This is a genomic window from Myroides guanonis, assembly GCF_900114085.1.
In the GTDB taxonomy this organism is placed as follows: Bacteria; Bacteroidota; Bacteroidia; order Flavobacteriales; family Flavobacteriaceae; genus Flavobacterium; species Flavobacterium guanonis.
The window spans coordinates 1-57,400 of the sequence record NZ_FORU01000004.1; the positions used below are offsets into that span (position 1 = coordinate 1).

Genomic DNA, 57,400 nt, shown 5'->3' on the forward strand with positions numbered 1-57,400 from the left:
TAAACCCTGATTCTATCGAATCGGGGTTTTTTGTTTTGGTGCAGCGTGTCGCAAGCTCGATGCGCTGCCTTTTTTGAAGTTCTCCTGAAAAGTGAGGTGGGTTAATTATTTTGTAGTCGTCTGTTAATTAGTCTTTTAGCTTTATATTAGTTTTGCTGACTCCATTACTAATTTAGTAGATTAGACTAAAACTAAACGTTCAACTCTGTTTTTTTGCCCTTTGCTTCTTAGCGTATTAGCATATCTCCGAATTAGCGTATTTACGAATCACCAAATTTTCCTTCTTTGCCCTTTGCATCTTAGCCTCTTTGCATATTCCCGAATTACCAGATTTGTTTCCTAATACAAAAGGCTACCTTTTTGAGATAGCCTTTGTATAAAAGAATGAAGAGTATTATATGTTTTGTGACATTTTAGTGTATTCCGCTATTAGATAGCTTAAGTGTTCCCATTTTATAGAATTGTATGGAAATTTTTGTATAAATTCTTGGTTGTCTCCAAAAAGAAACTCGTAATTATCTTTAAATTCTCCTTTTTTAAGCCAGATTACTTCATCTCCCTTTTTTACGTAATATGATTTCGTTACACCTCCTCCGATTGCAGGACCTACTCCAAAGCTTACAGATGATGTTTCTGATGCTGTTGGATCTGCATATACTTCAATTACACTGCTGAAATTTGGATTGATTAACTGCATCAAAAATTGTTGTTCTTCTTTTTTGTTTTTCAATGAAGCACTAACATTTTTTACATAGACTTGATTTGGACTTACAATTTTGCTAAAACTTCGTCTTCCCCAATTCTTTGAGTTTTCAAAGTAACGTGAATTTTTAGTTGCTTTGGCACTGGCTGAAATCGGTAAATACATTTCTTCTATTTCTTCAGCACTATATTCAGCTTTTTTTCCTGAAGAATCTTTTATTTTTATAGATTCAATTTGTCCTTTTCTTCTTTCTATTCCAGAAACGGGACCTTCAATTTCAGTTCCATCTTTAAGAATAAGAGTGGAATTCTTTTTAGAACTAACTCCAACGAACATCTCATCAAATAGTTCGTTATCCATAATTTTTAACTGTTCTTTTGTAAACTTTACTTTTTGCTGTGCTTGTATTGGAGCACTTGTTAATGTTGCAGCTGCTAAAAAGCTAAAAAGTATTAATTTTTTCATAAAATATAAATTTCGTCTAAAATAACAATTATATGTGATTTATTTATTTTTTGTTACAAATATATTCGTATCCATATACGTGGATTATTGTTGATTTAGATTGATGTTTTTTACTTAGTGATATTTTAGAGTCTAGTCTTTTTTCAGGGTATAAAAAAAGAGTAGAATCATTAATGATTCTACTCTTTGATAATAAACTAGTTTCGTTTATAAATATACTAGATAGCTTTTGTTTTTTCTTTCAACCAAGAAGCCTCTTCTGCGCTTAACTTCGCTTCTAAAGAATCATAAACCCATTGGTTATAATTGTTTAACCAATCAATATGTGTTTTTTCTAACAATGATTTTTCAACTAGGTCTGTAGCTATATAACAGATTGTTATTGTTTCAAATTCCATAAAGTCACCAAATTGGTTAGAGCTTAAGTCTTTTGAAACTACTAGATTTTCAATACGAATACCATATTTTCCTTCTCTATATAGTCCTGGTTCTATTGAACTAATCATTCCTGTTTGTAGAGCGATATCTACATTGCTAGGGTTGATGACATGTGGTCCTTCGTGTACGTTTAAGAAAAAACCTACTCCATGTCCTGTTCCATGTCCATAGTTTCTAAGGGTAGCCCAAATAGGTCTACGTGTGATAGCATCGATTTGATATCCTCTAGTTCCTTTAGTATAGATAGCCATAGAACCTTCTATAGTTCCTTTTAATACAATAGTATAGTCTTCTTTTTCTTCTGCTGTAGGGGTTCCTAAAGTAATTACTCGCGTAATATCTGTAGTTCCTGTTTCATATTGACCTCCTGAATCAACTAGTAATAGCCCTTCTGGTTTTAATGTATAATTGCTTTTTTCTTCTGCTTTGTAATGTGGTAAAGCTCCGTGGTCTTTGTAACCAGCAATTGTATCAAAGCTGATGTCTTTAAAACCTGGCTGTTCTGCTCTTAGTCCACGTAAATGGTCTGCTATACTCATCTCTGATAGAGTTCCACTTGCTACATTTTCTTCAACCCATTTGAAAAACTTAGTCATTGCAACACCATCGTTAATCATGGCTTGTCTTTCGTGTTGAAGTTCAACGTCGTTTTTGATAGCTTTTAATAGGGTAGAAGGATTCATTGCTTCTACAATTTCTACTTCGTTTGGTATGCTGTCATAAATAGCAAAACAAGTACGTTTAGGATCGATTAAGATTCTATCTGAAGCTGTTAAGCTTTTTAGTGTTTTTCTTACGTCTGTATAGTCTTGGATTTCTATTCCAAATCCGTTTAGTTCTTCTACAGTTTTTGATTCTAGCTTAGAAGGATCGATAAACAAAACAGTTTTATCTGTTGCTATGTATAAGAAACCTAAGGTTACAGGATTACAAGGTACATCTGTTCCTCGTATGTTTAATACCCATGCTAAGTCATCTAAAGAAGAAATCAAGTGTGCAGTAACTCTTTTCTCCTTTAATTCACTTCGAACAGCATCTAATTTACTTTGTGTAGATTGACCTGTTGTTGAAATAGGTAATGTGTATGCTGTTGTTTTTGGCAATTCAGGTCTTCCTTTCCAAATAGAAGCTAATAAATCCACATGTCCATTAATTGTAAAGTTCAATGGTTCCAATGTGCTTTTAATTGCATGTGCAACTGCTAACGAAGCTAGGTTACCATCAAAAGCTACTGTTGCTCCATTGTTGAATTTTTCTGATATCCAATTAACATATTCCGCTGCGTGTTGTACTTTTAATTTTACCAACTCAAAACCACTACCTTTTAATTGCTCTGGGCCTTGAACGAAATAGCGTGAATCTGTCCATAGTCCTGCAAAATCTAGCGTTATAACTAGAGTACCGGCAGAACCTGTGAATCCAGACGTCCAAGAGATACATTTGTAATGTTCTGGTAGGTATTCACTGATATGTGGATCTGAAGAAGGAATGATATAAGCATCAATACCTTGCTCTTTCATCAAAGCGCGTATTGCAGATAGTTTTTCTATATGTGTCATGGTATTTTATTTAAAACATAAAGGTACAAAATGAGTTTTGTCTATTAAAGGGATTTTTGTTTATTTTAGGAATTGTCCTAATGGATGTTTTATTAGGAAGCTTTAAGAGAGGATGTAATAGAATTCTCCTACATTTGCAGTACATTAAATAGGTATCTTGAAAACGACGATTACATTAATTACGCCTCCTTTTACTCAGCTAAATACACCTTATCCTGCTACGGCTTATTTGAAAGGTTTTTTTAATACGAAACAAATTTCTTGCTTTCAATCTGATTTGGGAATTGAAGTTATATTGGCGCTTTTTTCTAAAAAGGGATTGACTGAACTTTTTGATTATGTTCATGAACATACCGAGGAAGTTTCTGAGAATACGCATCGTATTTTAGCATTAGAGCAGGAATACATTTCAACTGTTGATCAAGTTATCTCTTTTTTACAAGGTAAAAATCCAACTTTAGCCCACGCTATTGTTCAGGAGGGATTTCTTCCTCAGGCTTCTCGATTTGAGCAATTAGAGGAGTTAGACTGGGCTTTTGGTGCTATGGGAATCCAAGATAAAGCGAAGCATTTGGCAACTTTATATTTAGAGGATTTATCTGATTTGATTACCGAAACCGTGGATTCTCATTTTGGTTTTAGCCGTTATGCGGAGCGCTTGGGTAGGTCCGCTCATTCTTTCGATGAGTTGTATTCTTGTCTTCAAGAACCCGTTACTTATGTTGATACAATTACCTTGTCATTGTTAGAGAATATTATAAAAGAATCTAACCCGAAAATCGTTGGGTTTTCTGTTCCTTTTCCTGGTAATCTATATAGTTCTTTTCGTTGTGCGCAATGGATAAAAGCTAATTACCCTGATATTAAAATTTCTATGGGGGGAGGGTTTCCAAATACAGAACTACGTTCTCTTTCTGATGTTAGAGTTTTTGAATTCTTTGACTTTATAACATTGGATGATGGTGAGGCACCTGTAGAGTGTTTGATTAATTACGTAGAAGGAAAATCTGATATTACGCAATTGAAACGCACCTTATTACTTCAAGATGATAAGGTTGTCTATATAAACAATCCTTTAATTCAAGATTATAAGCAAGCTCAGGTTGGTACTCCTGATTATTCTGATTTGAGATTGAAGGATTATATTTCTGTGATTGAAATTGTCAATCCAATGCATCGTATGTGGAGTGATGGAAGATGGAACAAATTGACTATGGCTCATGGTTGCTATTGGGGTAAATGTACTTTCTGCGATATTTCTTTAGATTATATAAAGATTTATGAGCCTGTTGCTGCCAAACAGATTGTCGATAGAATGGAAACATTGGTTGAACAAACTGGAGAAACTGGTTTTCATTTTGTGGATGAAGCTGCTCCACCTGCTTTGATGAGAGAGGTGGCTTTAGAAATTCTTCGAAGGAAACTAACGGTTTCTTGGTGGACTAATATTCGCTTTGAAAAAAGTTTTACAAAGGACTTGTGTCGATTGTTAAAAGCTTCGGGTTGTATTGCTGTTTCAGGGGGATTAGAGGTTGCTTCTGACCGTTTGTTAAAATTGATAGATAAAGGAGTTACGGTGGCTCAAGTGGCTCGTGTAAATAGGAATTTTACGGAGGCGGGGATATTAGTGCATGCTTATTTGATGTATGGTTTTCCTACTCAAACTGCACAGGAAACTATTGACAGTCTAGAAATGGTTAGGCAGTTGTTTGAGTTAGGAGTTATGCAATCTGGGTTTTGGCATCAATTTGCTATGACAGCACATTCTCCTGTTGGTATGAATCCAACTGACTATAATGTTTCGAAATTGAGTGAAGACATTGGATCGTTTGCAAATAATGACATTGCTCACCGTGAGAATTCAGGTGCTATACATGACAAGTTTTCAATGGGATTGCGCAAGTCACTCTTCAATTATATGCATGGCTTATGTTTTGATTGGTCTTTAAATGATTGGTTTGATTTTAAGGTTCCTAAAACCAGCATAGCTCCGGATTATATCTATAGTGTTTTAGAGGAGGATGCTATTCCTAATTATAAACCGAATCAGAAGATTGTTTGGATAGGAAGCTTACCTCACTTAGAGTTTTATACTAAGACCAAGAAAGGACGTAGTTTTGAAAAGGCAATTGCTGTTTTTTATACTAAGAAAGAAACTATTTCAGTAGAATTTGAGCGTATTGAAGGTGAGTGGTTTTCTGTATTTGTCGAAAAACTTGTTCAAGGCAATTTTAAAACATTGACTTATCAAGAAATGAAAAAGGATTTCGAAGATTTTACACAGGAGGATTTTGAGCCTTTTTGGTATTCTAAACCATGTGGTGTTTTGAGAGATATGGCGTTATTGGTATTGTAATTTTTAGTTTTTTGAGGGTTTGTTTTTAGTGTGTAAGAAAGCTATTGTAAAACCTATGATTCCTATAATAAAACACAGATAGGAAAGTGTCAAATCTGATGTTATCCAATTATTTAAGAATGGGGTTATTACAAGTGTAATAATTCCGAAAAGTGCCATTCTCTTCGAGCTAATCTTAGATTTCTCAATGAATGTTTTTTCGTCTGTTACTTTTTTCTTGCTAAGTATTTCTTTATAATACTTGGGTTTATATTGACATAGTATAACAATTACCAAGCTACTGATGATGAAAACGACACTTAGCATATATCCTTGAATGTTCATTGTGCTTTTATTGTAGAGGTTAGAATCTTGGGTGCTGTTAGTTAAGTTATATGTCTAAATTGATTTTGTCTGGATGATATATAAATAGATATAGCGATAAAAGAATCGTCAAAAGGATTAATATATAAGCTATGTAATTGCTTGTACTTGCTTTTTTATCAATATATTTTAAACTACCAAATACAAGAGTTATCAAAATTCCAATCATGGGTATCATGGATAGGCAGAAGGCAACGATAGTTTTATTTTCAAAGTAATAAGCGATAGAGCTGGTGATTAATGTGATTATTGCTGTTATTCTAATTCCTCTATTGATGTATGGAACTAACTTGTTAATGTCATACTTAGCTTGTTCTTCTTTTGATGCGGTGTTATAACCCGATAAGGTATATTTTGCATTGCTTGGAGTAACAATGAAGCTAATTCCAAAGAGTATTAGAAATAGGATTATTATTGATGTCATTTATTGTTCTTTTTCTTTTTCTTTTTTGTTTAATGCTATTTCTGTTGCTACTATTATTAGTAAGGTTCCAACACCGATACCGATACCGTATAGGGTTGAGATAAGTTTAGTATTTATTTCAAATAGGGGAGCGATAATTAAGAGTATCAGTAATATAACTCCTAAAATAAGTATTCTTTTTCCACTGTATATTTGAGCATAATGCCAATTAGATTGGTTTTTCATACTCATATAGGTTCGATATCCTAAAATATGATTGGTGTTGTTTTTACATAATAGTACTACAACACCAATAGCAATAAAAAAGATAGAAATAATCATTTCTTCTGACATTTCTAATTTACTTGATAAAGTTTAGGATTGTTGGAACTAGTTCTGTGTGAATAGGTAATGTCCCATTGTTATAAGATTTCATATTGTCTTCGTCTTTTTCAATATTTTTAAAAACGTGATTCATACCGGCAAGGGTTACAATTGTAGATTGTGGATTTGCTTGATGTAATAATTTTCCTTGTTCTAAATCTACTTGTAAGTCTTTATCTCCTTGAATGATTAGAATTGGTTTATTAAGTTTCTTTATTTCTATCGCAGGGTCAAATTTTATCCATGAAATAAGGTATGGTTGTACACTTGGTCTGAATAGGCTTTGTAGCATTGGGATTACATTGTCTACAGTATTTCCTTTTTTTAATTCGCTTAGAATTTCATCAGATTGTTTTTGTAAAAAAGGCGCGTTTTTAGCAATTTGTTTACTTAGTGTTTTGTCGATAGTTTCTCCAGGTCCTGAAATAGATATGTATTTTGTTACACTAGGGTCATTTGCGGCTAATAGTGCAACTAAGGCACCTTCACTATGTCCGATTAATGTTATTGAGGAGAATCGCTTTTTTAATGTATTGATAATTAGATTTAGGTCATTTACATTGTCTTCAAAAACACCTTCGTTTTCTGGGGCATCTTTCTTTTTGCTTAATGCGACAGCTCTTTTATCATATGTAAAAATGTTTTGTTTGTTTTGTGATAGCCCTTCTGCTAATAATTTATAGGCATTCGTAGTCATAATCGGAAGAGCGTTTCCATTGCGATCTGTGGGACCGGATCCTGCAATAAATATTGATACAGATTTATTTTGTGAGTCTCCAATATACAGGTCGCCTTGAATATCGGAGTCTATGTCAATAATTTCTTTTTTGAAGTTTTGGCTATACCCCAAAACAGTTGAAAGGATTAGAGTAAAAAGATATATAAGTAGTCTCATTGTATTTATTGTTTTAAGGTTGTTATAGAGGTTTGCTAGTATAAAAATACAAGCGCTTTTGAAATAATTTCTGCTAAAATAACAATTGGAATAAGTAATAGACTATGTGATAGTTTTCTAGCATTTGTAGCCGTCTTGAATCCTTTGTATAGCAATATACAAAATAGCACTAATGCCGCAAGAATATAGATGGATTCTAGGATTAGTACAATAAGGTTAATAGCTGGCAAATCGAACATAGCTGTAGGGGTGCTTAAGTTTTCTATTAAGTGTTTTCCTGTTGTTAGACTGATGTCATTAATATTAAATATAGCACCAAAGTAAATAGGGATTCTACATATTAATGCGATGGCTAAAATATCTATCCATCTAGTTTTATGGTTGACAAAATAAGCTAAACCAAATAAACATGCTCCTAAACATAACGTATTAACTATGTTATCAAGTAAAGGTTGATGGATAAGAACATTAGCAGTGTGGTGCATGTCAATTACTCCATCAAAACGAGTGTTGGTGTAATATGCTATGAAGGAAAATATAAGTAAGAATAGAGTTCCTATTGTTAGTAACTGTTTTTCTTGAAGTGTTTCAAACGGTTGTTTTAGTTTCTTTTTCATGAGTTTGGTTTTATAGTTTTTTTGGTTGCTAATTATTCGCTTTGTAGTTTTTTTATGTTTTCTATTATGTCATCGAGTTTGTTTCGAACTGTAGGATAACTGATATTCATTTGCTGTGCCATTTGTTTTAAACTCCCACTATAAAGAAAGAATTGCAAAATGAAATCTTGTTCTTCTTGGGTTAGTTTTAGTAGCATAGGTAATTCAAAAGTACCTGAAACTGCTGTGTTGCAATTTTCACAACTCAGCTTAGTTACTTTTAAATCTGTTTCGCAACTTGGACAATGAATAGGTAGTTTATATTTCATTTTGATAAATAATGTTAATGCTAATTTAAATAAAATTAAATACAAATGCAATTAAGTTTAATTATGTTTTATATGAATTAGTATATTCTTGTCTTATGATATTAAAAAAGGGTTGTACTTACAGTCAAGTACAACCCTTTTTAGATATGGTTAAAATGTATTTAGTATCTCCAACTATTATTTTTATCATTCTCTGGATACAGTTGATCTGGAGTGAATGGAGTGAATAATGGAGTTTTCATTGTAGGGTTTTTTGCACTTTTTATTTCGTATTCCATCAATAATTCATCTGACTCATTAAACAATTGATATTGTGTTTTATTCTTTTTCTTGTTTAGTGTATAATAGGAAGCTTCGTTTGTTTCTTCGGTATTATATAAATAGTTATTGAATTGAATTGCAATAGCGCCCGATTCTAGTATACCGTTGTTAACTTTTGCTTGTCTTTGAAGTTTACCATTTTCATAATAAGAAACAGTACCATGTAAATTAGTATCTTCATACATTTCATAGGAATAAACAAGGGAGCCGTCTGCATCGTCAAAAACTTGAATTGAAGAGGTTTTTGATTTTTCGTTTTCTTTTGTTTTTTTGTATAATAGCACACCTTCAATATTTACATCGGTTACACTCACTAATGTACCTTCTTTATAGGTTTGTGTTAATATTGATGTGTAAAGGTTTGTAATGCGCGTTCCTTCAAAAGGTTCTCCGTTTTGAAATATTAATCTAGATAGTTCATCGCCATTTTCATCAAAGAAAATAGCTTCTCCATGATAGATGTCATTTTCATATGGAATTCTAGAAGTGACTCTTCGTTCTTCGTAGGTCTCTTCAAACACCTTATTTCCCAAATGATATACAGTTCTTCCAGTGATAGTGGTAGGATCGTATTTTGAAAAAGTAATTTCTTCTCCTTCTTTTAAACCGTTTTCATAATTAGTAACAACAATTGAATAATCATCATCTTCGTAGACAGTTCCTTCTATAGGTGCTCCATTTTTGTATTTGACGGTTGAGATTAATTCCCCTTTAGAATAAAACTTACCTTCTTTTAAGAAATCGATTTCAGATTGTAGATATGTTTTAGGTGCTTCTAATGAATTTAAAGAGAAATCTAGATAATCTTGTGTGTATTTCTTTTCGTATAGTTTCGTACCGTTATTGTATTTTACTATGCTTTGCAATATATCATTGTCAAAGAAAGTCAAAAGAGTTCCATCTGTATTCTTATGGTCAAATGCACCAATTAATTTACCATCACTATCGTAGAATTTGGAAAACAGTTGTTCGTAATTTCTATAGGTTTCTTCTTTAGAAATTTCCCCATTGTTATGATAAGTTATCTGTTTGACTAATTCTCCGTTTTCATAGAAAGATTCCGTTTTTAAAACTTTCTTTCCATTAGAAATGGTGTAATTAATACTGTGTTTCAAAAGACCTTTTTCATAGGTCGCTTCATCCGTTATAAGGTCATCTACCATTGTAAATGATTTACCGTTTAATGGACTCCAGTATCCGTCTTCTTTTGTATAAGTAAGTGTACCTAAGACTTTGCCATTTTTATCGTAATAGGTGCTTTTTAAGTCTTTTTTGGTTTCAAAAACTTTTCCGTTTTTGTAAGAAGTGGTTTCTTCTACCAATTCTCCTGCTTTGTATTCTGAGGTTGTATTATATAAAAAAACAGTTCCTTCCCATGGTGTATAGCCATCTTCCGCATATTCTATTTTAGCTTTTAATGAACCATCGGGATTCCAATACTCTATTTTTGAATTAGAAAAACCATCTTCTCTATAGGTTATAGTTTGATTTAGTATTCCATTTTCATCAAAATGTCTTATAAAGACTGCGGTATTGTCTACATAGGTTATAATTTGACTTATGTTATCTTGTTTTCCTTCTTGGTAGTTGAATTCTATATGGGTACCTTCATACGTCGGGCTTTCATACTCATATCCAGCATCATTTCTGAATTCCCCAATAACTTCACCGTTTTTGTTGAAATAGGTATAGTCTTTAAATAATCCGTCTGTTTTTGTTTTTATTTTTTCTTTTCCATCACTGTAGAAAGAGGTTGATTCAATTTCTAAAGAATCTTTATAAACCTGAATAGAAGCTACTGAAAGTGGCTTGTGGCTAAAAGTATATTTTACTCCTTCAATTGGTGCAAATTGGTCATAGGTTAGACTAGCTATTAAATTGCCGTTTGCATCAAATACTTCTTCTAATTGTAAAGCATTGTCTTTGAAGGTTACAACTTGTTGGTATGAGTTGTTTAACTTTGAAAAGAGCGTCGCTTTTAGAAATTGACCATCTTTTGCTTCCAATTTACTATAACAATCATAGTACTCGTTTACAAGAAAACCATCATATAGTGCTCCTTCTCTAAATTCACCCACATATTCTGTTCCATCTAAAAGTTTACTGATTACTTTACCAGTTGGAACTCCATTTTCTGCGTTTAGCAGAATCATTTCTTTTCCTCCTTCTTGATAGTATATTACTTGCCCTTCATACTTAGGACTATTCGGATCGTCTGTTTTCGTGTTTCCTTTAGAGATTAAAACATTCTCTAGACTGTAAGATTCAACTTGGAATTTGTCTTTGGAAATGGGTTTGATGAATCGATATCCAGTAGCGTTTTCTTTTATTGTTTTTTGGTCTAAATAGTCATGCCAAATAGTATCCTTTTGAACTTGTGCATAGCCTAGTGTTCCACTCAATAGTGCAATGGAGAATAGAAAGTTGTTTTTCATGTTGTTAAGTTGGGTTGAAAAAAAAATCTTCAGTATTAAACTGAAGATTTATGTTCTAATCGAATTTATTTTTAAAATAGTATTTATCGTCTAAGTCTTCTAAATCATCATCCCTAAACTTTTGGGGTTTTGGTTTTTTTGATAATACTCTTTTTTTCCAAGATTCAAATTCTTCTGTGGAAAATTTCTCTTTCATAATCTTGGTCACTTCCATTTCTCCTAGACCAAACTCATTTTTAATGGCTTCAAAAGGTTTTTTCTCTTCTTTAGCCATCGCTATTATACGCTCCTTAGTTTCGTAATTTAACTCGGTGTTGTTTCCTTTTTTCATCAGATGAAAAGTTAATCAATTTTTTTAAGTAATTAATGTTATGTCAATATTAGTAAAAATATAGATATTACAAAATAGTTTTGAAAAAAAAATAATGCTAATCAGGAAGGTTGAAGTTTTAAGTGTGTAAGGTGTTGTTTATTAGGTTTTTACTTGTTTTTTTGAACAGTAAAGTACTATTTATTAAGACAATTGCTCCTAGTATTAATATGATTCCTACCCATTGTAGCGCAATTACTTGCTCATTTAGCAATAAATAGGCTACTGAAACTGAAACAGGAAGCTCAATGGAAGCTATTATACTGCCTAGTCCAATTCCTGTATATGGAAATCCCATATTTAATAAGATAGGGGGAATAATGGTTCCAAATAGTGCAAGTATTAGTCCCCACTGGTACATTATACTAAAGTCAAAGTCTCTAATTCCTTTAGTATTATCTGAAAATGATTGAAGGATTTTCATAAAGAATTCGGAGTTGTTTGGTCCCACTTGTGTAACTATTGTAAATGTTCCTACTATGATTGTTGCTCCCACAAGCATGTATAAACTCCTTCTCAACGCTGGTAAATGGGTTGCAACTGAATTTGAAGTAAACATAGTACCCGCAAATGAACAGGATGCTAGAAAACCAAAAATAATTCCCCTTGGGTCTAGTTTGATTTCAGCTCCTATTATATTGGTTGCTAAAACTGTTCCTACGAGTATTAGAATAACAGCTACAATTTTTGAAAGATTGGGGATTTTTCTTGTTGTTATGCTTTCTATTACAACACCTATCCATACGGATTGCATCAGTAAGACTACAGCTATGGAGGCATCTATAAAACTTACTGAGAGATAATAAAGTACAGAGGTGAATCCCATTGATGTGCCGGCAATTATCAGGTTTCTTATATCTCGCTTATTTTCTTTTAAATCTGTTGTTTTCTTCTTTTTAAATAGGTTTAAAAGAGCTATTCCTAATAGTCCTAATATAACTTGCGAGAAAGTTACTTCAGCAGTTGTATATCCTGCTGCGTATGCTAGTTTTACGAAGGAGGCTAACATTCCAAAACTAGATGCTCCGCAAGCTACCAAGAATGTGCCTTTTAATATATCGTTTCCTTTCATGTTTTTCTTCATTTCAATTTAAACAAAGATAATACTATAATCTAGGGGGGTGTTAGTTTGATTATTTGTAAGTGTGTAAATTTGTGAATGCGATAATTAGAGGAATTTATAAATAGGCAAATAAGCTAAGGAGTAAAGAGGGTAAGAAGCTAAGGAGGGGAAGATGGGATAAATATTAAGCGTTAATCGTTGAAGGGCTTTAACACAAAAAAGGCTATCTCAAAGAAATGAGACAGCCTTTATGACTTGTTTTAAATAATTTAATTATTTTAATTGACTAAAGTTTCTTTTCACGAAAGCAGTCAATTCTTCTCCTTTAAGTAGTCCTTGAGCTAATTTAGCTAAGTCCATAGCTTGTTTTATGTTTGATTCTTGAGCTTCTTTATCAGAGTTGTTCAAAATCTTAGATGCTAGTTCATGGTTAGTATTTACTACCAAGTTATACATTTCTGGCATATTGCCCATTCCGAACATTCCACCTCCACCTGAAGCACTCATCTCTTTCATTCTTCTCATGAATTCTGGTTGAGTGATTACGAATGGTTCATCTGTACTATCCATTGCTTCTAATTGAACAGTATACTTACCTTTAGGTACGTTTAATTCAATTATCTCTTGTAGATTTTTTTGTTCATCTTCCGAAAGCTTTGAAATTGTGTTTTCTTCTTTCTTAATCAAATTACTAACGTGATCAGCATCAACACGTGCAAAGCTAATTTTTTCATTATCAGCTTCTAGTTTTTGAATCAAGTGAGATACAATTGGTGAATCTAATAATAGTACTTGATAGCCTTTTTCTTGTGCACTTGCAATATAACTGTGTTGGGTATCTTTATTTGAAGCATATAATATCACTAAGTTACCATCCTTATCGGTTTGGTTCTCTTTTATTGCTTCCTTAAGTTCTTCAAAAGTATAGTATTTACCATCTACAGTTGGATATAATGCAAAAGCACCTGATTTCTCATAAAACTTTGGTTCTGAAAGCATACCGTATTCTAAAACGATTTTAATGTCGTTCCATTTAGATTCAAAGTCAGCTCTGTTTTCATTGAACAAAGATTTCATTTTATCAGCTACTTTACGCGTGATGTAATTAGATATTTTCTTAACGTTTCCATCAGCTTGTAAGTAAGATCTTGATACGTTTAAAGGAATGTCTGGAGAATCAATAACACCTTTTAACATAGTCAAGAATTCTGGTACAATTCCTTCTACATTGTCTGTTACATAAACCTGATTTTGATAAAGCTGAATTTTATCCTTTTGCATTTGCAAGTCCGCACTCAATTTTGGAAAATATAATATCCCAGTTAGGTTGAATGGATAGTCAACATTTAAATGTATGTTGAATAATGGCTCTTCAAATTGCATTGGATATAATTCTCTGTAGAAGTTTGTATAATCTTCTTCTTTTAATTCAGAGGGTTGTTTTGTCCAAGCTGGATTTGGGTTATTGATGATAGTATCAACTTCTACTGCATCGTCACCTTCTCCTTCTGTATGTGTTCCAAATTTAATTGAAACAGGCATGAACTTATTGTATTTTACTAAAAGTCCTCGTATTTTACCTTCTTCTAAAAATTCTAAAGAGTCTTCAGCGATGTGTAGGATTATCTCTGTACCTCTATCGGTTTTGTCACTCTCAGTTAAAGTGTATTCTGGACTACCATCACATGTCCAATGAGCTGCTGGTTCATTTTTATACGATTTGGTGATAATTTCTACTTTTTCGGCAACCATAAAAGCAGAATAAAAACCTAAACCAAAATGTCCAATGATTCCAGCGTCTTTCGCCGAATCTTTGTATTTTTCTAAGAATTCTTCAGCACCAGAGAAAGCAACTTGGTTTATGTACTTTTCAACTTCTTCTTTAGTCATTCCAAGACCTTGGTCTATGATGTGAATTTTCTTGTTTTCTTTATCAATCTTAACCTCAATAACTGGATTTCCATACTCTACATTCGCTTCTCCAATACTCGTTAAGTGTTTGAGTTTTAGTGTAGCATCAGTTGCATTAGAAATAAGTTCACGCAAGAATATTTCATGGTCACTGTATAGAAACTTTTTTATCAAAGGAAAGATATTTTCTACTGTAACATTAATTTTACCTGATGTCATAATTATTTGTATTATTTTGATTAATTTTACTTTGATTATGCATGATTCAAAATAGATACCAAATCAAATTTTATGACAAGATGTCATAAAAGTGAAATTAGGTTTGAATTATTTCGGAAAAATAGGCATGCGTTTTGATTAAGTTAAAAAAAGAAAATTATGAAAAAAGTACTTACAATTGGCCTTATGGCCCTTTTTGTGGTTTCATGTAAACCTACAATGGATAGTAAATCACAAGTTGGTTTGAAAGGGAACTGGACACTAACTAAGGTAGATCATATCGGTGGTGATTTTGTAAAGGTGAATTCTTTTGATATTGCAGATGCAAAATGTTTTGTAGGAAGTCAGTGGAAATTTGTTTCAAACAATAATTCAGGGGTTATTACTATGAATGGTGGAGGAGATTGCCCTACGTTTGAAAACAATATAAAATGGACCATTTCACCATCAGGAGATTTTAATTTTAAATTTATTGATGAAGGTGTTAAGGCAAAACACGTTTCAACCGGTTATTCTATGAAAGTAAGAAATCAATCAGAAACGTCTTTTCAATTGGTAGACAAGGTATATTCAGGAGGACAATCTTACGATATAACTTATCAATTTAGTAGAAACTAAGAATACATATAAAAAACAAAACATATAAAAACTCAGTAATTATGAAAAAATTAAGCGTATACGCATTAGCAGGAACTATGCTAGCTACTTCTATATCTCTTACAAGTTGTGACGCGGTTAAGAATGCAAATAACACACAAAAAGGTGCTGGAATTGGTGCTGCTGGTGGAGCTATAATTGGTGGTATTTTAGGAAATAATCTAGGGAATAAACAAAATAGTGCTTTAGGTGCGGTTCTTGGAGGTGTAGTTGGAGGTGCTGTAGGTGGAGTTATTGGAAATAAAATGGATAAACAAGCACGTGAAATTCAAGAAACAGTTCCAGGTGCTGAGGTAGAACGTATTGGTGAAGGAATTAAATTAATCTTAGGAGAGAATTCGGTGAACTTTAATATCAACCAAGCTACTTTAACTGATAAAGCAAAAGCAAACTTGGATAAATTGGTAAAAGTATTCAAAGAAAACCCAGATACAGATATTGATATTTATGGATATACTGATATCACAGGTAAAGAAGAGTATAATCTGAAATTGTCAGGACAAAGAGCTAATTCAGTGAAAACTTATTTAACTCAACAAGGTATCTCTGCGAAAAGAATGAAAACTCAAGGAATGGGGATTGCTGATCCAATCGCTTCTAATGATACAAAAGAAGGACAAATGAAAAACCGTCGAGTTGAATTTGGTATTAAAGCTAATGACAAAATGATTCAAGACGCACAAAGAGAAGCTGGTTCTTATTAGTAGAATTCATCTTTTAAAATACAAAAGGGGAAGCCATTTAAATGGCTTCCCCTTTTTTTATACTATTACATTGTTATAATTAATTCTGTTTAGCAGAATAGGTTGAGTAATTGATACATAATTACTTGGACGATTTTAATAAATATTGTTATCATAATAGTTATAGTTGGTTGGGGGTAGTAAAGATACTAAATACAATCTACACAATTAAGTTGTTGATTGATTAATTGATATGTGTGATTTCCTTTTTGAATAGTGTTTTGATTCTTTATGAATGGAATTAACTGTTCGTCAAATTGAACAAAACTTTTCTCAGGTAAATAAAAATTTAATTTGATATTGTTTTCCCAACTCGTTTCATTGTTTTCATATAAAATACTATCTGAAATATATAAGGTGTTATCCTTGTATTTCACGTTGTAGCTAGGAATCTCCACAATACCTTTTCTCTTCTTTTTTGAAGAAATTTCCTTTCCATCAACTTCAACTTTTAAAGTAGCATATGCGGTATCTTGAAAAGATTGAAGGAATTGAATGTCTAGATCTAAATATTCTGGGATGTTTTTGATGCTTTCCGAGTTTGTGTTGTTTTCATTATCAGAGAAGAACAAATAGTCCATCATTTTTATATTTAATGTATCTGTAGCAGAGCCTAACGATATTTCGTTTTCATATTGAACGTCATCTTCATCATAGACTTCTATGATTTGATTTATTTTGTTTACTTCAGCGACAGGTAGTGCTAAAGTAAATAGACTAATTATCCATAAAATTACTATTGTAATAGAAAACGCTCCTATATATTTAATATTGGAATATAGTAATTTAAGACCTATTAAAAGGAATACTATGAAAGGTGCTAGCATTACGAATAAAAATAATGATGTAGTTATCCAATTGGGGTAGGATCCAGTAAAGAATAATGTACTAAACTCATTGTTTATGTAAGAGCCATTTTTTAAAATAAAAATTGTTGCAAAACTAGCGACTAAAAAACCAGCTATAGAAACAAAAAGTAGTAAGACTCCGATTATTCGTTTAATTATTTCTAGTCCTTGATTTGTAGTTTCTTTTGTGGATTTTGAAATTTTTTGATAATCGAAATTTTGTACTTTATTAGTGACATACTCGATGTTTTCTTTTACTTTTTTTTCGATGGAGGATATGTTAATAGGTTCACCTCTCATTTCTAAAATTTGAGTTGTCGTTTTAGCTGCGGGTATCACTATCCATAGTATGATGTAAAGTACAACACCTGTTCCATAAAAGAGTAGAAGTATTAGGAATATAACGCGCATCCATACTACATCAATTTTGAAGTAATGTCCTAAACCTGCTAGTACACCTCCTAATAAAGAGTTTTCTTTGTCTCTGTATAACTTTTTGACTCTTGGAAAATTATAATAGGTTTCATCGTGTGATGTATTATCGCTTTCTCCATCTAAGTTATAATCTTCGGGTTTACCCATAATTTGGATTACCTCTTCAACATTCTCATCAATGATAACTTGATTAAAGTCATCAATTTTAGAAGAAAATAGTTCTGCAATTCGAAGTTCTATATCATGAATGATTTCTTCGCGTTCCTCTGTTGTTATAGAACGTTTGATCGCTTCTAAATATTGATAAAGTTTCTGGTAGGCATTTTCTTCAATATGAAATACTAGGCCTGCTATATTAACTGTTAATGTCTTATTCATGGTTGATGTTGTTTGAAGTTATTTTATCTACTGCTTCTGATAGTGTTGTCCAAGTTTTTCCAAGTTCTATTAAAAACTGATTACCTTTCTCTGTGAGTTCGTAATATTTTCTAGGTGGTCCAGCATTGGATTCTTCCCATCTGTAAATTAATAAGTCATCATTCTTTAGTCTGGTTAATAGAGGATATACTGTTCCTTCTACTACTACTAATTTAACGCTTTTTAGTTCTTCTAAGATTTCTGATGTATAACAGTCCTTTCTTTTAAGTATGGAAAGGATACAGAACTCTAGAATACCTTTTCGCATTTGTGCTTTAGTGTTTTCTATATTCATAATTGAAGTATTTTCTTTCGTATTGTCTATAGCAAAGATATGTACAAAAGACTGTACCTTGTATCGCATAGTACTATAAATTAACTAAAGATTAACATTTTTGTTTTTGTTTTAGCTTTAGAGATTTTTTGTAACTTTAAAGAAAAAGATTATGAAATTTACTCCTTCAAAAATCAATATGTTCTTGTTCTTAAAACTTCCGGCCGCTTTTTGGAGTGGTGTGAGGCTTAAGTATATAGATGATAATTCTAGTATAACAACTGTTAAGCATGGTTGGAGAAATCAAAATCCTTTTAACTCTATGTATTTTGCCGTTCAAGCTATGGCAGCTGAATTATCTACAGGTGTTTTGGTTATGAAAAAAATAGAAGATAGCAATAAAAGAATTTCTATGTTAGTAGCTAATAACACGAGTAGTTTTACTAAAAAAGCTACGGGCCGCATAGATTTTAAATGTACTGATGGATTATTGGTAGAGCTTGCTATCCAAAAAGCCATAGACACTGGTGAGGGGCAGACTTTTTGGATGAAGTCGGTCGGAACAAATGAAAAAGGAGAGCAGGTGTCTGAAATGAAGTTTGAATGGACTGTTAAGGTTAAATAAATATACTGATGAAGATTTTAATAACGGGTGCAACAGGGTTTTTAGGACAATCTATTACTAGTTTTTTACTAGGAAAGGGACACACTATTCATTATTTAACGACACAACCTAAAAAACTTTTAGATTCAACCAGGTATCATGGTTTTTTGTGGAATCCTAAAAAAGGTGAGTTGAACGTTAAAAGTCTTGAAGGAGTAGAAGTTATCGTGCATTTAGCAGGGGAGAGTATCGCAGGGTCTTGGAGTAAAGAAGGAAAGGAAAGAATTTTAAAGAGTAGGATTGTTTCTTCGCAATTGTTGTTTAATGTTTTGAAGAATAATTCACATAAGGTCAAAAATATTGTTTGTGCATCTGCTATTGGGGTTTATAAGAATTCGGATCAATGGCAATATGAAAATAGGAGTGAGGTAGCTTCTGATTTTTTAGGGGATGTGGTCTTGCAGTGGGAAAATGAAAATAGAAAATTTGAATCATTAGGAATAGACGTTTGTTTGATTAGAATAGGTTTGGTTTTATCCCGAACAGCTGGTGCTTTACCTGAGTTGATTAAACCAATTATTTGGAGGTTTGGGTCAGTTCTTGGAAGTGGTAATCAGTATTATTCTTGGATTCATGTTGAGGATGTAACAAGATTGTTTACCTATGCTATTGAACACAATTTAGTAGGTGTTTATAATGCTGTAGCTCAAGAACCAGAAAAGAATAAGGAGTTTGTTAAGAAGTTAGCCACTAAATTGGATAGGATTATATGGCTGCCACGTGTACCTACTTTTATGCTGATGTTAGTTCTAGGTGAAAAGCATGTATTGGTTACTTCTGGACAGCGAGTTTCAAATGATAAAGTATTAGAAACGGGCTTTGTTTTTAAGTTTCCTACTCTAGATAAAGCTCTTTCTAATTTGTTGAATAAATAGTGTCTAGAGTTTGAACTAAAATAAAAAGAGCTCCTTCAAGGAGCTCTTTTATCGATTAAAATAATTGTAATTGAATTAATAATTATTTTTTTGCAACGATATGTAGTTTTATTTCGATATTGTCGTTAATCGCTTTATCTCCTAACCCATCAAATACAGAGTTAGAGTTGTAATTAACTCCGAATTCTGTTCTGTTGATAGGAAATGCATCTGCATGAATGCTAACTTCATTTTCTGAGGTATTGATTACAGCTGGGAACTCAACATTTTTAGTTGTTCCTTTTATAGTAAGGTTACCTACTACTGTTGTAACTCCGTTTTCTTCTTTGATAGAAGTAATGTTGAACGTAGCTTGTGGGTATTTAGCCACGTTAAAGAAATGATCAGCAGACTCGTCAGATGAGGTTCCTTTTAAATGTGCTTCTAAATCTTCTTTACCATCAGCAGACACTAAGTCAGTTACTGTAATAGAGTTCATATCGATTACGAAAGTTCCGTTTTCGATTTTACCGTCTTTTACATTGATTGTTCCGTTTGCTAAAGAAATAGTACCATGGTGCTTTCCTCCAACTACTTTAGAACCTTCCCAATTGATTTTAGAATCGCTTACAACTGCGTTGTATTGTTGTGAATCTTTTGATGCTTCGACTGTTTCAACTGTAGTTGTTTCATCAACCTTTTTGTCGTTTTTACACGCAGTTAAACTCAATGCCGCCAAAGCGAATAAAGTGATAACATGTTTTTTCATAGTTACTCAATATAATTTTTTAAAAAACAAATATAAGTAATTATTATCTAGATTAATATTAAATAATAATTAAATCCATTGATTATGTTGTTTTATTTAAGAATAAATGTAATTGGGGATTCTTATTTCAAGCCTTGTTTGAAATCTTCTTTAGTTATGGGATTTGTGTCAAAATGTCATTCATGTTGAACTTGGCAGTACTTTTGATTAGAATGCAATGAATTTAATATAAAAACTTATTTTCTAGATATGAGTACACAAGATAAAGATATAAAAACAGGACAAGAAGAAAACTTACAGGAGAATCAAGCTGTAGAGCAAGAGAATGAAGTGGTAGATGTGGAGCAAGTTTTAAATGAGAAGCTTGAAGAGGAAAGAAACAAGTTCTTACGCTTGTTTGCTGAATTTGAAAATTATAAGAAAAGGACTTCTAAAGAACGATTAGAGTTATTCAGAACAGCAGGTGAAGAAGTTATGTTGGCATTATTACCAGTTTTGGATGACTTTGATAGAGCTTTGGCAGAATTAGAGAAGTTAGGCGAAAGTGAACATTTGACAGGAGTAACTTTAATATCAGGTAAATTAAGAGATACATTAAATTCTAAGGGATTAGAAGAGGTAGCTATTGATAAAGGTGATGATTTTAATGTTGATTCTGCAGAAGCTATTACACAAATTCCTGCTGGAGATGATATGAAAGGTAAAGTTGTTGATGTAATTGAACGAGGTTATAAACTTGGAGATAAAATTATTCGTTTTCCGAAAGTTGTAATTGGTCAATAATCAGAAATAAAATAATACGAAATCGATGAAGAAAGATTATTACGAAATATTAGGGATAGACAAGGGAGCAGATGCAGCAACTATAAAGAAAGCTTATAGAAAAAAGGCGATTGAATTTCATCCTGATAAAAATCCTGGCGATCATACTGCAGAGGAGAAATTTAAGGAGGCAGCAGAAGCTTATGAAATTTTGAGTGACCCTGATAAAAAGGCGCGATATGATCAATATGGACATGCGGCTTTTGATGGTGCAGGAGGTTTTGGCGGTGGAAGTGGCCACATGAATATGGATGATATTTTCAGTCAATTCGGGGATATATTCGGAGGAGCTTTTGGCGGAGGCGGCTTTGGTGGCTTCGGCGGAGGCGGAGGTGCTCGACGAGTGAAAGGTAGCAATCTACGAATTAAAGTAAAGTTGACTTTAGAAGATATTGCTAATGGTGTTGAGAAGAAGATAAAGGTAAAACGCAAAGTGAAAGCTTCGGGTGTTACTTTTAAAACTTGTAATACTTGTAATGGTTCTGGTCAGGTTTCAAGGATTACTAATACAATCTTAGGAAGAATGCAAACTTCTTCACCTTGTCCTACATGTAATGGTTCAGGACAAATAATTGATAGTAAGCCAGCTGGAGCAGATGCACAAGGTATGGTAATGAGTGATGAAACAGTTTCTATCAAAATACCTGCAGGGGTTGTAGAAGGGATGCAGTTGAAAGTTTCTGGTAAAGGAAATGAAGCTCCTGGAAATAATAGTGTACCTGGAGATTTGTTGGTGGTTATTGAAGAACTTGAACACGAGTTTTTAAAACGTGAAGGAGAAAATCTTCATTATGATTTATATATAAGTTTTTCAGAAGCGGTTTTAGGCGGTTCTAAGGAAATTGAAACAGTTTCTGGAAGAGTACGTATAAAATTAGAAGAGGGTATTCAGTCAGGAAAAATTCTTAGACTGAAAGGCAAAGGACTACCAAGTATAAATGGATATAGACCTGGTGATTTATTGATTCATATCAATGTATGGACTCCAAAAAAATTAACGAAAGAACAACGTGATTTCTTTGAATCTATGCAGAATGATGAGAATTTCACACCTCATCCAACTAAATCAGATAAATCTTTTTTCGAAAAAGTAAAAGAAATGTTTTCGTAATATATAAATTATTTATATATTTGTGGCAACACTTATAAAACGGTGGATTTTCTTTTTCATAGCAATTTTTCCCAACCTTATTTTGAAAAAAATAAGGTTGGGTTTTTTTTGGACTATTCGTAATGCATTATAGATTCTTTCTTGAATAAAAAGATTATTTTTACGAAAAATATTATAAATATTCATGCATTCAATACTAGAGGTACAAGGGGTAGTTAAAAAGTATGCTGATAAAACAGCTTTGAACGAGGTGTCACTCTCCATCCCTAAGGGGAGTGTTTATGGTTTGCTAGGTCCCAATGGGGCAGGTAAGACTTCCTTAATTCGAATTATCAATCAAATTACGGTTCAAGATAAAGGTCAGATATTGTTGGATGGTGAAGTATTATCACCTAAACATATTCGACATATTGGTTATATGCCTGAAGAAAGAGGGTTGTATAAAAGTATGAAAGTCGGCGAGCAAGCTTTATATCTAGCTCAACTTAAAGGGTTGACAAAACAAGAGGCTAAAAAACAATTGGAGTATTGGTTTGAAAAATTAGATATCAAAGATTGGTGGAATAAGAAAATTCAAGAGCTTTCTAAAGGAATGGCTCAAAAGATACAGTTTGTTGTTACAGTATTGCATCAGCCTAAACTTCTGATTTTTGATGAACCATTTTCTGGTTTTGACCCAGTTAATGCTAATTTGATTAAAGATGAAATTTTAGAACTGAGAGATAAGGGAGCTACTATCATATTTTCAACTCACCGTATGGAAAGTGTTGAAGAGATGTGTGATCATATTGCTTTGATTCATAAATCTAATAAATTATTAGAAGGTAAACTAATTGATGTGAAACGTGAATTTAGAACTAATACTTATCAGATTGGAATTCTTAGTTCTAATGTTGAGAGGTTGATGTTTCAGTTAACTCAGGATTTTAAAATTCAACCTACTCAATTCAAATCTATTCACGATGAATTGCAGTTAGAAATTGATTTAAATTCTAAATCTCCAAATGAGCTGCTACAGGTCTTGATTAATAATGGACAAGTGACTCATTTTCAAGAGAAAATCCCTACTGTAAACGATATTTTTATTCAATCTGTAAGTAAGTAATATGAACGTATTATCACTAATTATAAAAAGAGAGTTCATAGCGAAAGTTAGAAACAAGTCTTTTATTGTTATGACTTTTTTAAGTCCATTTATTTTTGTTGGTCTTGCCGCTTTGGTTGGATATTTAAGTTCAATGAAAGCTGATGTTAAGAAAATAGCTATTCACGATGAGACTGGACTTTTTGTTGATCAATTTGAGAACTCAGAGAGTTATGAGTTTCAGAACCTATCTGCTATTGATGTAAACATTATTAAAGACAGTATTTTGTCTAAAGCTTATGAGGGGTTGATTGTAATTCCTAAGAAGGATAATTTGAACGAGTTGCAAAATGCTGTAACTTATGTTTCTGATGACAGTCCTAGTATGGGATTAGTAACTAAGATTGAATCGACAATAGAAGATAAGATTACAAATATTAATTTGCTGTCTGAAGGGATTGATTTAGCATTAATTGAAAAATCAAAAGCAGAGGTTAGTTTAAATCTTACTAAGGCTTCTGGTGAAGCGACGGTTAAAGGTCTGAATGAGATTAAGATTGTTATTGGTGGGGCTTTTGGTTATTTAATCTTCATGTTTATCATTGTGTACGGTAACCTTGTAATGCGAAGTGTTATTGAAGAGAAAACAAATAGAATTATTGAAATTATTATTTCTTCTGTAAAACCATTTCAATTGATGATGGGTAAAATTATTGGTACTTCGTTAGCAGGAATCTTACAATTCGTGATTTGGGGTGTTTTAGGAGGATTGTTAATGATGATTACAACTTTTGTATTAGGTTTGGAAACGGGCTCTACTATGCCTACAGAGGCTATTAGTTCTGGTGCTGTGCCTTTGGATACTGATATTGTTGCAACTATTCAAAGTTATATTGGAGAGATATTAAAAATGCCTTTGATTACTATGTTTGTTTCGTTCATAGTGTTTTTTATAGGAGGATACTTTTTATATAGTTCTTTATACGCGGCTATTGGAGCTGCTGTTGATAATGAAACAGATTCACAGCAATTCTTGTTTCCAATTATGTTGCCTCTTATGTTAGCTGTTTATGTTGGTTTTTTTACAGTGATTAATGATCCACATGGGACAGTTGCAACGGTGTTTTCTATGATTCCTTTTACTTCTCCTATAGTGATGTTAATGCGTATTCCTTTTGGAGTTCCTGTTTGGCAAATTATAGTTTCAGTTTGTATTTTGTTTGCAACCTTTATATTATTTGTATGGCTAGCTTCTAAGATCTATAGAGTTGGGGTTTTAATGTATGGTACAAAACCTTCATGGAAAGAACTGTATAAGTGGTTAAAATATTAAATAACTTGTTTTTATATTAATGCGATATGTCAAAAATATCAAAGATTTTAATCATTGAAGATGAGGCAGCGATTCGTCGCGTGCTCTCTAAAATTCTTGAAGAAGAAAATCCAGATTATCAAGTTTCTGAGGCAGAAGACGGCTTACAGGGAATTGAAAAAATTAAGAATGAGGATTTTGATTTGGTGATTTGTGATATTAAAATGCCAAAGATGGACGGTGAAGAGGTGTTGGCAATGGCGAAAAAAATGAAACCAGAAATCTCGTTTGTTATGATTTCTGGGCATGGAGATTTGGAAACTGCTGTTAATACAATGAGATTGGGTGCATTTGATTATATTTCCAAACCTCCTGATTTGAATCGATTATTGACAACCGTTAGAAATGCTTTAGAAAAAAGTCATTTGGTGGTTGAGAATACTATATTGAAGAAAAAAGTTTCTAAGAACTATCAGATGATAGGGAATAGTGAACCAATAAATAGAATTAAGGAAATCATTGAAAAAGTTGCTCCTACTGAGGCTCGTGTTTTGATAACAGGAGGTAATGGAACGGGTAAAGAGTTAGTCGCTCATCAATTACACGAACAAAGTAGTCGTTCAAAGTTTACTTTGGTTGAGGTTAATTGTGCTGCAATTCCATCAGAATTGATAGAAAGTGAACTGTTTGGTCATGTGAAAGGGGCATTTACTTCAGCAGTGAAGGATAGGGCTGGAAAGTTTGAGGCTGCCAATAAAGGAACTATTTTTTTAGATGAAATTGGAGATATGAGTTTATCTGCTCAAGCAAAGGTATTAAGAGCTTTGCAAGAGAACGTAATCAGTAGAGTAGGTGCGGATAAAGATGTGAAAATTGATGTTAGAGTTATTGCTGCCACTAATAAGGATTTAAGAAAAGAGATTGAAGAGGGGCGCTTTAGAGAGGATTTATATCATCGATTGGCTGTAATCTTGATAAAAGTACCTTCTTTAAATGAGCGTAGAGAAGATATACCTTTATTGATAGAGCATTTTGCTGAAAAGATAGCGCAAGAACACGGCACGGCTAAAAAAGAATTTACAGCTGGTGCAATAGAGTTGTTAAAAGAATATGATTGGACTGGAAATATACGTGAATTGAGAAACGTTGTGGAACGTCTTATTATTTTAGGAGGTAAAGAAGTAAGTAAAGAGGATGTAGTTTTGTTTGCTAGTAAATAAAAAATAATGAAATTAAAAAAAATCAACATACAATTAGAGGAGGCATTGAAAGCAAATGGTTATGAGACGCCTACTCTTTTGCAGAAGAAAACATTTGGAACCATTAAAAGTGGTGTAGATACGTTGTTAATAGCTAATTCAGAACAAGGAAAAACACTTTGTTTGGTTATCGCGGCAATACAACGAATTGGATATGTAGAGGAGGAAGAAGAAGAAGAAATAGCTACTCAGGCTTTGATTGTCGTAAAAGATAAGGAGCATGTTTTAGAGATGGTTGAATTGTTTGAAAAATTAAGTTCGAATTTGAATATTCGCGTTTATGGCGTGCATGATCGAACAGATTTCGATAATGATAAGAATATGTTATCATTGGGTAATGATGTCTTAATTGGGACTCCAGATCGTTTGAATGAGATGTTGAGCGGTGCGGGCTTTGACGTTAATCAGTTGAAGTTTTATATTATCGATGAAGTAGATGAGTTATTACGAAATCGTCTTGAACCGAAGTTATTTCGATTGTCTGACAGTATTGGAAAAACACAACGTTTATATGCAGGATCTGTGTATGACGAGAGATTAGAGTTATTTATGGATAAAACCATGAGTGAAGATGTTGCTATATTTGATTTAACAGAGGAAGAAGACTAGACTATTGTTATGACTAATACAAAAATTCAAAAACCAGTGGTTAAAGTCCTGATAGTTGGATTGGGCGGTGTTGGAGGATTCTATGGAGGATTGTTAGCAAAACAATTCGCTGAGGATGAAACTGTAAACATATGCTTTTTAGCTCGTGGTGAGAATTTGAAAGTTATACAAGAGCAGGGGCTTAGGGTTAGTTCTAAAGATTATAGTTTTATTTGTAAACCTTGTTTAGTTACTTCGAATGTCGAAGAAATTGGAGTAGTTGATTATATAGTTCTTTCTACTAAAAACTACGATTTACAAGAAACGCTTAAACAGATAGCACCGTGTGTTGGTGATAATACTATTTTACTTCCTTTATTAAATGGAGTTAAAGCATTTGAAAGTTTACAAGTGGCTTATCCAGAGAATGAAATTTGGAAAGGATGTACGTATATAGTTTCTCGTTTAATAGCTCCTGGAGTTGTTGAGAACAAGAGTGGTAGACAACGTTTGATTTTTGGATTAGATTCAGGAATAACAGAACGTATGAGTCAGTTTGAAACTATGTTAAAGGATTCAGGTATTAATGCTCAGGCAACAGATTCAATTACAACTGAGATTTGGGAAAAGTATAGTTTAGTGTCTACTTCTGCTACAGCTACGACCTATTTTAATACAAGTATTGGTGAGGTGATGTCTACGCATGCTGATACTATTGAAAAATTGTTGGAAGAAGTTACAAGTGTAGCTAGAGCGAAAGGAGTTAGATTAGAAAGCAATATAGTAGAATTAATAACTGAACGCCTTAAAGCTATCCCGGGAGATTCTACAACATCTATGCATAGTGATTATCTAGCTGGAAAGGAATTGACCGAGTTGAATATAATGACTGGTTATATTGTTGAGCAAGGGATGTTATTTGGATTGGAGCTTCCAACTTATAATAAGATATTTTATTCGCTGCAGAATAGAGGAGGAGAAGCTTATTTTAAATAGATGTTCTTCAAAATAGTAGATAAAAAAAGAGGCGTATTGAATATTCAATACGCCTCTTTTTTGGTAGTATAAGAGAAATTATCCCATCATATCTGCTCCTTCCGATTCTGCTTTTGGTGCGTATTTCGGTTTTTCAGTTTTCTTTTGATTAAATCTATAGGTAAGTGATAAGTTGATCTGTCTTCCTCTCCATTGCATTTCACTGTATGAGTTTGAGAACGGTAGGTTTAAGTCATTGACTCTTTTTCTAGAGTCAAAAAGGTCACTTACGTTTAGTGTAACTGTAGCGTTATCTTTTAAGATATCTTTGCTTAATGCTAAGTTTGCAGAAAGATTTCCTTTAATATTACCTTGTGCAGTAGTTTGTGGTGCGCGGTACATTCCATTCATCTGCCAATCTATTTTGTATGGTAGTGTGATTTTAGAGCTTAGACGTGCAAACCATGAATAAGATGTATTGTCAAAGTTTTGAGTATCCTTATTCCCATCACTATCTGTAAAGGTGTAATCTCCTTTTGTTTCTGATCTGAAAAAGTTGAAGTTACCGTTTAATTTCCACCATTTAAAAGGGGTATAGTTTGCGGTAAATTCAAAACCATATCTATATTCTGTAGCCAAGTTGATTGGAGAGCTCACTGTGATAGGTGTTCCATCTGCGGTTGTTCCATTCATCCTTTTTACAAATTGGAAAGCATCTTCTGTTTTGTTTAAATAAGCTGATGTACTTAATGTGAATCCTGTCCATCTCTTCATGTATCCCAAATCGAATGCGTCTGTTTTTGAAGGGTCTAAATTAGGGTTTCCTTGAAAGAAGTTAATATCACTTGAGTAGTTTGAGAAAGGGTTCAAGAAGAAACCTCTTGGTCTATTTACTCGTTTACTATAACTTATAGTAGTACTACTTGATTCAGAAAATTCATAATTTAAAAATACACTTGGATAGAAATCATTGTATTTTTTGTTATTGTAGTCTTGTGTAGTAAGTTCATTGACGTCAATATTGGTGTCCTCAAAACGCAATCCTAACATATAGCTAAACTTGTTTATTTTAGATCCGTACTGTGCATAAACTGCATTGATTTTTTCCTTGTATTCAAGGGTGTTCGAAAGTTTTGAGTCATAAACCCATTCGTCATTAACGCGATTGTTTAAAACAAAACTATTAAGAGTAGTTGAAAAGTTACCTAAGTATCCTGCTTCAAATTGACCGTTTTGACCTATTGGTAAAACATAGTCTGCTTTTACGTAGTTTCTGTTTTCATCTTCTGTACTAAAAGTGCGTTCTAGTCCAAAGTTAGATTGATTTAGGATTTGGTCTTTAATTGTTGAGTTGTCTCTTTCTTTATCTTTGGAAACTGTGTATTCTATATTTAATTTATGACCATCATCATTGAATTTTTTCTCAAAGGAAGTAGTATACTCAATGTTTTCTCTGTTACTTATTTTGTCTTCATTTCTAGCGCGAGAATAATCAAAATTTTTATCTGCATCAAAGTAATCGTAGTTCACGTGGCTTGGATTCGATATTTTATTCTTTCTTGTTGAAACAACATTGCTCCATGTAAAAGAGTCTGTTAGAAACCATTCTAAACCAAAGTTGATATTGTATCCTTTTCTATTTCTCTCGTTGTCTTTAGACTCGTAAATATAACTAGACGGCAAACCTGTAAGTTGGTCTAAGTATTGGTTATTGTTGATGCTGTAGCCCTCCGATTTTGAATCAGAATATCCTGAGGTTGTAAATAGATTAAATTTCTCACTTCTAAAGTTTACGTTTGCATTTAGGTCATAATTATCAGGGTGTCCAACTGTTCCTGTAACGCTACCATTAATTCCTAACGCTTGTCCTTTTCGAAGGATTATGTTTATGATTCCTGCTCCTCCTTCTGCTTCGTAACGTGCTGATGGATTTGTGATTACTTCTACTTTTTCTATTGATTCTGCTGGTATTATACGTAAGGCTTCTGAAATATTAGATGCTAAACCTGATGGTTTTCCATCTATTAGTACTTTTACGCTTTCATTTCCACGTAAACTTACTGTTCCTTCAGCATCTACAGTAACAGAGGGTACGTTGTCTAATACGTCACTTGCTGTTCCTCCTTTTACAATCATATCTTGACCAACGTTATATACTTTTTTGTCGAGTTTAATATCTACAGTCGAGCGTTCAGCAATGATTGTTACTTCTTCTAATGTTTGGTTATCGTCTTGAATTTTATGCAAACCAATGGAAGTATCACCATTAACTATAACATTTGAAATTTCTAGAGTTTTGAAACCTAAAAAGTCTATTTTTAAATAATAATTTCCTTCGGGAACTTCAAAGCTAAAGTATCCTTTTGCATTGGTCATTCCTCCAGATACTATTGACGTATCCTGAGTGTTTTCAGCATAAATACTAGCGTATTCTAATGGTTGGTTGGTCGAGGCTTCTATGATGGTCCCCGACAATGTTACTCGTTTTTGATTTTGTGCAATACTTGTTATTGTAAAAAAGAATATACTTAAAAGAATACACGTCGCTTGAATTTTTCTCATTATTTACGTTAGTTTATAATCTAGTTAGACTTCATTTAAACTCGAAGGTTTAATGGAGTGGTTAATAATGTTTTGTTAAACTAAATTATAGTATCTATGTTTTCAGTGGGCCTAGCAATAACAGCTTTATCTCCATTGATGATAATAGGACGTTCTATTAGACGTGGATATTTAACCATTGCCTCGATAATTTCATTGTCTTCTAAGTTTTTATCTTTAGTTAGTTCTTTCCATATTTCTTCTTTGGTACGAACTAATTCAATGGGTTTAAAATTGAGTTTTCTTAATATATCAGTTAATTCTTCTTTAGTGAGTGGCTCGTCTAAATATTTTGTAATTTTGTATTGGACACCCTTGTCTTCTAGGTAAGTTAAACCTTCTCTAGATTTACTGCAACGGGGATTGTGATAGATTGTGATCATGCTTTTAGTTGTATTTTTTTAATGAATATCTACAAATTTAACCATATGAAGTATATTGAGCAATTATTAAAAGGAAACAAACCCGTAAACTTATGGTTGTATTTACCGTTTCCTTTATTTTTCGTAGGGTTAATGTTTTTAAATTGGATAGGAACGAAGATGTTGCACCAATCTACTTCTGAGATTATTCGTGCTAATATTGAGTTATATGGCAAAAATATTAATTTTTTGATGACTGTGGGCCCCATGATTTTTATGTTGTTAATGTTGTTGGCTTGGGTGTTGGGCGTTCAAAAACAGAGTTTTATAAGCTTAACTACTTCTCGTTCTAAGATTGATTTTAAGAGGATAGGTGTGTCTTTCGGAATATGGTCGCTATGTATTATTGCAATGTTTATTTTTCAATATATAAGTAATCCAGGGAACTTTGAGTTCAATTTAAAGTTCTTTCCTTTTTTAGGGTTTCTTGTCATAGCGATTATATTAATTCCTCTGCAAGTTGCTTTTGAGGAATACTTTCTACGTGGTTATTTAATGCAAGCTATTGGTTTGGCGAGTAAAAGTAGATTTGTGGCATTAATCATCACTTCGTTGCTGTTTGGGTTATTGCATTTAGCAAATCCAGAAGTTGAAAAGCTTGGGTATTCAATTATGATTTACTATATAGGAGCGGGTTTTTTGTTGGGAATTATGACCTTGATGGATGAAGGTATTGAGTTGGCTTTGGGTTTTCATGCTGCGAACAATTTAATTGGCGCACTTTTGGTTACTTCTAATTGGACAGCCTTTCAAACAAATTCCATCTTTTTAGACCTTACACCCGTTGAAGAAGGAAGTTCAGCTGCGGATTTATTAATTCAAGTTGGAATATTATTTCCTTTATTGTTATTACTCTATTCTAGAATCTATAAGTGGAATGATTGGAAGTCTAGATTATTTGGAAAAGTGCTAACCCCCAAACCATAAATACTATGAAAAAGTTTCAAATTCACCCCGATTTTAAGTTGAATGGTCAAACGTTTGATGAATTGCAGTTACAGCATTTAGCATTTATGCTTATTAAGGATGGAAATCCTTTTGAAGAAGATTTAGGTAATTTGATTTTGCAGTGGTTTGATGATAATGATTTTGTTTTATTAACTACATCGGGAACTACTGGTGCTCCTAAGGAAATTGAACTGAATAAGGAACACATGATTGCTTCTGCAAAAGCTACTGCTGCATTTTTCGGAGTGTTTGAGAAAACAAAGGCTTTGCTTTGTTTACCAACGAGGTATATTGCTGGGAAAATGATGTTTGTTCGTGCGATGATTCTTGGTTGGGAATTGGATTTTGTTGAACCTACATCGTCTCCTTTAGATGGAATTACTAAGGATTATGATTTCTGTGCGATGGTACCCTTACAGGTTGAAAATTCGTTGGATAATCTTCATAGAATAGAAAAAATTATTGTTGGAGGGGCTAGAATTAGCACGCAGTTACATAATAAGTTAGAGGGGATTGATACTTCTATTTATGAGACGTATGGTATGACAGAAACGATTACACACATAGCGATTAAAAAGTTAGGTGAGGTTGCATTTACTGTTTTGCCACATGTTGTTATATCAACTGATTCGAGAGGATGTTTGCTTATTACAGCTCCAGAAATAACGGATGAACCAGTTCAAACGAATGATATCGTGGATATAATTGATGATAAGCATTTTGTTTGGAAAGGAAGGATTGATAATGTGGTTAATAGTGGAGGAGTTAAATTATTTCCTGAGCAAATAGAGGAACGATTAGCTCATTATATTCCGTATCGCTTTTTTATTATTGGTAAAGAAGATGAAGTTCTAGGAGAGAAGGTTGTTTTGGTTATTGAGAGTGAACCATATGTTCTTAAAGATGAGGTTTTTGAGTCTTTGTCTAAATATGAAAAACCTAAAGAAATACAATTTGTTCCTGAGTTTGAAGAAACCCCTACTGGTAAGATATTGAGAAGAAAAATTTTAGTATAGTGAGAGACTTATGGAACTTTGAAACAAATAAAAGATGCTAGAAATATTGTTTCAAGATGCTTACTTGGTGGCTATAAACAAACCAAGAAATTTACTAGTCCACAGAAGTCCAATTGCGAGAGAAATTGAGGAAAATGCTATTCAAATTCTTCGTGATCAACTGGGAGTTCGAGTTTATCCCGTTCATAGATTGGACAGAAAGACGACAGGAGTATTATTGTTCGCTTTAGATAAAGATGTTTTAAAGCAATTAAACGAATCTTTTGCTACAAGGCAAGTGGGTAAGAAGTATATTGCTATTGTGAGGGGATATGCGCCAGAAGTGATGCATATTGATTACGAATTGACGAATGATAATGGTGTTAAACAGAATGCTGTAACAGATATAAAATCTTTACAGCAGCGAGAGATTAATATGCCTTTTGGCAAGCACCTAACATCTCGATATTCTTTGGTGGAAGCACAACCTGAAACAGGAAGACAGCACCAACTTCGCAAACATTTTAAGCACATCTTTCATCCTATTTTAGGAAGTAGACCTCATGGCTGTAATAAACAAAATAAGCTATGGTTGGATGAACATCAATTGATGGGAATGATGTTGCATGCTCATCAATTAGAATTTAAACATCCGATTACTCAGGAGAATATTCTGCTAACGGCTTCGTTGGATGAAGAGTTTATGGCTTATAATAGAGTAATAGGGTTTGACTTAGAGGCATATATCTAGTTATTCGTATCGTAGCGCTTCAACTGGGTCTAATTTAGATGCTTTTAAAGCTGGATATAGGCCAGAGATTACTGCAACTACAATTGTTACTATAAATGCTGCTATAATAGCACCCCAAGGAATGCTGAAATCGAAATGTATGATTAGTGAAAATAGATAGGCAGAGCCAATTCCCATAAGTGTCCCTAAAAGACCTCCTAATTGGCTGATTACAATTGTTTCTGTGAAAAACTGCATAGCTATTATCTTGCGTTTGGCACCAAGTGCTTTTCTAATTCCTATTTCTTTAGTTCGTTCTGTGACAGAAACTAGCATAATGTTCATCAATGCTATGGACGATCCTAAAATGGTAATCATACCAATTAGCCATGCGGCTATATTTAGGGTGTCTACTTGTGACATTAGAGAGCGAATGAGTTCATCACTGCGTTCGATTCCAAAGTTGTTTTTTTGTTCTGGGTTTATTCCCCTAATGTTTCTGAGGGTTAGGGTTGCTTCATCCACGGCTTGGTTTAGCATACCATCTCGCTGAAGGCTAACTCTGACTTCATAGTTTATAAGTGGGGCACTAAAAATGGAACGTGCTATTTGAAGGGGAATGAAAATTCTTAAATCTTCGTTTTTTCCGAATGTAGAACCTTTTTCTTTTAATAGGCCTATTACTTTAAACTTAGCTCCACGTATGGAAATTGTCTTGTCAATAGGGTCTTGGTCTTTAAATAGTCCTTTAGCAAAGTTTGAACCTACTACGCATACATAATTGTTGTTTTCTATGTCAAAGTAAGTGAAGTTTCTTCCTTTTACTATTTGAGAACCGCTATTTGGTAGATAGTTTTCATCGGCTCCTATGATATTTATCTCAGGATCCGTTTTTTTACTTTCACTTTTTACTTCAATATTCGAAGCTGCGTTGAAAGAGATAGAGGTACTATGAAATGGGTAATCAAATTTTTCTTTAAATGCTCTTGCTTGAGAGTAAGATATAACTGGATTCGGTTTAAAGGTGGAGCTACTTTGATTCATTTGGGCTGTTACATCGTATTGATTGATAACAAATGTATTTGCTCCCATGGATGCAAAGTCGCTTAGAATGGTGTTTTTAAGGGCTGAAACTACAGAAAGAATACCTACCAGAGCCCAAATACCAATGGCAATGATAAAAACCGTGATAATGGTTCTCATTTTTTGAGTCCAAATGCTACTTAAAGCAATCTTGATGTTTTCTTGACTAATCTTCCACATACACAATTAGTAGAACAAGTTTAAGTTCTGTTACAATTTAGTAGATGAATTAAAGTGTTCATCCGATTCAAAACTAATCAAAGATACTTGTATTCTTAAAAAAATGGCTAATTTTGTTTATTATAAACACAGTTTTAAAATTAAATCGAACGATGGCAAAGAAACCAGGAATTCCTAAGGGGACTAGAGATTTTTCACCAAGTGAAGTGGCGAGAAGACAATACATAATGCAAACAATCAGAAAAGGTTTTGAGCATTTTGGATTCCATCCCATAGAGACTCCTTCCTTTGAGAATTACGATACTTTGATGGGGAAATATGGTGAAGAGGGAGATCGTTTGATTTTCAAGATTTTAAATTCAGGGGATTATCTTTCAAAGGTAAATGATGAGGTTTTGGAGGAGAGGTCTAGTCAGAAATTAACACCTTACATATCTGAGAAGGCATTGAGATATGATTTAACTGTTCCTTTTGCTCGTTATGTCGTGCAACACCAAAATGATATTGAGTTTCCTTTTAAACGTTATCAGATTCAGCCAGTATGGCGTGCAGATAGACCACAAAAAGGGCGTTTCAGAGAGTTTTTTCAATGTGATGCTGATGTGATTGGTTCTACATCTTTATGGCAGGAAGTAGAGTTTGTATTATTATATGATTCTATTTTTACTAATCTTGGTGTTCATGGAGTTACTATTAAAATCAATAACCGAAAAATCCTTTCTGGAATAGCAGAGGTTATTGGTGCTAAGGATAAATTGATTGATTTTACGGTAGCTTTAGATAAGCTTGATAAAATTGGTGAAGAAGGTGTTAGAAAAGAGATGGAGGAGAAAGGGATTACTCCTGAGGCTATTGATAAAGTGTCTCCTTTGTTTAATCTAAACGGAAGTTTTACTGAGAAATTAGAACAAATGACTCAAATGCTTTCGGCTTCTGAGGAAGGGATGAAAGGTATAGAAGAACTACAATTTATCTATAATGAGGTAGAGAGCGTAGGTTTAAAATCTGCTAATTTTAAATTAGATGTTACTCTTGCTAGAGGTTTGAATTACTACACAGGGGCTATATTTGAAGTTGCTGCGCCAGATACGGTACAGCTTGGTTCTATTGGTGGAGGTGGAAGATATGATGACCTTACTGGTATTTTCGGACTTAAGAATATGAGTGGTGTTGGTATTTCCTTCGGCTTAGATCGTATTTATTTGGTGATGGAAGAGCTAGGATTGTTTCCAGAAACGGTAAATGCTTCTTCGAAAGTGATGTTTTTGAATTTGGGTAGTGCAGAAATGGCTTATTCTTTAAAAGCTGCTATGCAACTACGTGAATTGGGTATAAAAACAGAGTTATATCCTGATAATGCTAAAATTGGAAAACAGTTTCAATCCGCAGATAAAAAAGGAATTCCTTTTGTTGTAGTTGTTGGTTCTCAAGAAATGGAGACACAATCTTACACTTTGAAGAATTTGACTTCTGGTGAACAAGAGACTTTGAGCTTTCAACAGATGATTGAAAGGTTACAATAATATATTACAAACCGCAGGTTTTTTTACCTGCGGTTTTCTTAATTAAGATTCCCTATGAATATTACTTTCTATAAATACCAAGGTACAGGGAATGATTTCATCATGATAGATAATCGATTGATGACATTTCCTAAGACGGATACCGAACTTGTTGCTCATTTGTGCCATAGACGCTTTGGAGTTGGTGCAGATGGATTAATTTTAATTGAAAATGATTCAGAGACCGATTTCAAAATGGTTTACTACAATTCTGATGGAAGAGAGAGTACTATGTGTGGAAATGGTGGTAGATGTGCAGTGGCTTTTGCAAATCAATTGAATATAATCGAATCGGTAGGGCTTTTTAATGCTATTGATGGTGAACATGAAACAACTGTCATGAAAGCTGGTGAAGGAATCTTTGACGTTCGTTTGAAAATGCAAGATGTACCTCATATTTTAATTACAGACACTCATTGCTTTTTAGATACTGGCTCACCTCATTATGTTGAGCAAGTTGATGATTTACAATTTGTTAATGTGAAGGAGCTTGGAGCATCTATAAGAAATAAGAGTGAGTTTTCTCCTGGTGGAACTAATGTTAATTTTGTTGAACAAATGAGTTCTTCTGAGTTTAGAATAAGAACCTATGAAAGAGGAGTAGAAGATGAAACTTGGTCTTGTGGTACTGGTGCTACAGCTGTTGCTTTAGCTATGTATGCTACAAACAAAACTGAGGAACGCAAGTTACAAATTATGGTAGAGGGGGGGCAATTGGAGGTTTCTTTTGATTTAGACGATCAAAATGGTTTTAAAGATGTTTTCTTAAAGGGACCTGCTACTTTTGTCTTTAAAGGTGAATTTGTTTCAGTTTAGGTATGAAAACACTACATGGAAAATTGGTTTTCCTAAGGGCTTTAGAGCCCGAGGATTTACAATTTATATACGAGATAGAAAACGATTTGTCTCTTTGGGAAGTGAGTCATACTCAGACTCCTTATAGTCGCTTTTTGATACATCAGTATCTCGAAAATGCGCATCAAGATATTTATGAGGCTAAACAATTACGTTTGGTTATTTGTGAGCAAGGGTCCAATAATCCTATTGGTCTTATTGATTTGTTTGATTTTGATCCAAAGAATGAGAGAGCTGGTATAGGTATTGTATTGAAAGATATAAAGGATAGACAAAAAGGAGTTGGTACAGAGGCTTTAACGTTGTTGATTGACTATGGTTTTTATCATTTACAATTGTTTCAACTTTATGCAAACATCAGTACTGAAAATAGTGCAAGTATTGCTCTTTTTACTAAATTTGGTTTCGAATTAGTAGGGATAAAAAGGGGATGGAATAGAGTAGGAAACACCCGAAAAGATGAGGCTTTATATCAATTAATAAATAAACAACAATGAATTTAAAAAGGTTTGTTACACTAGTGGCTTTAGTTGGCTTGATAGTGGCTTCCGTTTATGGGTATCGAATGTATACCAATGCGTTTTCAAATAATGTTGAGAACTGGGGTGAAAGTGAGTTCTTGTATATTCCTGCAAATAGTTCTTATTTAGAAGTACGTAAGATAATTGAGCCTTATTTGAAAGATATGGCTTCTTTTGATGAAATGGCTGAACAATCTAAGTATGCTGGGAATGTAATATCAGGACGTTTTAGAATTAAAAACGGAATGTCTAACTACGATTTAATTCAAGCTTTGCGAAGAAATGTTCCTGTTCGTTTAACATTTAATAATCAAGAGCGTTTAGAGAATTTGGTGTCTCGAATGAGTAGTCAAATTGAACCGGATAGTATCAGTTTGATGGAAAGTTTTACGGACCCTGAGTTTTTGAAAGAAAGTGGTTTTACTCCTGAAACTGTGTTGGCTTGTTTTTTACCAAATACGTATGAGTTTTACTGGGATGTTAATCCTTTAAAGGTTAGAAATACGCTTCATAAAGAATATCTAAGGTTTTGGAATGGTGCTCGAAGAGAGAAAGCTGAGGCTTTGGGGTTAACTCCTGTTGAGGTTGCAATTCTTGCTTCTATCGTTCAAAAGGAGACTTCTAAGAATGATGAGAAAGCTGCTGTTGCGGGAGTTTATTTAAACAGATTGAAAATAGGTATGCCTTTACAGGCTGATCCTACTGTTGTTTTTGCGAAGAAACTTTATACTAATGATTTTGACCAAGTTATTAAAAGGGTTTATCACAAGGATTTGGATATTCCTTCTCCCTATAATACTTATAGAAATGTTGGTTTACCACCTGGTTTGATTTTTATGCCTGATGTATCTTCTATTGATGCAGTTTTGGATGCGGAAAAGCATGAATATCTTTATTTTTGCGCAAGTGTCGATCGAATGGGATATCATGAATTTGCTGCGTCTTTAGCACAGCATAATGTTAATAGTCAGCGTTATCAGAAGTGGCTTAATTCACAAGGTATACAATAAAAAAATAGAGTTGTTAATTTTTTAACAACTCTATTTTTTTTTGTATATTTGATAGGCTAACCATCAAAAATTGCGATTATGGACAACACCATTCATATCATTGATTTGTATTTTTTACAAGAAAAGCATGCAATTGGGGCTTTTTTAATAAATTCTCCTAAAGGACTAGTATTAATAGAGACTGGTCCAGAAACGACTTTCGATTATTTGTGCAAAGGCATTGCAAATGTTGGATATAATTGGAGAGATGTAAAACATGTTTTTCTAACTCATATACATTTTGACCATGCTGGAGCAGCATGGAAGTTTGCAGCGGAAGGTGCTTTAGTGTATGTTCATCCAACGGGATTGCCTCATTTAGAAAATCCAGAACGGTTATGGAATTCGGCAGCGCAGATTTATGGTGAGGATATGGATCGATTATGGGGAAATATGCAACCGATTGATAGAAAGCAATTGGTTAGTACTGATGATAGTGATCGCTTCAATTTTGGTGATTTTGAAATAGAAGCAATTTATACTCCGGGTCATGCTATTCATCACAATGCATATAGGATGGGAGATATTGTGTTTACGGGAGATGTTGCCGGTGTTAAGATTGGTGATGGACCGGTTGTACCTCCATGTCCGCCACCTGATATTAATATTGAGCTTTGGAAAAAGTCTTTGGACAAATTAAGAGCTGTTAATCCTCGTATTTTATATTTGACGCATTTTGCTAAGCATGAGGATCCTTTTCTTTTGTTTAATGATTTGGAGTTAATGTTAGATAATTGGTCGCGCTATATTAAAGTTTTTTATGATAAGGAGATTCCTGTTGAACAGATTATTCCTGAGTTTAAAGAGTATACTTATAGTCAGTTGAGAGAGAAGGGGGTTACGGAAGAGGAGATTCAAGTTTATGAATACGCAAATCCTAGTTGGATGTCTGTGAGTGGGTTAATGCGTTATTGGAAGTTAAAGGATCAAAAGAGATTGTAAGGAGCAAGGATGTTAATTCGTGGATTTGATGATTTGTAAATTTGTGAAAGAAGATAGGTTTGAGATTGTAGATTAAGCCGTATTGAGGTGGTGTAGTTAAGGAGCAATGATGTTAATTCGTGGATTTGTTAATTTGTTAATTTGTGAAAGAAGATAGGTTTGATATTGAGGATTAAACTCGATTGAGGTAGTGTGATGAAGGTGCAATGATGTTAATTCGTGGATTTGATGATTTGTAAATTCGTGAAAGAAGATAGGTTTGAGATTGTAGATTAAGCCCGTATTGAGATGGTGTGGTGAAGGAGCAAAGAAGTGAGGGGGCAAAGGAGATTTGATGTTTTTCCTTTATATGATATTTATATAAAAAAAGTGGTAAAACTAAAAGCAAATATTTGCTTTCAGTTTTACCACTTTTTGTTTTGTAAAGGACTACCTATAAACTAGGTAGTCTTTGTGTTTAAAAGTATCCTATCACACTCATCCATGCTGTTCCGATAACTAGATAGATTACTAAAAGAAGTATTCCTATTGTTAATCCATATATCCACCAGCTTTTTAGTTCTACGTATCCACTTCCAAAAAATACTGGTGCTGGTCCGTGTCCGTAATGGGTTAGCGCTCCGTAAATACTTCCCATAAATCCTAGCATTAGAGCTAATAACATTGGTGGTACTCCTAATGATATTCCTACTCCCAATAGTGCCGCATACATGGCTGCCACGTGTGCTGTAGCACTTGCAAATAAGTAATGGGAGAAGAAGTATACTATTATAATTAATGGATATGCATAATGCCAATGTATTCCGCCTAATTGCGCTTTAATTAAATCGCTAAACCATCCTATAAATCCTAATTCATTTAATGAGCTAGCCATCATAACGAGTACGGCAAACCATACGATTGTATCCCATGCTCCTTTTTCTGACTTGACGTCGTCCCATGTTAGAACGCTTGTTAGAAGTAAGACTGTTAATCCTATGAATGCTGTTGTGGTTGCATCCATAGAGAATAAATCTCCTGTTATCCACAATACTAATAGGATGAAAAAGGTGATTAACATTAATATTTCTGATTTGGTTAATCTGCCCATTTCTCTAAGTTTTTGTGCAGCTAGTTTAGGTGCGTCTGCTGTCTTTTTGAGTTCGGGTGGAAATATTCGATACAAGACGAAAGGGGTTAATGCAAAAGCGATTAGACCTGGTACAAAACCTGCTGCTGCCCAACTCATCCATGTTATATTTACTCCCATATCTGCTGCAAATTTTTGACACATGGGGTTACTTGCAGTTCCTGTTAGAAACATGGAAGAAGCTATTAGATTCATGTAATAACTGTTTAAGGTTAAGAAGGAACCTAGCTTTTTATGGGTTTCTGGTTTGGTAGCATCTGATCCGAAGTTCAAAGCCATTGATTTCATAATAGGATAAATAATTCCTCCTCCACGTGCAGTATTACTCGGAATTGCTGGTGCGAGTACAAGGTCTGCTAATCCTAAGCCATATGCTAGCCCTAGTGTGCTTCTTCCAAAAGCGCGAATAAAGATGTAAGCAATACGAGTTCCTAAACCTGTTTTAATAAAACCGCGTGCGATAAAAAAGGAAATACCTATTAGCCAAATGACTTTATCTCCAAATCCTCGTAAACTAAGTGCGATTGATTTCCCTGGGTCTCCTGGGGCCAAGAGTTGAAAACCTGCGGTTAATGCTACGGCAATCATACACATGGTTCCCATAGGTGCTGCTTTTAGGATTATTCCTAATATAGTAGCAACAAAAATGGCAAATAAGTGCCACGCTTCTACAGCAACCCCATCTGGAATGGGGCTTGTCCAAATTAGAACACCTATCACTACGGTGATGATGAAACTTTTTATCTTAACTTCTTTCATACTTTTATAACCTACATTGGAGTTGAACAAATGCTAAATTTGAATTGTATTTTGTGGTATTCTCAAAATTGTGTTTATAGTTGTCTATTTGCATTCCTATTTGAAGTCTTGCTTTATAATCTTTTATAAATTCAAAACTGAGCATAGGTACCCAAGTTTGTCGAGGGTTTGAATCTAATTTCGAATTTTCATCTAAAATTTCATATCTACATGCAAATTCGATTGCTTGTAAGCGTTTTAGCCCTATTTCATAACGAATGTTTGGCAGTATGTAAAAACTATTTACTATGTAATCATTTAATTCACCTAGGCGGTTTATAGGTGCTGTTCCAAAGAATAAAGTATGATTTGTTGCTCTTTTTGCTTCGGTTTGGAAATCGACACTCCATTTGTTTGCTAAGGGTATGGTGAGTGCTGCTTCAACTCCATAGGCGTGTGATTTTTGTTTTTCTACTTCTGCGATTCCTCCACTTATACCTATAGAGAATCCTCGAGTTTTGTCTATATCTAATAAAATTCGAGAGGAGTAGTTTTTCCCATCATCACTATCTATTTTGTTTTTTCCGTTTCCGTTAACTACGGAGAAACCATAGTTAAGTCCCATTTTTGAGCCTATATCTACATTTCCTGTTATTGCACCACCGATTTGAAAACTTGTCCATCCTAGTGGACCAAATAGGTAATAGGAGTTACTATAATCTATTGATTTAATGATGTCTACTGAATAGGTTTCTTCTCTGCCAAAGAGTGGCCTGAATTGTCCAATGGTTATTTGTGCATAACGGTTTAAGGAATATCTGGCATATGCGTTTTCTAAAACTTTTGTTCTAGGGTCGCTTTTAAAGTCGGCAAAATTAGTTAGTACTACTACTTCTAAATCTTGAGAGACTTTTACGTTTAAAGAAACACGCATTCTTTTGATATCGAAAGTATTACTAGTGCCTGATCCATCACTGTGTTGTAATCCGTTGACATCTACGTTGGTTTTGAAATTATTCAGGTATCTTGCTTGAAAAACCCCACCTAGTTTAAATGTTGGATAGGTTACTTTTGCACCACCCGTTATATAATCATGTTCAAATACTTTGATTGTATCTGTTTCGATTTGAGGGGGTGATGTTTCTGTTTTTATTTCTTGTCCAAAAGTGATTTGAAAAACTAATGTTGAGAATAATAGTAATCCATTTCGCAAGATTTGTTTTGATTTGTTTTTTTTCATAATGAGAGAGTTAGAATCTACTTTTTGTGTTTAAAAAAGTTTGCACGATTGTATTCATAATTCATTCTCGCGATGTTTAATACGGAGATTCCTTGTGGGCATTCAACTTCACAGGCTTCTGTATTAGAGCAGTGTCCAAATCCTTCTTTGTCCATTTGATTGACCATGTCTATGACGCGTGTTTTTCTTTCTTTTTCGCTTTGTGGTAATAATGCTAGTTGTGTAATTTTAGCGGAAGTAAAGAGTGCTGCACTTCCGTTTTTACAGGTTGCTACGCAAGCACCACATCCTATACAGGCTGCGGAATCAAAAGCTTGTTCTGCTGTCTCATGTGAAACGGGAAGGCTATTAGCTTCGGGGGCTTGACCCGTGTTAACGGATACAAAACCTCCTGAAGATATTATGCGGTCAAAGGCTGATCTGTCTACTTTTAAATCTTTTTTGACTGGAAATCCGGCTCCATGAAAGGGTTCTATTAGAATGGTTTCTCCGTCTTTGAATTCTCGCATATGCAATTGGCAAGTTGTGGTGTTTTTCAAAGGACCATGGGCTATTCCATTAATCATAACTCCGCATTGGCCACAAATACCTTCTCTACAGTCATGGTCAAATTCCACTGGTCGTTCTTTGTTTGTAATCAACTGTTCATTTAAGGTGTCTAGCATTTCTAAAAAAGACATATGATGATTTACATTGTCTAATTGATAGGATTCTAGTTTTCCAGCAGAGTTTCGATCTACTTGTCTCCAAATTTTTAATTGTAATTTCATAGACTCGTATTATTTGTAACTACGGATAGTTGGTTGTAGATATTCGAATGATAGTTCTTCTTTATTGAGAATGGGTTCTTCTTTGGTGTTTCCTGGAAATTCCCATGCAGATATAAACTGATATAGTTCATCATTTCTTTGTGCTTCTCCATCGGGTGTTTGATATTCTTCTCTAAAATGGGCACCGCAGGATTCTTCTCTTGTTAGGGCGTCGTAACACATTAGTATGGCTATCTCTAGGTAATCTGCTACGCGTCCTGCTTTTTCGAGTTCTGAGTTCATGCTGTTTAGGTCCCCAGGGATACAAACGTCTGTGTAGAATTCTTCGCTTAGATGTTTTATTTCTTCTATCGCGTATTCTAATCCTGCTTTATTTCTTGCTAACCCACAATTGTCATACAAGAGTTTTCCTAGTTTTTTATGGAAATAATCGACTGTTTTGTTTCCTTTTATTGCTAATAAACTCACTAATTTTTGTTCTGCTTGTGAGGCTGCTTGTTCAAATGCTGGATGGTCTGTTGTTGTTTTTTCTTTTGTTAATTCTCCTGCTAGGTAGTTTGCAATTGTATAGGGTGCAATGAAATAGCCGTCTACACATGCTTGTAGAAGCGAATTAGCTCCTAATCTATTTGCTCCATGGTCTGCAAAATTAGCTTCTCCTATGGCAAATAGCCCTGGGATTGTTGTCATTAATTCATAGTCTACCCATAGTCCACCCATAGAAAAGTGTGCTGCGGGTGAGATTTTCATAGGTTCTTTATATGCATTGATACCGGTGATTTTCTCATACATGGTAAAGAGGTTTCCGTATTTCTCGGCTATTTTGTCTTTTCCTTGTTCTTTAATTGATTTAGAAAAGTCTAGATATACTGCATTTTTTAATGGACCTACTCCAAATCCTGCATCGATACGTTCTTTGGCTGCTCGTGATGAAATGTCACGAGGGGCGAGGTTTCCAAATGCTGGATATCTGCGTTCTAAATAGTAGTCTCTTTCTTCTTCGGGGATATTATTTGCTTCTCTTGTTTCATTTTCTTTGAGTGGTACCCATATTCTTCCGTCATTTCGCAGAGATTCACTCATTAGTGTTAGTTTGCTTTGATAATCTCCACTTTGAGGTAAAGAGGTTGGGTGTATTTGAGTCCAGCTAGGACTAGCGAAATAGGCTCCTTTTTTATGGGCTCTCCAAATCGCAGAACCGTTACAGCCCATTGCTAGGGTTGATAGGTAGTATATTTTTCCGAATCCACCGGTAGCTAATACTACAGCATCTGCTGCGTGTTTTTCTATTTTTCCTGTTTCTAAATTTCTTGCAATGACTCCTTTTGCTTGGTTGTCTACAATTACTATGTCAAGTATTTCATGGCTTGAATACATGGTTACAGTTTTCTTGTTTTCTTGACGCATCAGTGCTTGGTAAGCTCCTAATAAAAGTTGTTGTCCTGTTTGTCCTCTTGCGTAGAAGGTTCTACTTACTTGTACTCCTCCAAAAGAGCGATTGTTTAAATATCCTCCATATTCACGTCCAAAGGGTACTCCTTGTGCAACGGCTTGGTCTATTAGGTTTAAAGAACATTCTGCCATTCTATATACGTTTGCTTCTCGGGCTCTAAAATCACCTCCCTTCAACGTGTCAACAAACATGCGGTAAACACTGTCTCCGTCGTTTTTGTAATTCTTAGCAGCATTTACTCCTCCTTGTGCTGCTACAGAGTGTGCACGACGAGGGGAGTCTTGAAAACAAAAGCTTTTGATATTATAACCTAGTTCTCCTAATGAAGCGGCTAATGAACTTCCAGCTAAACCTGTTCCTACTACAATAACGTTTAACTTTTTACGGTTTGCAGGGTTTACTATGCGTGCTGTTTTCTTATAATTTGACCATTTTTCTTCTAATGGACCTTTTGGGATTTTGGCGTCTAATTTCATTTCTGCAATTTTTATGTAGTGAAGTATATATAAATAGGCATTAGGGCAAAACCGGTACAAATTACTATTGAGTAGATTACCGCAAATACATTTACCCAGCGAACGAATTTTGGGTGAAACAACCCTAAGGTTCGAATCCCACTTTGTATTCCATGGATTAAGTGATATGCAAGTGCTATCATTGAAATAACATATAGTACGACTAGCCATGAGTTTTGGAAACTAGCTACTACGACTCCATATAGGTCTTTGTTTCCATATGGGTCTAATCCTACTTCTCCAAATTTGTATTGATACCAGAAGTTCTGGAAGTGTATTACTAAGAATATCAGGATGAGGGTTCCTAGAACTCCCATACTTCGACTATACCATTTGCTGGCTCTACCTCTGTGGTCTGACTTATAAGAACCTTTTGCTTTGTTGTTCTTATTGGTGATGATTATTCCATATATAGCATGAGCTATTATAGAAAGGTAAAGCAAATAGGAGACTCCTTTTATCAAGAAGTTATTGCTTAAGAATTTGGAATAGGCGTTAAAGCCTTTTTGAGCATGTTCGGGTTCTAAAAACAGTTGAGTATTTCCTAAGAAATGAATTAGTAGGAAAAAACACAAAAACAAGCCAGTGGCAGCCATAAGAATCTTTCTTGCGAGTGTATTCATCGAGTAGTAGTGTTTTAATGAATTTGTAAATAGTTTTGTGGGTTAAAAGTATAGTTATGCTTTTTTAATTTATATGATATTTATCATTCTAAGTAGCAACCATTATTATAGAAGTGTTAATTTATTATTGTAATACTATTTATATTTCGACTCATAGATTAAAGATATAAAATAGTTTCGAATTTAAGTGTTGTGATTTGTTTATTTTATTAAAAAGATTTGAGTATATATGTTATTAAATATAGCTTTTCGTTGTAGTATGTTTAATTTGTGTTGTGTGAATATTAAATTAAATTAACAATGATAGGGATGTAAAGAATAAAGTGAGGATTTCCGTATTCATGAATAATTAGTTGCTTGTTTTATTTTAATATCGTAATATTGCAATGATAAAAAAAAGGTAGTATGGGAGTGACTAAAACGGAATTGTTTAATGAAAGAAAGAATAAGCTAGCTATTATGTTTAAAGTGCTGGCTCATCCTGCAAGATTGGCTATTTTACAATATATTATTAATCAAAAGGCGTGTATTTGCAATGACCTAGTTGATGAATTGGGTTTGGCTCAGGCTACTATTTCTCAACACTTAAAGGAGTTGAAAAACAGTGGTCTCATTCAAGGTACTATTGATGGTAAATCTGTTTGTTATTGTATTGATGAGATGGTATGGAATGATTTCGCTGATGAGTTTAAAGGGTTCTTTGCTCAGAGTCTTGGGGATGAAAAATGTTGTTAAGCGTTTTTTTATATAGTTACATCGTAATATAGCGATGTGTTTGTAGTAATTTTAAATAAATATAATATGAAGTTATCAGAAGTTAAAGTAGCACTAGAAGGGCTAGAAAGAGTAGATTTTCAGTTTGAGGATGGTTCTTTTGTGGCTGAACATTTCCACGTGACTGAGGTTGGTCAGGTTGAGAAGAAGTTTATTGATTGTGGTGGTGTGATGCGTTTTGAGAAGAAGGTTAGTTTTCAATTGTGGAATGCTAATGATTTTGAACATCGTTTAAAGGCTGGAAAGTTGCTTAACATTATCAGGTTGTCTGAGCGAAAGTTGGAGATTGAAGATGGGGAAATTGAGGTTGAGGTTCAGGGTAAGGATACTATTGGAAAGTATCATTTGGATTTTAATGGTTCTAATTTTGTATTGCTTAATACGATAACGGCTTGCTTGGCTGAGGATGCTTGTGGGATTTCTCCTGAGGGTGCTAGCTCAAGTTCTATTGAGGCTACTAGTTGTACTCCTGGTGGAGGGTGTTGTTAACCTTGTTTAATGATGTTTTCTAGTTTATTGTTGACTGTTGATGAACTGATTAAAGAGCATGAGGTTAGTTTGTCTAGAATGAGAGTGTTAGAACCCTTGGTTGATTTTATTCAATTAAGGGTTTCTAATAATGAAAAGATTGATTTGGTTTTTATTTGTACTCATAATTCTCGTAGGAGTCACTTGGCTCAGATTTGGGCTCAAGTGGCGGCTTCTTATTTTAAGATTCCCAATGTATATTGTTATTCTGGGGGTACTGTTGTTACGGCCCTACATCCTATGATTGCAGGGGTCTTAATTGAACAAGGTTTTTCTGTGTTCAATGTTTCTGAGGGAACTAACCCTATTAATGTTGTTAAGTACGGAGAGAATGATTTTCCTATTATTGGCTTTTCTAAGGTGTATGATAATAGTTTTAATCCAGTTAATGGTTTTGCGGCTGTTATGACTTGTTCTCAAGCGGATAGTGGTTGCCCTTTTATATTGGGTGCTGATATGAGAATTCCTATTACTTATGAGGATCCTAAAGTATCGGATGGATGTGCTAACCAAAGAGAGGTGTATTTTGATAGGAGTCTTGAAATTGCTCGTGAAATGTTTTATGTGTTTTCACAAATAAAAAAATAAATTATGCAGGTAAGAATGAAATTTTTGGATAGATTTTTAACGTTGTGGATCTTTTTGGCTATGGGGATTGGTGTTCTTATTGGCTATGTTTTCCCTGGTTTTTCTAACGTTATGGATTCTTTGTCTATTGGTTCTACTAATATTCCTTTGGCTATTGGTTTAATTGTGATGATGTATCCGCCTTTGGCAAGGGTTAATTATAGTTTATTGCCGATGGCTTTTAAGGATAAGAAAGTGCTTAGTTTATCTCTTATTCTTAACTGGATTGTCGGTCCTATTCTAATGTTTGTTCTTGCTGTTATTTTTCTTCGTGATGAGCCGGATTATATGGTTGGTCTTATTTTAATTGGTTTAGCGAGGTGTATTGCTATGGTTATTGTATGGAATGATTTGGCGAAGGGTAATAGAGAATATGCTGCTTTATTGATTGCTTTAAATAGCGTTTTTCAGATTGTGTTTTACAGCTTTTTTGTTTGGTTGTTTATCAATGTTTTGCCTTCTTATTTTGGTTTTGCTGATTTTGCAGTTTCGATTGAGATGAGCGAGGTGTTTAAAAGTGTCTCTATTTATTTAGGGATTCCTTTTTTAGCGGGCTTTTTAAGTAACAAGTATTTAGTAAAGTTAAAAGGTGAGAATTGGTATAACCGCAAGTTTATTCCTTTTATTTCGCCTTTTACGTTGTATGCTTTGTTGTTTACCATTGTGTTTATGTTCAGTTTAAAGGGGGAGCATATTGTTCAGTTACCTATGCAGGTGGTGAAGGTTGCAATTCCACTGGTTATCTATTTTGTGTTAATGTTTTTTATTAGCTTTTTTATGAATAGGTCTATGAATGTTTCCTATGATAAGAATGTTGCTATTTCTTTTACTGCTACTGGGAATAATTTTGAATTGGCTATTGCTGTTGCTATTGCTGTTTTTGGTGTTCATTCGCCTCAGGCTTTTGTGGGGGTTATCGGTCCGTTGATTGAAGTTCCGGTTCTTATTTTGTTGGTTAGAGTTAGTTTGTGGATGAAGGAGAGAATGGGGTAAGGTGAATTTGCTAATTTGTGAATTCGGTTATTTGTGAAGGAGAAAATAGGGGACAGAGAATAGAAGACAGAATGTATTGATTTATTAAAGGAGATTGCGGGTCAAGCCCGCAATGACGTGTAAAGGGTGCTTTGATTTGTGAAATGAGATAGGGTGAATAAGGCTGAATAGAGAAGAATTGATGGTTGCTAGTGTTCTTTTGTATTGAAATTGGTATTGATAGGTTGAGAGTTATAGTAAGGGAAATATGGTTAAAATTCTTTTTAATTTATGTTCTCCCAAGATATCGTTGTAGTTTTGAGAGATTGGATTATTTTGATTTCGAATATAATGGTGAGAATTAAGACAAAACACATTTTTCTTTATGTGATTGGTATTACTTTATTGATTTTTGGACAGCGTAGTTTTTGGGAGGATTTTAAAGTAGCGTCTAAGCAAAAGGAGACTGCTAAAAAAATAGCTGATGAAGCGCTTCTTGCTTCTGAAAAAGGGTTTGAGGTACAGACACTCGAATATGATTCTATTCAAAAGTCATGGAAGAATAAGGCTACTTATTTTCAAACTTTGCATGTTGGTAATGTAAACTTCAAGGCGTTGAAAAGATTTAATAAAACTTTTGTTGAAACTAATGATGATGAAAATGCCTCAGATAGTTTCTAAAGAATATTTTGCACAGACTCGTTTTCTTTTTCATTGTCATTTTAAGGTGAAAATTCCTAGAGATTATGGTGAAGATTTGCTTAATGCTTGTTTTGAAATTGCAGAGGATATTGATTTGAGGTATAATTCTTATCAGCCTGATTCTTTTTTTAGTTTGATTAATCGAAATGCGGGGAATTGGGTTGATGTGGATGAGGATTGTGTGTCTTTGCTAAAGTCTTTAAAGTTGGTTTCGGATCTTACTGCTGGTTGTTACGATATTACGTGTATGCCTTTGATTAAATTATGGGGTTTTTATCGTAAGGATAATTTGACTTTACCTTCATTTTCAGATGTTCAGGAGGTTTTGAAGTTGGTGGATTATCGAAAAATAGAGATTGATGGTTGTCGTGTTAGAATTGGTGTTAATCAGGAAATTATAACGGGTTCTTTTATCAAGGCTTTTGCTGTTGATAAGGTGATTGCATTTTTGAAAGAGAGTGGTGTTACTGACGCTATTGTTAATGCTGGTGGTAGTTCTATGAGGGCTTTGAACGATGTTTCACATGCTAGTTGGAAGATTAATTTTTCTCATCCTATTTCTAATATTTCGGAAAGGTTAACTATTCAAAATGAGAGTTTTAGTCTTTCTGGTAAAAGTAATAATCACTTGATTATTCGAGATAAAATTTATGGTCATATTTTAAATTCAAATACGGGTTTTCCTTCAGCAACTGAGCAGGTGGGGGTTGTGACTAGCAGTGCTTTTTTAAGTGATGTTTTGTCTACAGCTCTACATACTGTGGACAGTGTTGATTTTGTTTCTGTGGTTGAGAGTCTTTCTAGTCATATTAATTTCAACTATTTTAGGGTTGAAGGGGATGGTCGTAAATTTTCTGATATATGCTTTTAATTTCTTCTTTAAAGAAAAAAACGAAACTTATTGCTATAGCTTCATTGGATAGTCCTAAGGATTTTTATATTCCTTTAGAGGGGTATCGTTATTCTATGGGGCTTGTTGTTGAGGTGGGGACTCACTTGAAAAAGTATGAGTTGGTAGCTGAATCTGAGGGTGTTTTTCCTTGTAAAATTCATGCTCCTGTTTCTGGTGTTGTAAAGGGTATTGTTTCTATCGATGGTCGGTCGATGCTTCATATAGAGAATGATTTTAAGGAAACGGCTTTGCCTTTGTCTCCTTTGGATTTGAGGGAACTTAGTCTTAGTGGTTTGACTGATCATTTGTTGGATAGGGGTGTTCAGGGGGCTGGTGGGTCTCAGTTTCCTACTCATTTAAAGTATCAGGTTGAGGGTAAGCGTATTGATACTCTTATCTTTAATGGTGTAGAGTGTGAACCTTTTTTGAGTGCGGATTTTGTGTTGATGAAGGAGAGGTATTTGGAGCTTTTTAGGATGGCTATGTTGTTGGCTTCTGTTTTAATGGTTAATAGGGTTGTTTTTGCTATTGAGAAACAGCATAAGGAGCTTAGAAATGTACTTCTTAAGTGCGCTTCAGGGCTTGGTATGGAACTGGAGGTTAGGTTGGTTCCTAATTCTTATCCTCAGGGTGGGGAGTTACAGTTGATTGAAAGTGTGACTTCAATGAAAATTCGAAAGGGTTTTATTCCTAGTGATTATGGGGTGTTGGTAACTAATATTGGTACTTTATGGGCTATGTATAATGCTGTTTTTGAGGGTAAGCCTTATATTGAACGTGTTGTTACTGTTTCGGGTAATAGTTGCTCTAACTTGGGGAATTTTCTTGTTAGGATTGGTACTCCTGTAGCTCATGTTTTGAATCAAACGAAAAACAGTTGTGATCTTTCTTCTCAAACGGTGGTTATTGGTGGTGCTATGATGGGGAAAGCTGTTGATTCTTTGGATTCTCCTATTCACAAAGGTGCTGGTGGTATTCTGGTTTTAAAGAAAAATAGGGTTTTAGTTAATAATTGTATTAAGTGTGGCTTGTGTGTTGATGTTTGTCCGCAGCATTTGATGCCCTTAGAGTTTGTTAGGCATAATATCGCTAACAATATTGAGGGATTGGATAGTTTTAATCTTCAGGATTGTATTGAGTGTGGTGCTTGTGCTTATGTGTGTCCTAGTGATGTTCCTTTGATGGAGAATATTTTTGAAGGGAAGTCTAAATTGTTTTAATTGATATAGTTTATATGATTCTTAATCCTTTTATAAAGCCTCGTTTTAACGGTACTCAAATGGTAATGATCGATGTTATTATCGCATTGCTTCCATTGGTTTTCGTTGGGTGGTTGGCGTATGGGGGTGTTCTTATTCAATTGATTGGGATTGCTGTTTTATCTGCCTTATTGGCGGATTTTTTGTTTTCTTCTTTGTTGTTGAAAAGGTTTACTTCTGTTTTGGACGGTTCGGCTATCGTTACTGCTTTGTTGTTGGTTTTTACGGTTTCTCCTATTACTCCTTGGTATGTGGTTGCTTTTGGGGCTTTTTCGGCGATTCTCTTTGGTAAGGTTTTGTGGGGTGGTTTGGGAAAAAACAGGTTTAATCCTGCTTTGGTCGGTCGCGAGTTTATGTCGGTGTTTTTTGCTTCGATTATGACTTCTCCTAATATTTGGAAGTTTAAGGACTTGATTCAAACTCCTAATTCAAACTTTTTTAAAGGTCTGGAGGATGGTTTTTTATCTGATTATTTCAGCTCTGTGTTGTTTCAAACTAAAGGGGCTATGGGTGAGTATTCTATAGTGTGTATTGCTTTGGGTGGTCTTTATTTATTGCTTCGCAATAGGATTAGTTGGCATATTCCTTTTTCTCTTTTAGCGACTTTTACTTTGTTGAATTGGCTCGTTGGGGATATTGGGCTTAGTTATTCTATGGGTGGAATTTTGCTAGGGACTATTTTTATGGCTACTGATATGCCGTCTAGTCCTACGACTAAGAATGGGAAAATATATTATGGTTTGATGATTGGTGTTGCTACGTTTGCTTTTTTAAAGGGGGGGATTCGCTATGAGTATATGTCGTATTCGATTCTTTTGATGAATGGTTTTTCTGATCAGGTTAGTCTGGTTTTTAAGCCGAATGCTTGGGGTGTTGTTGGGGATTGGAAGGGAAGATTGGAGGCTGTTTTTATGCTTAGTTTGAAGATTGGTTGTGCTATTCTTGCTGTTCTTAGTTTGTATTATTATGATTTGATTCACTTTTTGGTGTTTATCTATATTGTTTATGTTGTTTTAAAGTTTAATTATTCGTTTTCTAATAAAGTTAATAACGTTGTTTAATTATAAGGGTATGAAAAAGTTTGTTTTTTCGGGACTGATTCTTTTTGGTCTTATTGGGTGTAATGAGGTTAAGGTGGAGCAGATTGTTTATGATGGGGGTGATAAGGATGCTATTATTCATAATATTTTGAATCGTCGTGCTATTCGAAAATATACGGCTGAGCAGGTTAGTCAAGAGAAGATTGATACTATTATGAAGTGTGCTATTTATGCTCCTAGTGCTTTGAATAAGCAGCCTTGGGAGATTCGTGTGATTCAAAATCCTGCTATTCTTGAAGAGATTAATAAGAGGTTTTTGAGTTTTGCTCAGGGTAAAGAGTTTCAAGGGAGTGCTGCTCGTTATAGGGAGCCTGGGTTTAGCATTTTTCATAATTCGCCTAGTTTAATTGTTATTGCGAGTGATAAATCTAATGTTAACGCTAAGCTTGATGTTGGATTGGCTATGCAGAATATTCTTTTGAGTGCTGATGCGTTGGGCTTGGGTACTTGTCCTTTGGGTACTTTGGTTCCTATTCTTAATTTACCGGAGAACGAGGATATTTTAAGGTTGTTGAATATTCCTGATGGGTATGAGGTTGCGATTAATATTTCTTTGGGTTATCCTGCTGAAAGTCCTACTGCTCCTATTCGTTATGCTGATAAGGTTAAGATTATTAAGTAGGGGATTTGTTAATTTGTTAATTCGCTAATTTGTTAATTCGGTTATTCGTTGATTTGTAAAGGAGCGAAGATGTGAAGGGGAAAATAGGGGACAGAATGTATTGATTTATGAAAGGAGATTGCGGGTCGATCCCGCAATGACGTGTAGTGTTGAAGAAGTGACGGGGTAAATAAGGCTGAAGAGAGAAAATTGTGAGATAGGTAATTGGTCTTGTAATGATTTGAAATGTTGTGTTTAGATGTCATCGATTCCTTTTCCTTCTAGTATTTTTGGGATGTATTTCTGGATTCTTGCTTCTCTGGTTTTGGATTGCTTGGCTTGTGTGATGTTAAAGATATAGGCTCGTTGTCGGCCTGGGGTTAGGGCTTCGAATGCTTTTTTTAGTTGCGTGTCTTCATCTAGTTTGTTTTGTAATTCAATGGGCATTTTGTAATCTGAGGTTTGCTTTAGGATTACTTTTGCTCCGTCTTTTTCTAATTGTATGGCTTCTTCAATATAGGCTTTTATAATGTCTTGTTGTTCTTCTATTTGATCGCTGTTCGAAAAACGTAATTGGCGTGCTGCTTGTACGTTTTCTGTTTGTTGTATCAGTATTTTCTTCTCGTCTTTTAACAAGGCTCCTTTGTGAAATAGTAACGCACAGTATTCTTTGAACGCGTGTATTAATACTACGTTTTTTCCTTTGTATGTGTAGCAGGGATGTAGCCATTTATAGTCTTCTGTTAGGTCACACTTTAGGGCTATCTTTCTTAACTGGGTCATTTCTTCTTTCCAAGTTTCTGCTTTTTCTAAAAATAGGTCTACTTTGGGGTTCATGGTTTTGATACTTAAATTACTAATTCTTTTTCCCATGCTATGACTTGTACTCCTTTGGAATAGTGCATTAGGTTTGGGGGGCTTGATAGTTTTATTGTTCCTATTTGATATTGTATTTCTAGTTCCGTAGTGTGTAATTCTTGTATTTCCCACGGTAAGTGCTGTATTTCATAACGGTATAGTTTGTCGTTATTGTCTACGTATAAGCAGTAGCGTTCTGTTAGGAATAGGTCTAATGGTGTTTTTTCATGTAGTGGTTTTCCTATGTTGTATTGGGCTTTTAATAGAAAGTTTTTTTGCTGGAATTTTGCTTGATATTGATCGACTTGATTTCGTTGTATGTTTGAGTATTGATAGGGTAGTCCTGACAGTAATCGGGCTATGTCTGCTGATAGTTTTTTTCCTGCTTCTATGTTTAGAAAATAGACTCCTGGTTTTCCGTCTTTTATTACATAGGTGCGTAGATTGATTTCGTCAAAATCTGAAATAAATGATACTGACGGCAGTAGTCTTGGTCGTATTTTTTGCATTGTAAATGGAACTAACGATATCCATGCTTCTCCTTGATAAAGGTCTAGCTCTAGGTTTTCTGGTAGTTGTTTTTGGAGTTCTTCTGCATCTACTTTCCAATGAAAGAACAGTGCTTTGTTCCATTCTTGATAATAGCTGTAGGTTTGTTTTGGATGTTTCCAAGGTCGGTGTTTGGTATGTTGTAAGAGCTCTTTTATGGTGTACATCTTGTTTGATTATTTGTTTAGTAAATCATCTGTAAAATGAGCACGTTTCTTTTCTTGTGAGAATTTATCGTTGTTGTAATCTTTGGATTTATTTCTTGGTATTGATAGTGATTTCCAGTCTTGGTTTTGTACCATCTTTCCTATAAAGACTATTTGTCCTACATGGTATGGGTAATGTGCTAGCTGTCTGTTTATGGCTTCTAAGACTGTGTGTCCTTCGTTGCGTATATAGATGATTCGATTTAAATCGGCTTCTGTTAGTTTGTTTAATGTTTGAAATAGTTGTTCCCAACCTTTGTTCCATTTTTCTAACACTTCAGCTTTACTTTTTAGATCATTTTCAAATTCGGTGTCTCGGTTTCGCGTTTCTTTTTCGCCATCGGTTGTAAAGATTTCTGTCCATCTCGACATCATGTTTCCCCAAAGGTGTTTTACGATGATGGCTATGCTATTGCTTTCTGGGTTGTATTGCCAAAATATGTTTTCGTCTGATATTTGATCGAAGGTTTTGTCTCCTAATTGTTTGTAGTAGGCAAATTGCTTTTTGACTGATGTTAGATAGTCTAGGTTCATCTTAGAATAGTGTTTGGTTTTGTTTGTTTGGATAGCGTATGTCGACTTGTAGTTCTTGGTTTAAATTCTTAATGAAGTGGGTTGCTAGTAATGGGGATTCGAGTTCGATATTTTGGTGGATAAAGAAATAGAGTTTTTGTAGTCCTGCTTTCTTCCATTCGGTGATTCGTTCTAACCATTGGTCTAGTCGATTATAGTCTGATAGATGGTTTGCTCCTACGTAGCGAATGAATGCTGTGTCATTGGTTAGTCGCATATGTACCATATCACGTCTTCCTGCTGTGTCTACTATTATATTGGCACAGTTGTTTGTTTCTAATAGTTTACAATAATTGTCAAATATGGTTGGGTTTGAGAACCATTCTTCGTTTCTAACTTCTATGGCTAATGGGAATGCTTTTGGGAATTTGGTTATGAATTCTGCTAGCCTGTCCATGTCTTTTGGTTTATAATTATCGTGTAATTGTAGGAAAATTGCTCCTAGTTTTTCTTCGAAGAATGCTAGGGAATCGGTGTATGTCATTACTTTTTCGTCTGTGTTTAACAGTCGACTATAATGGCTTATGGATTGTGGTATTTTTGGAAAGAACTTGAAGTCTTCTGGGGTTTTGTCTTTCCATATTTGGACTTGTTGTTTTGTGGGTGCGTTGTAAAAGGTTGCGTTTAATTCTATACTGTTGAATTGAGTGGCATAGTAGGTGAGTTCATCTTTTGTTCCTCGTGGATAGAATCCTTTTAGGTCTGCTTTGTTCCACTTAGCACATCCTACATATACTTCAAATTGGTTTTTGTTTTTGTATTGTTCTAAAACCCTAAGGGTTTCTGGATGTGTTTTTGGTAGGGTAAAGTCTACTTCTGAGGGGTTTTCTACTTGTCCGAATTTCATTTTTTGTTTAAAGTTAATAAATTTTTTTGTGTTGTTTATTGGGGTGAGGGGGTGTTTTGCTTTTTTTGAGGGGATTGTTTTTGGAGAAGGGGACAGAGAACAGGAGGCGGAAAACGGGATGATGGAGAATGGGAGTGTTAGATTTTGTTGTGATGATGTGAGTTTGTTTTTATACATTTGTAGGGAATTTAAAATTTACAGCATGTTAGTATAATTCTTTTAGACAGATAATGTAGACCGTTTGGTCTGCGAATTCATTAATCTCAAAAGATAGTACTATGTTGGTTCTACAAAATATTTCGTACCTACATCCGAACAAGGATTTGTTATTTCAGGGTATAAATTTAATTCTTAATTCTGGCGAAAAGGTTGCTTTAATTGGTAACAATGGTGTTGGTAAATCTACTTTATTGAAGATTATTGCCAAGGAATTACCTATTTCTAATGGTCAGTTACTTGTTGAGGGTATGCCTTATTATATTCCTCAGGTTTTTGGTCAGTTTAATCATTTAACGGTTGCTGAGGCGCTTGGTGTGGATGGTAAGATTAAGGCTTTGCATGCGATTTTAGCGGGTTCTGTTATCGAGGAGGACTATGTTGTGCTTGGGGATGATTGGTTGATTGAGGAGCATTGTTATGAGGGTTTAAGGCTTTGGGAATTGGAGGGGGTTCTACTGAGTGATAGTATGGGCTCTTTGAGTGGTGGACAAAGGACTAGGGTTTTTTTGGCGGGTATTTTTATTCATCGTCCTGATTTTGTTTTGATGGATGAGCCTAGTAATCATTTAGATAGTGGTGGGCGTGCTTTGTTGTATGATTTTGTTTTGAATAGTCAGTGTTCTTTGTTATTGATTAGCCACGATAGAAAATTACTTAATTTGCTTCATAAGGTTTGTGAGTTGAGTAAGGATGGTATTAGGGTTTATGGGGGGAA

Annotated in this window: 57 protein-coding genes (1 of these 57 cut by a window edge); 30 read left to right on the forward strand and 27 right to left on the reverse strand. The window is 34.2% G+C overall.

The window, feature by feature from the left end; all coding sequences use genetic code 11:
- Positions 1-394: 394 nt before the first annotated feature.
- A complete protein-coding gene (locus BM024_RS04675) occupies positions 395-1,168 on the reverse strand; it encodes a hypothetical protein (RefSeq protein ID WP_090678302.1) in 774 nt (257 codons plus the stop codon).
- 218 nt (positions 1,169-1,386) lie between these two features.
- Positions 1,387-3,165, reverse strand: coding sequence for an aminopeptidase P family protein (locus BM024_RS04680; protein WP_090678303.1), 1,779 nt, complete (start codon positions 3,163-3,165; stop codon positions 1,387-1,389).
- Positions 3,166-3,322: 157 nt separating this feature from the next.
- Between BM024_RS04680 and BM024_RS04685 the strand changes: the two genes are divergently transcribed.
- The gene (locus BM024_RS04685) at positions 3,323-5,521 is read left to right on the forward strand and encodes a B12-binding domain-containing radical SAM protein (protein WP_090678304.1); all 2,199 of its coding nucleotides are present in this window, start codon (positions 3,323-3,325) and stop codon (positions 5,519-5,521) included.
- A gap of 3 nt (positions 5,522-5,524) precedes the next feature.
- Here BM024_RS04685 and BM024_RS13630 read toward each other — a convergent pair whose 3' ends face one another.
- From BM024_RS13630 to htpG, 10 genes are all read right to left on the reverse strand, one after another.
- A complete protein-coding gene (locus BM024_RS13630; RefSeq protein WP_143077718.1) occupies positions 5,525-5,845 on the reverse strand; it encodes a hypothetical protein in 321 nt (106 codons plus the stop codon).
- A gap of 46 nt (positions 5,846-5,891) precedes the next feature.
- Positions 5,892-6,308: a DUF3784 domain-containing protein gene (locus tag BM024_RS04690; protein WP_090678305.1), complete on the reverse strand. Its 417-nt coding sequence runs from the start codon at positions 6,306-6,308 to the stop codon at positions 5,892-5,894.
- Positions 6,309-6,641 carry an SdpI family protein gene (locus BM024_RS04695; protein WP_090678306.1) on the reverse strand — a complete coding sequence of 111 codons (333 nt, stop codon included), beginning with the start codon at positions 6,639-6,641 and terminating at the stop codon, positions 6,309-6,311.
- Between the two features lie 7 nt (positions 6,642-6,648).
- On the reverse strand, positions 6,649-7,566 hold the full coding sequence (locus BM024_RS04700; protein WP_090678307.1) for an alpha/beta hydrolase: 918 nt from the start codon (positions 7,564-7,566) through the stop codon (positions 6,649-6,651).
- Positions 7,567-7,601: 35 nt separating this feature from the next.
- Positions 7,602-8,183, reverse strand: coding sequence for a YIP1 family protein (locus BM024_RS04705; RefSeq protein WP_090678308.1), 582 nt, complete (start codon positions 8,181-8,183; stop codon positions 7,602-7,604).
- 32 nt (positions 8,184-8,215) lie between these two features.
- Positions 8,216-8,491: a DUF2089 domain-containing protein gene (locus BM024_RS04710; protein ID WP_177190162.1), complete on the reverse strand. Its 276-nt coding sequence runs from the start codon at positions 8,489-8,491 to the stop codon at positions 8,216-8,218.
- Between the two features lie 161 nt (positions 8,492-8,652).
- Positions 8,653-11,247 (reverse strand): toxin-antitoxin system YwqK family antitoxin, encoded by a 2,595-nt coding sequence (locus tag BM024_RS04715; RefSeq protein WP_090678309.1) that lies wholly within the window; start codon positions 11,245-11,247, stop codon positions 8,653-8,655.
- A gap of 55 nt (positions 11,248-11,302) precedes the next feature.
- Positions 11,303-11,578 carry a DUF2805 domain-containing protein gene (locus BM024_RS04720; protein ID WP_090678310.1) on the reverse strand — a complete coding sequence of 92 codons (276 nt, stop codon included), beginning with the start codon at positions 11,576-11,578 and terminating at the stop codon, positions 11,303-11,305.
- Between the two features lie 118 nt (positions 11,579-11,696).
- The gene (locus tag BM024_RS04725; RefSeq protein WP_090678489.1) at positions 11,697-12,689 is read right to left on the reverse strand and encodes an EamA family transporter; all 993 of its coding nucleotides are present in this window, start codon (positions 12,687-12,689) and stop codon (positions 11,697-11,699) included.
- 264 nt (positions 12,690-12,953) lie between these two features.
- Positions 12,954-14,810, reverse strand: a complete 1,857-nt coding sequence (htpG, locus tag BM024_RS04730) for a molecular chaperone HtpG (protein ID WP_090678311.1) — start codon at positions 14,808-14,810, stop codon at positions 12,954-12,956.
- Between the two features lie 159 nt (positions 14,811-14,969).
- Between htpG and BM024_RS04735 the strand changes: the two genes are divergently transcribed.
- Both BM024_RS04735 and BM024_RS04740 read left to right on the forward strand, forming a co-directional pair.
- On the forward strand, positions 14,970-15,428 hold the full coding sequence (locus BM024_RS04735) for a lipocalin family protein (protein WP_090678312.1): 459 nt from the start codon (positions 14,970-14,972) through the stop codon (positions 15,426-15,428).
- Between the two features lie 41 nt (positions 15,429-15,469).
- Positions 15,470-16,171, forward strand: coding sequence for a YiaD family glycine zipper/OmpA-like lipoprotein (locus BM024_RS04740; RefSeq protein ID WP_090678313.1), 702 nt, complete (start codon positions 15,470-15,472; stop codon positions 16,169-16,171).
- 188 nt (positions 16,172-16,359) lie between these two features.
- Here the strand turns inward: BM024_RS04740 and BM024_RS04745 are convergent, their stop codons facing one another.
- Positions 16,360-17,871 (reverse strand): PspC domain-containing protein, encoded by a 1,512-nt coding sequence (locus BM024_RS04745; protein WP_090678314.1) that lies wholly within the window; start codon positions 17,869-17,871, stop codon positions 16,360-16,362.
- Complete coding sequence (locus BM024_RS04750) at positions 17,864-18,205, reverse strand: PadR family transcriptional regulator (protein ID WP_090678490.1); 342 nt, start codon at positions 18,203-18,205, stop codon at positions 17,864-17,866. The genes BM024_RS04745 and BM024_RS04750 overlap by 8 nt, the downstream gene beginning before the upstream one ends.
- Before the next feature lie 151 nt (positions 18,206-18,356).
- On the opposite strand from BM024_RS04750, the gene BM024_RS04755 reads away from it, so the two are divergent.
- A complete protein-coding gene (locus BM024_RS04755) occupies positions 18,357-18,809 on the forward strand; it encodes a DUF4442 domain-containing protein (RefSeq protein ID WP_090678315.1) in 453 nt (150 codons plus the stop codon).
- 8 nt (positions 18,810-18,817) lie between these two features.
- Positions 18,818-19,723 (forward strand): TIGR01777 family oxidoreductase, encoded by a 906-nt coding sequence (locus BM024_RS04760; RefSeq protein WP_090678316.1) that lies wholly within the window; start codon positions 18,818-18,820, stop codon positions 19,721-19,723.
- A gap of 82 nt (positions 19,724-19,805) precedes the next feature.
- On the opposite strand, the gene BM024_RS04765 is transcribed toward BM024_RS04760, so the two are convergent.
- A complete protein-coding gene (locus tag BM024_RS04765; protein WP_090678317.1) occupies positions 19,806-20,471 on the reverse strand; it encodes a YceI family protein in 666 nt (221 codons plus the stop codon).
- Between the two features lie 249 nt (positions 20,472-20,720).
- Between BM024_RS04765 and BM024_RS04770 the strand changes: the two genes are divergently transcribed.
- The 7 genes from BM024_RS04770 to BM024_RS04800 all read left to right on the forward strand — a co-directional run bounded on the left by BM024_RS04770 (position 20,721) and on the right by BM024_RS04800 (position 27,643).
- The gene (locus tag BM024_RS04770) at positions 20,721-21,254 is read left to right on the forward strand and encodes a nucleotide exchange factor GrpE (RefSeq protein WP_090678318.1); all 534 of its coding nucleotides are present in this window, start codon (positions 20,721-20,723) and stop codon (positions 21,252-21,254) included.
- A 25-nt stretch (positions 21,255-21,279) separates the two neighbouring features.
- Complete coding sequence (gene dnaJ / locus BM024_RS04775; protein WP_090678319.1) at positions 21,280-22,404, forward strand: molecular chaperone DnaJ; 1,125 nt, start codon at positions 21,280-21,282, stop codon at positions 22,402-22,404.
- Between the two features lie 184 nt (positions 22,405-22,588).
- Positions 22,589-23,509 carry an ABC transporter ATP-binding protein gene (locus BM024_RS04780; protein WP_090678320.1) on the forward strand — a complete coding sequence of 307 codons (921 nt, stop codon included), beginning with the start codon at positions 22,589-22,591 and terminating at the stop codon, positions 23,507-23,509.
- A 1-nt stretch (position 23,510) separates the two neighbouring features.
- Positions 23,511-24,821: an ABC transporter permease gene (locus BM024_RS04785; protein ID WP_090678321.1), complete on the forward strand. Its 1,311-nt coding sequence runs from the start codon at positions 23,511-23,513 to the stop codon at positions 24,819-24,821.
- A 35-nt stretch (positions 24,822-24,856) separates the two neighbouring features.
- Positions 24,857-26,020 carry a sigma-54-dependent transcriptional regulator gene (locus BM024_RS04790; protein ID WP_090678491.1) on the forward strand — a complete coding sequence of 388 codons (1,164 nt, stop codon included), beginning with the start codon at positions 24,857-24,859 and terminating at the stop codon, positions 26,018-26,020.
- Positions 26,021-26,026: 6 nt separating this feature from the next.
- Entirely contained in the window at positions 26,027-26,668 is a 642-nt protein-coding gene (locus tag BM024_RS04795) for a DEAD/DEAH box helicase (RefSeq protein WP_090678322.1), read from the forward strand.
- A gap of 9 nt (positions 26,669-26,677) precedes the next feature.
- Complete coding sequence (locus BM024_RS04800) at positions 26,678-27,643, forward strand: ketopantoate reductase family protein (RefSeq protein ID WP_090678323.1); 966 nt, start codon at positions 26,678-26,680, stop codon at positions 27,641-27,643.
- Between the two features lie 78 nt (positions 27,644-27,721).
- Here BM024_RS04800 and BM024_RS04805 read toward each other — a convergent pair whose 3' ends face one another.
- Positions 27,722-30,184: a TonB-dependent receptor gene (locus BM024_RS04805; RefSeq protein ID WP_090678324.1), complete on the reverse strand. Its 2,463-nt coding sequence runs from the start codon at positions 30,182-30,184 to the stop codon at positions 27,722-27,724.
- Between the two features lie 80 nt (positions 30,185-30,264).
- A complete protein-coding gene (gene arsC, locus BM024_RS04810; RefSeq protein ID WP_090678325.1) occupies positions 30,265-30,606 on the reverse strand; it encodes an arsenate reductase (glutaredoxin) in 342 nt (113 codons plus the stop codon).
- Between the two features lie 45 nt (positions 30,607-30,651).
- On the opposite strand from arsC, the gene BM024_RS04815 reads away from it, so the two are divergent.
- From BM024_RS04815 to BM024_RS04825, 3 genes are read left to right on the forward strand one after another with little or no spacing between them, the layout of a single operon-like run.
- Positions 30,652-31,572, forward strand: coding sequence for a CPBP family intramembrane glutamic endopeptidase (locus BM024_RS04815; RefSeq protein WP_090678326.1), 921 nt, complete (start codon positions 30,652-30,654; stop codon positions 31,570-31,572).
- Positions 31,573-31,577: 5 nt separating this feature from the next.
- A complete protein-coding gene (locus BM024_RS04820; protein ID WP_090678327.1) occupies positions 31,578-32,609 on the forward strand; it encodes an AMP-binding protein in 1,032 nt (343 codons plus the stop codon).
- Positions 32,610-32,643: 34 nt separating this feature from the next.
- Positions 32,644-33,339: a pseudouridine synthase gene (locus tag BM024_RS04825; RefSeq protein ID WP_090678328.1), complete on the forward strand. Its 696-nt coding sequence runs from the start codon at positions 32,644-32,646 to the stop codon at positions 33,337-33,339.
- On the opposite strand, the gene BM024_RS04830 is transcribed toward BM024_RS04825, so the two are convergent.
- On the reverse strand, positions 33,340-34,581 hold the full coding sequence (locus tag BM024_RS04830; RefSeq protein WP_090678329.1) for an ABC transporter permease: 1,242 nt from the start codon (positions 34,579-34,581) through the stop codon (positions 33,340-33,342).
- Between the two features lie 152 nt (positions 34,582-34,733).
- Here BM024_RS04830 and hisS point away from each other — a divergent pair, with 152 nt between their 5' ends.
- The 5 genes from hisS to BM024_RS04855 all read left to right on the forward strand — a co-directional run bounded on the left by hisS (position 34,734) and on the right by BM024_RS04855 (position 39,510).
- Positions 34,734-36,104 carry a histidine--tRNA ligase gene (gene hisS / locus BM024_RS04835; protein ID WP_090678330.1) on the forward strand — a complete coding sequence of 457 codons (1,371 nt, stop codon included), beginning with the start codon at positions 34,734-34,736 and terminating at the stop codon, positions 36,102-36,104.
- Positions 36,105-36,158: 54 nt separating this feature from the next.
- Positions 36,159-36,959, forward strand: a complete 801-nt coding sequence (gene dapF / locus BM024_RS04840; RefSeq protein ID WP_090678331.1) for a diaminopimelate epimerase — start codon at positions 36,159-36,161, stop codon at positions 36,957-36,959.
- Positions 36,960-36,961: 2 nt separating this feature from the next.
- Positions 36,962-37,495 (forward strand): GNAT family N-acetyltransferase, encoded by a 534-nt coding sequence (locus BM024_RS04845; RefSeq protein ID WP_090678332.1) that lies wholly within the window; start codon positions 36,962-36,964, stop codon positions 37,493-37,495.
- On the forward strand, positions 37,492-38,529 hold the full coding sequence (gene mltG / locus BM024_RS04850) for an endolytic transglycosylase MltG (protein ID WP_090678333.1): 1,038 nt from the start codon (positions 37,492-37,494) through the stop codon (positions 38,527-38,529). Before BM024_RS04845 ends, mltG begins: the two co-directional genes overlap by 4 nt.
- Positions 38,530-38,607: 78 nt before the next feature.
- Entirely contained in the window at positions 38,608-39,510 is a 903-nt protein-coding gene (locus BM024_RS04855) for an MBL fold metallo-hydrolase (RefSeq protein WP_090678334.1), read from the forward strand.
- A gap of 457 nt (positions 39,511-39,967) precedes the next feature.
- Here the strand turns inward: BM024_RS04855 and BM024_RS04860 are convergent, their stop codons facing one another.
- Genes BM024_RS04860 through BM024_RS04880 form a run of 5 tightly spaced genes read right to left on the reverse strand, consistent with a single transcriptional unit; the run spans position 39,968 to position 45,978 of the window.
- Entirely contained in the window at positions 39,968-41,398 is a 1,431-nt protein-coding gene (locus tag BM024_RS04860; protein ID WP_090678335.1) for an anion permease, read from the reverse strand.
- Positions 41,399-41,402: 4 nt separating this feature from the next.
- Complete coding sequence (locus tag BM024_RS04865) at positions 41,403-42,617, reverse strand: porin (protein ID WP_090678336.1); 1,215 nt, start codon at positions 42,615-42,617, stop codon at positions 41,403-41,405.
- A 17-nt stretch (positions 42,618-42,634) separates the two neighbouring features.
- Entirely contained in the window at positions 42,635-43,387 is a 753-nt protein-coding gene (locus tag BM024_RS04870) for a succinate dehydrogenase/fumarate reductase iron-sulfur subunit (protein WP_090678337.1), read from the reverse strand.
- 9 nt (positions 43,388-43,396) lie between these two features.
- Positions 43,397-45,316: a fumarate reductase/succinate dehydrogenase flavoprotein subunit gene (locus BM024_RS04875; RefSeq protein ID WP_090678338.1), complete on the reverse strand. Its 1,920-nt coding sequence runs from the start codon at positions 45,314-45,316 to the stop codon at positions 43,397-43,399.
- A gap of 11 nt (positions 45,317-45,327) precedes the next feature.
- Entirely contained in the window at positions 45,328-45,978 is a 651-nt protein-coding gene (locus BM024_RS04880; RefSeq protein WP_090678339.1) for a succinate dehydrogenase cytochrome b subunit, read from the reverse strand.
- Positions 45,979-46,383: 405 nt separating this feature from the next.
- Between BM024_RS04880 and BM024_RS04885 the strand changes: the two genes are divergently transcribed.
- The 9 genes from BM024_RS04885 to BM024_RS04925 all read left to right on the forward strand — a co-directional run bounded on the left by BM024_RS04885 (position 46,384) and on the right by BM024_RS04925 (position 53,454).
- Positions 46,384-46,713, forward strand: a complete 330-nt coding sequence (locus BM024_RS04885; RefSeq protein ID WP_090678340.1) for an ArsR/SmtB family transcription factor — start codon at positions 46,384-46,386, stop codon at positions 46,711-46,713.
- A 66-nt stretch (positions 46,714-46,779) separates the two neighbouring features.
- Positions 46,780-47,241: a DUF6428 family protein gene (locus BM024_RS04890; RefSeq protein WP_090678341.1), complete on the forward strand. Its 462-nt coding sequence runs from the start codon at positions 46,780-46,782 to the stop codon at positions 47,239-47,241.
- A gap of 12 nt (positions 47,242-47,253) precedes the next feature.
- Positions 47,254-47,868 carry a low molecular weight phosphatase family protein gene (locus tag BM024_RS04895; RefSeq protein WP_090678492.1) on the forward strand — a complete coding sequence of 205 codons (615 nt, stop codon included), beginning with the start codon at positions 47,254-47,256 and terminating at the stop codon, positions 47,866-47,868.
- A gap of 3 nt (positions 47,869-47,871) precedes the next feature.
- The gene (gene arsB, locus BM024_RS04900) at positions 47,872-48,900 is read left to right on the forward strand and encodes an ACR3 family arsenite efflux transporter (RefSeq protein WP_090678342.1); all 1,029 of its coding nucleotides are present in this window, start codon (positions 47,872-47,874) and stop codon (positions 48,898-48,900) included.
- A gap of 270 nt (positions 48,901-49,170) precedes the next feature.
- The gene (locus tag BM024_RS04905) at positions 49,171-49,560 is read left to right on the forward strand and encodes a hypothetical protein (RefSeq protein WP_090678343.1); all 390 of its coding nucleotides are present in this window, start codon (positions 49,171-49,173) and stop codon (positions 49,558-49,560) included.
- The gene (locus BM024_RS04910) at positions 49,529-50,452 is read left to right on the forward strand and encodes an FAD:protein FMN transferase (RefSeq protein ID WP_090678344.1); all 924 of its coding nucleotides are present in this window, start codon (positions 49,529-49,531) and stop codon (positions 50,450-50,452) included. The genes BM024_RS04905 and BM024_RS04910 overlap by 32 nt, the downstream gene beginning before the upstream one ends.
- Entirely contained in the window at positions 50,443-51,693 is a 1,251-nt protein-coding gene (gene rsxC / locus BM024_RS04915; protein ID WP_090678345.1) for an electron transport complex subunit RsxC, read from the forward strand. Before BM024_RS04910 ends, rsxC begins: the two co-directional genes overlap by 10 nt.
- Positions 51,694-51,707: 14 nt before the next feature.
- Complete coding sequence (locus tag BM024_RS04920) at positions 51,708-52,793, forward strand: RnfABCDGE type electron transport complex subunit D (protein ID WP_090678346.1); 1,086 nt, start codon at positions 51,708-51,710, stop codon at positions 52,791-52,793.
- Between the two features lie 10 nt (positions 52,794-52,803).
- The gene (locus tag BM024_RS04925) at positions 52,804-53,454 is read left to right on the forward strand and encodes a nitroreductase family protein (protein WP_143077719.1); all 651 of its coding nucleotides are present in this window, start codon (positions 52,804-52,806) and stop codon (positions 53,452-53,454) included.
- A 234-nt stretch (positions 53,455-53,688) separates the two neighbouring features.
- Here the strand turns inward: BM024_RS04925 and BM024_RS04930 are convergent, their stop codons facing one another.
- Genes BM024_RS04930 through BM024_RS04945 form a run of 4 tightly spaced genes read right to left on the reverse strand, consistent with a single transcriptional unit; the run spans position 53,689 to position 56,466 of the window.
- A complete protein-coding gene (locus tag BM024_RS04930) occupies positions 53,689-54,306 on the reverse strand; it encodes a YdeI/OmpD-associated family protein (RefSeq protein WP_090678348.1) in 618 nt (205 codons plus the stop codon).
- Positions 54,282-55,007, reverse strand: a complete 726-nt coding sequence (locus BM024_RS04935) for a YqjF family protein (RefSeq protein WP_090678349.1) — start codon at positions 55,005-55,007, stop codon at positions 54,282-54,284. Before BM024_RS04935 ends, BM024_RS04930 begins: the two co-directional genes overlap by 25 nt.
- 9 nt (positions 55,008-55,016) lie before the next feature.
- Positions 55,017-55,580: a DUF1572 domain-containing protein gene (locus tag BM024_RS04940; protein ID WP_090678350.1), complete on the reverse strand. Its 564-nt coding sequence runs from the start codon at positions 55,578-55,580 to the stop codon at positions 55,017-55,019.
- Position 55,581: 1 nt separating this feature from the next.
- Positions 55,582-56,466, reverse strand: a complete 885-nt coding sequence (locus tag BM024_RS04945) for a DUF72 domain-containing protein (protein WP_090678351.1) — start codon at positions 56,464-56,466, stop codon at positions 55,582-55,584.
- A 278-nt stretch (positions 56,467-56,744) separates the two neighbouring features.
- Here BM024_RS04945 and BM024_RS04955 point away from each other — a divergent pair, with 278 nt between their 5' ends.
- Positions 56,745-57,400 carry the 5' end (the start) of an ABC-F family ATP-binding cassette domain-containing protein gene (locus BM024_RS04955; protein ID WP_090678353.1) on the forward strand. The gene runs 931 nt beyond the window's last position, so 656 of the gene's 1,587 nt are visible here — the first part of the coding sequence; the start codon lies at positions 56,745-56,747; its stop codon lies off the right edge, out of view.

What these genes read in the sequence shown, in the direction of transcription:
- BM024_RS04825 (WP_090678328.1), top strand. Translation starts at nt 32,644, where the DNA reads ATGCTAGAAATATTGTTTCAAGATGCTTACTTGGTGGCTATAAACAAA.
- arsC (WP_090678325.1), bottom strand. Translation starts at nt 30,606, where the DNA reads ATGATCACAATCTATCACAATCCCCGTTGCAGTAAATCTAGAGAAGGT.
- BM024_RS04695 (WP_090678306.1), bottom strand. Translation starts at nt 6,641, where the DNA reads ATGTCAGAAGAAATGATTATTTCTATCTTTTTTATTGCTATTGGTGTT.
- BM024_RS04945 (WP_090678351.1), bottom strand. Translation starts at nt 56,466, where the DNA reads ATGAAATTCGGACAAGTAGAAAACCCCTCAGAAGTAGACTTTACCCTA.
- BM024_RS04820 (WP_090678327.1), top strand. Translation starts at nt 31,578, where the DNA reads ATGAAAAAGTTTCAAATTCACCCCGATTTTAAGTTGAATGGTCAAACG.
- mltG (WP_090678333.1), top strand. Translation starts at nt 37,492, where the DNA reads ATGAATTTAAAAAGGTTTGTTACACTAGTGGCTTTAGTTGGCTTGATA.
- BM024_RS04935 (WP_090678349.1), bottom strand. Translation starts at nt 55,007, where the DNA reads ATGTACACCATAAAAGAGCTCTTACAACATACCAAACACCGACCTTGG.
- BM024_RS04765 (WP_090678317.1), bottom strand. Translation starts at nt 20,471, where the DNA reads ATGAAAAAACATGTTATCACTTTATTCGCTTTGGCGGCATTGAGTTTA.
- BM024_RS04885 (WP_090678340.1), top strand. Translation starts at nt 46,384, where the DNA reads ATGGGAGTGACTAAAACGGAATTGTTTAATGAAAGAAAGAATAAGCTA.
- BM024_RS04925 (WP_143077719.1), top strand. Translation starts at nt 52,804, where the DNA reads ATGAAAAAGTTTGTTTTTTCGGGACTGATTCTTTTTGGTCTTATTGGG.
- BM024_RS04700 (WP_090678307.1), bottom strand. Translation starts at nt 7,566, where the DNA reads ATGAGACTACTTATATATCTTTTTACTCTAATCCTTTCAACTGTTTTG.
- BM024_RS04830 (WP_090678329.1), bottom strand. Translation starts at nt 34,581, where the DNA reads ATGTGGAAGATTAGTCAAGAAAACATCAAGATTGCTTTAAGTAGCATT.
- BM024_RS04770 (WP_090678318.1), top strand. Translation starts at nt 20,721, where the DNA reads ATGAGTACACAAGATAAAGATATAAAAACAGGACAAGAAGAAAACTTA.
- BM024_RS04745 (WP_090678314.1), bottom strand. Translation starts at nt 17,871, where the DNA reads ATGAATAAGACATTAACAGTTAATATAGCAGGCCTAGTATTTCATATT.
- dapF (WP_090678331.1), top strand. Translation starts at nt 36,159, where the DNA reads ATGAATATTACTTTCTATAAATACCAAGGTACAGGGAATGATTTCATC.
- BM024_RS04705 (WP_090678308.1), bottom strand. Translation starts at nt 8,183, where the DNA reads ATGAAAAAGAAACTAAAACAACCGTTTGAAACACTTCAAGAAAAACAG.
- BM024_RS04930 (WP_090678348.1), bottom strand. Translation starts at nt 54,306, where the DNA reads ATGGGAAAAAGAATTAGTAATTTAAGTATCAAAACCATGAACCCCAAA.
- BM024_RS04865 (WP_090678336.1), bottom strand. Translation starts at nt 42,617, where the DNA reads ATGAAAAAAAACAAATCAAAACAAATCTTGCGAAATGGATTACTATTA.
- BM024_RS04690 (WP_090678305.1), bottom strand. Translation starts at nt 6,308, where the DNA reads ATGACATCAATAATAATCCTATTTCTAATACTCTTTGGAATTAGCTTC.
- BM024_RS04940 (WP_090678350.1), bottom strand. Translation starts at nt 55,580, where the DNA reads ATGAACCTAGACTATCTAACATCAGTCAAAAAGCAATTTGCCTACTAC.
- BM024_RS04855 (WP_090678334.1), top strand. Translation starts at nt 38,608, where the DNA reads ATGGACAACACCATTCATATCATTGATTTGTATTTTTTACAAGAAAAG.
- hisS (WP_090678330.1), top strand. Translation starts at nt 34,734, where the DNA reads ATGGCAAAGAAACCAGGAATTCCTAAGGGGACTAGAGATTTTTCACCA.
- BM024_RS04920 (WP_090678346.1), top strand. Translation starts at nt 51,708, where the DNA reads ATGATTCTTAATCCTTTTATAAAGCCTCGTTTTAACGGTACTCAAATG.
- BM024_RS04680 (WP_090678303.1), bottom strand. Translation starts at nt 3,165, where the DNA reads ATGACACATATAGAAAAACTATCTGCAATACGCGCTTTGATGAAAGAG.
- BM024_RS04780 (WP_090678320.1), top strand. Translation starts at nt 22,589, where the DNA reads ATGCATTCAATACTAGAGGTACAAGGGGTAGTTAAAAAGTATGCTGAT.
- dnaJ (WP_090678319.1), top strand. Translation starts at nt 21,280, where the DNA reads ATGAAGAAAGATTATTACGAAATATTAGGGATAGACAAGGGAGCAGAT.
- BM024_RS04880 (WP_090678339.1), bottom strand. Translation starts at nt 45,978, where the DNA reads ATGAATACACTCGCAAGAAAGATTCTTATGGCTGCCACTGGCTTGTTT.
- BM024_RS04720 (WP_090678310.1), bottom strand. Translation starts at nt 11,578, where the DNA reads ATGAAAAAAGGAAACAACACCGAGTTAAATTACGAAACTAAGGAGCGT.
- BM024_RS04870 (WP_090678337.1), bottom strand. Translation starts at nt 43,387, where the DNA reads ATGAAATTACAATTAAAAATTTGGAGACAAGTAGATCGAAACTCTGCT.
- BM024_RS04795 (WP_090678322.1), top strand. Translation starts at nt 26,027, where the DNA reads ATGAAATTAAAAAAAATCAACATACAATTAGAGGAGGCATTGAAAGCA.
- BM024_RS04895 (WP_090678492.1), top strand. Translation starts at nt 47,254, where the DNA reads ATGTTTTCTAGTTTATTGTTGACTGTTGATGAACTGATTAAAGAGCAT.
- BM024_RS04735 (WP_090678312.1), top strand. Translation starts at nt 14,970, where the DNA reads ATGAAAAAAGTACTTACAATTGGCCTTATGGCCCTTTTTGTGGTTTCA.
- BM024_RS04805 (WP_090678324.1), bottom strand. Translation starts at nt 30,184, where the DNA reads ATGAGAAAAATTCAAGCGACGTGTATTCTTTTAAGTATATTCTTTTTT.
- BM024_RS04740 (WP_090678313.1), top strand. Translation starts at nt 15,470, where the DNA reads ATGAAAAAATTAAGCGTATACGCATTAGCAGGAACTATGCTAGCTACT.
- BM024_RS04800 (WP_090678323.1), top strand. Translation starts at nt 26,678, where the DNA reads ATGACTAATACAAAAATTCAAAAACCAGTGGTTAAAGTCCTGATAGTT.
- BM024_RS04890 (WP_090678341.1), top strand. Translation starts at nt 46,780, where the DNA reads ATGAAGTTATCAGAAGTTAAAGTAGCACTAGAAGGGCTAGAAAGAGTA.
- BM024_RS04710 (WP_177190162.1), bottom strand. Translation starts at nt 8,491, where the DNA reads ATGAAATATAAACTACCTATTCATTGTCCAAGTTGCGAAACAGATTTA.
- BM024_RS04910 (WP_090678344.1), top strand. Translation starts at nt 49,529, where the DNA reads ATGATGATGAAAATGCCTCAGATAGTTTCTAAAGAATATTTTGCACAG.
- BM024_RS04755 (WP_090678315.1), top strand. Translation starts at nt 18,357, where the DNA reads ATGAAATTTACTCCTTCAAAAATCAATATGTTCTTGTTCTTAAAACTT.
- BM024_RS04845 (WP_090678332.1), top strand. Translation starts at nt 36,962, where the DNA reads ATGAAAACACTACATGGAAAATTGGTTTTCCTAAGGGCTTTAGAGCCC.
- BM024_RS04905 (WP_090678343.1), top strand. Translation starts at nt 49,171, where the DNA reads ATGTTCTCCCAAGATATCGTTGTAGTTTTGAGAGATTGGATTATTTTG.
- BM024_RS04725 (WP_090678489.1), bottom strand. Translation starts at nt 12,689, where the DNA reads ATGAAAGGAAACGATATATTAAAAGGCACATTCTTGGTAGCTTGCGGA.
- BM024_RS04675 (WP_090678302.1), bottom strand. Translation starts at nt 1,168, where the DNA reads ATGAAAAAATTAATACTTTTTAGCTTTTTAGCAGCTGCAACATTAACA.
- BM024_RS04785 (WP_090678321.1), top strand. Translation starts at nt 23,511, where the DNA reads ATGAACGTATTATCACTAATTATAAAAAGAGAGTTCATAGCGAAAGTT.
- BM024_RS04760 (WP_090678316.1), top strand. Translation starts at nt 18,818, where the DNA reads ATGAAGATTTTAATAACGGGTGCAACAGGGTTTTTAGGACAATCTATT.
- arsB (WP_090678342.1), top strand. Translation starts at nt 47,872, where the DNA reads ATGCAGGTAAGAATGAAATTTTTGGATAGATTTTTAACGTTGTGGATC.
- rsxC (WP_090678345.1), top strand. Translation starts at nt 50,443, where the DNA reads ATGCTTTTAATTTCTTCTTTAAAGAAAAAAACGAAACTTATTGCTATA.
- htpG (WP_090678311.1), bottom strand. Translation starts at nt 14,810, where the DNA reads ATGACATCAGGTAAAATTAATGTTACAGTAGAAAATATCTTTCCTTTG.
- BM024_RS13630 (WP_143077718.1), bottom strand. Translation starts at nt 5,845, where the DNA reads ATGAACATTCAAGGATATATGCTAAGTGTCGTTTTCATCATCAGTAGC.
- BM024_RS04860 (WP_090678335.1), bottom strand. Translation starts at nt 41,398, where the DNA reads ATGAAAGAAGTTAAGATAAAAAGTTTCATCATCACCGTAGTGATAGGT.
- BM024_RS04815 (WP_090678326.1), top strand. Translation starts at nt 30,652, where the DNA reads ATGAAGTATATTGAGCAATTATTAAAAGGAAACAAACCCGTAAACTTA.
- BM024_RS04750 (WP_090678490.1), bottom strand. Translation starts at nt 18,205, where the DNA reads ATGAATATAGAAAACACTAAAGCACAAATGCGAAAAGGTATTCTAGAG.
- BM024_RS04715 (WP_090678309.1), bottom strand. Translation starts at nt 11,247, where the DNA reads ATGAAAAACAACTTTCTATTCTCCATTGCACTATTGAGTGGAACACTA.
- BM024_RS04875 (WP_090678338.1), bottom strand. Translation starts at nt 45,316, where the DNA reads ATGAAATTAGACGCCAAAATCCCAAAAGGTCCATTAGAAGAAAAATGG.